The sequence below is a fragment of the Phytopseudomonas punonensis genome, from assembly GCF_900142655.1.
Taxonomy (GTDB): Bacteria; Pseudomonadota; Gammaproteobacteria; order Pseudomonadales; family Pseudomonadaceae; genus Aquipseudomonas; species Aquipseudomonas punonensis.
In genome coordinates this window covers 1-57,200 of the sequence record NZ_FRBQ01000006.1, presented here as the reverse complement: position 1 = coordinate 57,200, position 57,200 = coordinate 1, and the positions used below count along the sequence as shown (strand labels likewise).

Genomic DNA, 57,200 nt, shown 5'->3' with positions numbered 1-57,200 from the left:
AGCACTGCTGGCCCTCGGCCTGCTATTGGTGCTGACCCTGTGGCACGTCGGCCAGCGCAGCGGGCCTTTGCTGCAGCCGCAACAGGCCAGCCGCCGGCAGTTGCAGGAGCACCTGCGCGCTGCCGCCGATTTTCTGCTGCGCCATGGCGGCCAACAACGCCTGCTAAGCAACCTGCAGCAGGACATCCTGCGCCGCGCCCGGCGTCGCCACCCTGGTTTCGAACGCCTCGCCGTGGCCGATCAGTGGCAGATTCTCGGCCGCCTCAGCCGTCAGCCTTCAACAGTCATCAGCCAGGCCATGCGCCCCTTGGGCCAGAAACGCCTGTCCGCCAGCGACTTCACCCGCCAGGTCGCCCACCTGCAAACACTCAGGAATGCACTATGAGCGAAAATACGCCCGACCAGCCGAGCAGTCCGATCAGCGAAGAAGCCACCGCGCCAGCAGCAGCCCCGGCGGCCAGCAACATCGCCCAGCAGCGCCAACGTGCCAGCCAGTTGGCCCAGGGCCTACGCCAGGAACTGCAAAAGGCAGTGATCGGCCAGACGGCCGTGATCGACGACGTGCTCACCGCCTTGATCGCCGGCGGCCACGTGCTGCTCGAAGGCGTCCCCGGCCTCGGCAAAACCCTGCTGGTTCGCGCCCTGGCGCGCTGCTTCGGCGGCGAGTTTGCGCGCATTCAGTTCACCCCGGATCTGATGCCAAGCGACATCACCGGCCACGCCGTGTACGACCTGCAAAGCGAGCAGTTCAAGCTGCGCAAGGGGCCGATCTTCACCAACCTGCTGCTCGCCGACGAGATCAACCGCGCACCGGCCAAAACTCAGGCTGCCCTGCTGGAAGTCATGCAGGAGCGCCAGGTGACACTCGAAGGCCGCCCGCTGGCCGTGCCGCTGCCGTTCATGGTGCTGGCCACCCAGAACCCCATCGAGCAGGAAGGCACCTACCCGCTGCCGGAAGCCGAGCTCGACCGCTTCATGCTCAAGCTGCACATGGATTATCCCGAGCAGGACGAAGAGCTGAACATGGTGCGCCAGGTAACCCGCTCGCCGAAGGCCGACATGCTCGAGGTGACGCCGCTGCGCACGCTGCTGCAGGCCAAGGACGTGCTGATCATGCAGAAGATCGCCAGCGACCTGCCGCTCGACGATCAGGTGCTCGACTACGCTGTGCGCCTGGCCCGAGCCACGCGCAGCTGGCCGGGCCTGGCCATAGGTGCCGGCCCGCGTGCTTCGATCGCTCTGGTTCGTGGCGCCCGCGCCCGCGCCCTGCTGCGCGGTGGCGACTTCGTGCTGCCCGATGACATCAAGGGCTGCGCCCTGGCCGTGCTGCGCCATCGCGTGCGCCTGTCGCCGGAACTGGACATCGAAGGGCTGTCGGTCGATCAGGTTCTACTGCAGCTGCTCGACCAGGTGCCAGCGCCCCGTCTATGACCGACTCGAACCGGGATAAAGCGGCATGAAGCCCTCTTCCACCCTGCTGCGCCTGCTGGCCGCGCTGCTCGTGGTCGCTATCGTGCTCGGCGCGCTGGACGCGCTATCAGTGGCCGTACCCGAGCGCCTCGTTACGCTGTGGTGGGGCGCCCTGCTGCTGCTCACTGTGGCAGCCCTGGTCGACGCCCTGCGCCTATACCGCCAGCCCTCGCCACGCCTGCAACGGCATCTGCCGGGCAACCTGCCGCTGGGCCGCTGGAGCGACGTGCGCCTGAGCGCCGAGCATGGCTATACGCGAGCGCTGCATATCGGCGTGTTCGACCATGTGCCGCAGGACATGGCTGTCGAGCACATGCCGCAGCAGGTCGAACTGCGCCCCGGCGAACACACCACCTTCACCTACCGGGTGCGCCCGCTGGTGCGCGGCCACTTCGTGTTCCCGCGCTGCGAAGTCGGCTTGCCCAGCCCGCTGCGCCTATGGCAGTCGCGTCGCTACCTCGACATTAGCGATGAAACCCGCGTTTACCCAGACTTCGCCCGCCTTTATGGCGCGCAGTTGATGGCCGTAGACGACTGGATCAGCCAGTTGGGTGTGCGCCAGCGCCAGCGCCGCGGCCTGGGCCAGGAATTTCATCAGTTGCGCGAGTTTCGCGACGGCGACACGCTGCGGCAGATCGACTGGAAAGCCACCGCCCGCAAGCGCACGCCCATCGCCCGCGAGTACCAAGACGAACGTGACCAGCAGATTCTGTTTCTGCTCGACTGCGGCCGGCGCATGCGCAGCCAGGACGGCGAGCTGTCGCACTTCGATCACGCACTCAATGCCAGCCTTTTGCTGAGCTACGTCGCCTTGCGCCAGGGCGATGCCGTGGGGCTGATGACCTTTGCCAGCGAGCAGCGCCGCTACCTGCCGCCGGTCAAGGGCCAGGCTCAGGTCAACGTATTGCTCAACGCCGTGTATGACTTGCAGAGCACTCAGCGTCCGGCCGACTACAGCGATGCAGTGGACGCCCTGCTCAAGCGCCAGAGCCGCCGCGCCCTGGTGGTGCTGATCACCAACCTGCGCGATGAAGATGACGAGGATCTGCTGGCCGCCGTGAAGCGCCTCGAACGCCGCCACCGCGTATTGATCGCCAGCCTGCGTGAGGATGTACTCGATAACCTGCGGCACACCCAGGTGAGCGACTACGAGTCCGCCTTGAATTACTGCGGCGCCGTGGATTACCTGAACGCGCGCAACACCCTTCACGAGCGCCTGGCAGCCCACAACGTGCCAGTGCTCGACGCCCGCCCTGGCGAACTGGGCCCGGAGCTGGTCAACCGCTACCTGGCCTGGAAGAAGGCTGGCGTACTCTAGAACCTGTTCACGGTCTTTTAGGCGACATCAAAGAGGCTGCAAAAAGGCGGAAGCGGACGTTCCCAGCGTAGGGTGGACAACGCTCTTTTTGTCCACCATTGCGCTCGCAGAGCGGTGGACGGATGAAGCGTCGTCCACCCTACGAAAGGCCGCTCCCTCCACATTGCAGTCAAGCGCTGAAGTGGGGCCGATAGATCGTGAACAGGCTTTTGTGCCGAGCGCTCCGTTCGCCCGGCTGCCGTTACTTTGTTACCGGCTACTGCCCAGCGGGGCGCCATTCCTTATACTGCGCCCAATCGTTTATGCCTCTGGAGCCTACGCCTGTGAACTTCTCGTCCTGGACACCCAAGGAGCGCCTGATTTCCGGTGCTTTCTTCGCCGTGGCCATTGGCTGCCTGCTGTACGGCTTCACCTCGGGTGTGCCGCCGCTGAGCAGCGAGTTCTTTTCGATGTTCGCGGTGGTATCGCTGGTAATCGGCCTGGCCCTGACGCCGCAGTTCATGCTGCAGCCACTGCGCGAAAGCCTAGGTGCCAACCTGTCGAAGCCGCTGCGTGTGGCGCTCGGTTTCTTCTGCGCCTTCCAGCTGATCGCGGTCATGCGGGTGATTGTCGGCTGAGCCGGCCTTAGAGCCTGTTCACGATCTAGCGAGCTAGAGCGATACAAGGCAAAAGCAAGCGAGGAAGCGGAGTTTACAAGTGGTAAATGAGCATTCCGACTGGGCTGGCAATCCAGCTTGTTTTTAACGCAGGAGCGCCGACGCGCAGCAGATCGTGAACAGGCTCTTACAACGGAGAGACCGTCACCTGTACGTCAGGGTCATGATCGCCACCGCCAAGAATTACCCCACGCAGCGGCGAAACATCACCGAAATCACGCCCCCAGGCCAGGGTGATGTGCTCCAGCGCCGGCAGCAGATTGTTGGTTGGATCGAAGTCCACCCAGCCATTGCTCGGGCAATACACCGATACCCAAGCGTGAGACGCATCGGCACCGATCAGCCGCGCCTGCCCAGGCGGCGGCTGGGTCAGCAAGTAGCCACTGACATAACGTGCCGCCAGCCCTCGGGAACGCAGGCAGGCGAGCATCAGGTGGGCAAAATCCTGACAGACCCCGCGCCGCTGCTCGAGCACGGTGAGCAGCGGTGTGGCCACCTGGGTGGCGCCCGCATCGAAGGCGAATTCGTCGTAGATCTTCTGCATCAGCGCCTGCACCGCCAGCAGCAGTGGCTGCTCGGGTGCAAAACAGACATCGGCGAAATCTTCGAACGCTGTACCAACGCCAACATAGGGTGAGGCGAATCGGTAACGCGCGGCGTCGAGTGCTTCGGCCTGCCACGCCTGGCGTCGATAACTCAGTGCCTGGCGCACCTCAGGCCAGGGCGGCGAAGCCTGCAGATCGATGGCGCTGCGCGCCAGCACCTCGACGGTCAACTCAGCGCGCACGTGCAGCGCCGCGTGCGGCCGCTCGAACGCCATGCGCGTCAGCGGATTGCCAAATACATCGCTGCCATCCAGGCGCAGGCAAGGCTCTGGGCTGACCTGCAATGTGCGCGTCAGGCAGCATTGCCAGGCACAGTCGCGCGGCCACAAGTGCGCCAATTGCTGCGCCAGCGAGACCGGCGCAGCGTAGCGGTAGTGGGTGTCGTGCAATACCTGATAACGCCTGCTCATGACGACCGGGTTCCCTGACTGGCGGCAACGTGGGCAAAAAAGCGCAGGCTAAGTTGCTCGGACACCATGCCGGTAGCCTGGCGGATGGCGTCGAGCAACTCGGCCAGACCATCGAACACCGCGCGAATGCCACTGGCACCGAATAGTGGGCTTTCCAGGCTGTGCAGGTCGACGGCGCTGAGCTGCCGTTCGAGTTTTGCCAGCGCAGAAATGTCCGCCAGCTCGAAGTGCTCGGCCAGGCGTTTCAGGGCGCGCTGCAACAGGCGTAACTGGTAAACCACGGCATGCGGGTTGCGCTCATCGAGCAGCAACAGGTCGAGCACCGGAATGAGCTGCGCCGAGGCCATGTAACGCGTGCGATAGGTGATTGAGCTATTACCCAGCTCCAGCAGCCAGTCCAGCGCCGAGGCATCATCGCTGGTGCCGGTGCGCAGAAAGCCGCCGATGCTGTCGCAGAGAAATTGCAGGCGTTCGATGCAGCGGCCAATCATCAGAAAGCGCCAGCCATCGTCACGCGTCATGTCATCGAGGGCGAAGCCGGACAGCGCGGCCAGCGAGATCATCAGGCCGTTGAGCACATCCAGCAGTTGCCCGAGATCATCTTCGCCGCCCTCCAGGCGCTGCATATCGCGCTGCAGCTCCACCAGAGCCTGCCAGTTGGCCTGGGAAAGCTTGCCGCGCACGCTGCCGGCGGTCCATTGCAGGCGCTGCAGATTGACGCGCAGGCTGGCCGGCCATTCGGCGCCGAGCAACGCCTCACGCAGGCGCGCATCCAGGCTGCCGTGGTTTTCACCGGGAAGCGTACCAAGGCCATGTGCGAGCTTGAGCATGGCGTCCAACGCCTGCGGGTCATCATCGTCATCGACGTAGCGACCGAGCATGATGCGCAGCAGCCGCGCGTTGTCTTCGCAGCGCTCGCTGTAGCGGCCGAACCAGAACAGGTTTTCCACCACCCGTGAGGGCAGATACGGGTCGCTGCGCACCAAGTCGGCAGCCCCCAACGCTCGCGTGCCCTGCCATTGCTCACCGGGCACCTGGCGCTCGCCGAGCACCCAGGTGTCCTTGCTCACACCACCGCGCTGCATGGACAACACGTCGGTATCTGCCTGCCTAGCAACACGGGTCAGGCCGCCGGGCATGACTCGATAGCCATCACTACCCGCGACGGCGAACACTCGAATGCCGATCGATTGAGCTTGCAGTTCACCACCTAGCCAGACTGGGGCTTGCGACAATTGCGCGGGCGCCTGGGCCACATAGGCTTCAGGCTGCTGACGCAGGCAGCGCGCCAGATCGGCTTGCTGCTGATGGTCCAGACTGGCGCCCTGTACTGCTGCGAAGGGCTGCGCCTGTGAACAGCCGCGAATCAGCCAGTGCGGTAAATCTTGCAGTACCTCGTCCAGCACTGATGGTTCACCGCACCAGGCGCTGTCGATGCCCTTTAGCAGCAGTGGCTCGCCCAGCAGTTTTTCGCTGATCGCCGGCAAAAACCCGGAAAGCCCAGGCGCCTCCAGCAGGCCACAACCCAGCGCGTTGGCCATCAGCACGCGGCCCTGACGCACCACTTCCAGCAAACCGGGCACGCCAAGGGTAGAGTCGCTGCGCAGCTCCAGGGGATCACAGAAATCATCATCCAGCCGGCGCAGCACCGCGTGTACCCGCTGCAGCCCGGCCAGGGTCTTGAGATAGAGCGTGGCATCGCGCACGGTCAGGTCGCTGCCTTCAACCAACGGATAACCCAGCTGGCGCGCCAAATAAAGGTGCTCGAAATAGCTCTCGTTGAAACGTCCAGCGGTGAGCACAACCACTAGCGGCGTTTCGCCCGCGGCAGGCGCCTGGCTGGTCAGGGTGTCCTGCAGGGTGCGGAAGAAGGCGGCCAGATGCTGCACGCCAAGGTCGCGATACAACTCGGGGAAAGCACGCGAGATGATCTGCCGGTTCTCCAGCGCAAAACCCGCACCGGACGGTGCCTGGGTACGGTCCGCGGTAACTCGCCAACTGCCGTCCGCCGAGCGGGCCAGATCCACCGCATAGAGGTGCAGGTAGGTGCTGCCGGTTGGCTGCATGCCCTGGCATGGCCACAGAAAGCTCTCGTGACCGAACACCAGTTCCGGCGGCAGCAAGCCATCGGCAAGCAGCTGCTGCGGCCCATAGAGATCGGCTAGCACCTTGTCGAGCAATGCGGCGCGCTGCGCCACACCGGCAGCAATCGTCTGCCATTCATCCGCCGGTATCAGCGCGGGCAGTAAATCCAGTTCCCAGGGCCGGTCAGTGCCTTCAGGGTCGGCATAGACGTTGTAGGTCACGCCGTTGGCCTGGATCTGCCGCGTCACCATGGCCTGGCGCTGCTGCAGTTGAGCTGGCTGGCTGCGCCGCAGCTGATTCAGCACCGGGCGCCAGTGCGCTCGAACCTGGCCGTGGCTGTCGAGCAACTCGTCGTAGGCGGCCGCATCAGGCGAATAACCGGCAAGCAAGTCGGGCATGGGGGTCCTAATGAAATCCATCGAGGGCGCAGCAAGATCGCGCGCCTTGCAAGCGTAGCTGCTGGCATCGGTCAGCAGGCAATTAACAGGTGAAGAGTGCCATCGCAGGCAGTCGTCTGCCCAGCCACAGCAGGGTTCGGCGAGCAAGATATGCGCCAGCGCTGTGATTTGACAGGCATTAGCGGCACAACCAGGCGGGCCGAGGCAGCGGGCCGCTCGCTAAACGCACCTTAGCCAGCGCATCGCGCTTCCGTTACCATCGCCACACTCAGTAGCGAGACGCGGCATGTATATCTATCGATTGGTTCTGATTCTGGTAGTCGGTATCTACCTGTTCTCGCCTGCCATCATGGACTGGTGGATCGACCCCAACGGCGCCTGGTACCGGCCTTACATGCTATGGCTGATCCTGATCGTGGTGACCTTTATCCTGCAGAGCCAGCGTGATGCCGATGAGCTCTGAGTCGATGCGAAATCGCCCGGCATCCGCCGCTTCCCCTGACTCGCAGAGCCGCCGTAAATGCCGATGAGTTTTAGCCTCAGCGGGCTGATGCTGATCAGCGCCGCCTACCTGCTCGTGTTGTTCGCCGTCGCCTGGTGCGCCGACCGCGGCCTGATTCCGCGCCGCTTCATTCGCCACCCATTGACCTACACCCTGTCGCTCGGCGTTTACGCCAGCGCCTGGGCGTTCTATGGCAGCGTCGGCCTCGCCTACCAATATGGTTACGGCTTCCTGGCCAGCTATCTTGGGGTGACCGGCGCCTTCCTGCTCGCGCCGGTGCTGCTCTACCCCATCCTACGCATCACCCGCACCTATCAGCTGTCGTCGCTGGCCGATCTGTTCGCCTTCCGCTTTCGCAGTACCTGGGCCGGCGCGCTGAGTACGCTGTGCATGCTGATCGCCGTGCTGCCATTGCTGGCCCTGCAGATCCAGGCGGTTACCGACGCCATCGGCATCCTCACCCGCGAGCCGGTGCAGCCGCAGATTGCGCTGGCGTTCTGCGGGCTGTTCATTCTGGTGACCATCCTGTTCGGCGCCCGCCACCTGGCCACCCGGGAGAAACACGAAGGCCTGGTTTTCGCCATCGCCTTCGAGTCGGTAGTCAAGCTAGTGGCCATGGGCGCCATCGGCCTGTATGCGCTGTACGCGGTATTCGACGGCCCGCGCGAGCTGGAGCAATGGCTGGTGCTCAATCAGGCAGCGCTGGCCAGCCTGCACACGCCGCTGCAGGAAGGCCCGTGGCGCACCCTGCTGCTGGTGTTCTTCGCCTCGGCCATCGTCATGCCGCACATGTACCACATGACCTTTACCGAGAACCTCAACCCGCGCGCACTGGTCAGCGCCAGCTGGGGTCTACCGCTGTTTCTGCTGCTAATGAGCCTGGCCGTTCCGCTGGTGCTGTGGGCCGGCCTGCGTCTTGGCTCGACCACCAGCCCCGAGTACTTCACGCTCGGCCTGGGCCTTGCCGTCGACAGCCCGGCACTGGTACTGACCGCTTACATCGGCGGCCTGTCAGCCTCCAGCGGGCTGATCATCGTCACGACGCTGGCGCTGTCCGGCATGCTGCTCAACCACGTGGTGCTGCCGCTCTACCAGCCGCCGGCCGAAGGCAATATCTACCGCTGGCTGAAATGGACGCGGCGCGCGCTGATCGTCGCCATCATTCTGGCCAGTTACGGCTTCTACAACCTGCTCGATTCCAAGCAGGAGCTGGCCAATCTGGGCATCGTTTCCTTCGTCGCCACCCTGCAGTTCCTGCCTGGCGTGCTCTCGGTGCTGTACTGGCCGACCGCCAACCGCCGCGGCTTCATCGCCGGGCTCTTGGCCGGCATTGCGGTATGGGCGGTGAGCATGCTGCTGCCGCTGCTCGGCACCCTGCCCGGCCTGTATGTGCCGATTCTGGATCTGGTATACGTGCTGGATGACAGCAGCTGGCACATGGCGGCCATCGCCTCGCTGGCGACCAACGTGCTGGTGTTCACCCTGGTCTCAGTGTTCACCGACGCCAGTACCGAGGAAATCAGCGCCGCCGAAGCCTGCGCGGTGGATAACGTGCGCCGGCCGCAGCGCCGTGAACTGCTGGCGCTGTCGCCGCAGGAGTTCGCCATTCAGCTGGCCAAGCCGCTGGGTGCGAAAACCGCCCAGCGTGAAGTCGAACAGGCGCTGCGCGACCTGCAATTACCGTTCGACGAGAGACGCCCCTACGCCCTGCGCCGCCTGCGTGACCGCCTGGAAGCCAACCTGTCCGGCCTGATGGGCCCCAGCGTCGCCCAGGACATCATCGAATCCTTCCTGCCCTATAAAGCCGGCAGCGAAAGTTACGTGACCGAAGACATTCACTTCATCGAGAGCCGCCTTGAGGATTACCACTCGCGCCTCACGGGCCTCGCCGCCGAACTCGACACCCTGCGCCGCTACCACCGCCAGACCCTGCAGGAGCTGCCGATGGGCGTCTGCTCGCTGGCCAAGGATCACGAGATCCTGATGTGGAACAAGGCCATGGAAGAGCTCACCGAAATTCCTGCGCAGCGCATCGTCGGCTCGCGCCTGTCGACCCTCAGCGAGCCGTGGCGCGAACTGCTGCAGAGCTTTATCGAGAACCCCGACGAACACCTGCACAAGCAGCGCCTGGCGCTCGACGGCCAGACCCGCTGGCTGAACCTGCACAAGGCGGCGATCGACGAGCCCCTGGCGCCCGGTAACAGCGGCCTTGTGCTGTTGGTCGAGGACCTGACCGAAACCCAGATGCTCGAAGACAAGCTGGTGCACTCCGAACGCCTAGCCAGCATTGGCCGCCTGGCGGCCGGCGTGGCTCACGAGATTGGTAACCCGATCACCGGCATCGCCTGCCTGGCGCAGAACCTGCGCGAAGAACGCGAGGCCGACCCCGAGCTGACCGAAATCAGCGGGCAGATTCTCGAACAGACCAAGCGGGTCACGCGCATCGTCCACTCGCTGATGAACTTTGCCCACTCCGGCAGTCATCAGCAGGCCGAAGAGCCGGTATGCCTGGCCGAGATCGCCCAGGAAGCCATCGGCTTGTTGGCCCTCAACCGACGCAGCGTCGACGTACAGTTCTTCAACCTGTGCGACCCCGCGCACCGCGCAGTCGGTGATCCGCAACGTCTCGCCCAAGTACTGATCAACCTGCTGAGCAACGCCCGCGACGCATCGCCCGAAGGCGGCGCGATCCGTGTGCGCAGTGAAGCGTCAGAACACACCGTCGACCTGCTCGTCGAGGACGAAGGCAGTGGGATTCCCAAGGGCGTGATGGATCAGCTCTTCGAGCCGTTCTTCACCACCAAGGATCCAGGCAAGGGAACCGGACTCGGCCTCGCGCTGGTCTATTCCATCGTGGAAGAGCATTATGGCCAGATAACAATCGACAGCCCGATCGACCTTGAGCAGCAACGTGGCACCCGTATCCGGGTGACGCTGCCGCGACACATCGAGGCAATGCCACTGGCAAACTAAATTCCGAAGAACCGCATTCCCGGGTATGCGCGGCCCAGTTTGGCTGCAGCACCAGGAAGCAGGTTCCGAGACCGTCGAGAGAATTCGTTTACATGCCTCATATCCTGATCGTCGAAGACGAAACCATTATCCGCTCTGCCTTGCGCCGCCTGCTCGAACGCAACCAGTACCTGGTCAGTGAAGCCGGGTCGGTGCAGGAAGCCCAAGAACGCTTCGATATTCCTGGCTTCGATCTGGTGGTCAGCGACCTGCGCCTGCCGGGCGCGCCGGGCACCGAATTGATCAAGCTCGCCAAGGGCGCGCCAGTGTTGATCATGACCAGCTACGCGAGCCTGCGCTCGGCGGTCGACTCGATGAAAATGGGCGCTGTCGATTACATCGCCAAACCCTTCGACCATGACGAGATGTTGCAAGCGGTCGCGCGCATCCTGCGTGATCGCGAAACCCTTCGCAGCCAAGCCGGCGGTGCGCCTGCACCAGCCCGCAGCGCAGAGAAAGGCGACAAGGCGGCCAATGGCGAGATCGGCATCATCGGCTCCAGCCCGGCGATGCTGGAGCTGTACAGCAAGATCCGCAAAGTTGCTCCTACCGACTCCAATGTCCTGGTGCAGGGTGAGTCCGGCACTGGCAAGGAGCTGGTCGCCCGCGCACTGCACAACCTGTCGAAACGCGCCAAGGCGCCGCTGATTTCGGTCAACTGCGCAGCGATCCCGGAAACCCTGATCGAGTCCGAACTGTTCGGCCATGAAAAAGGCGCGTTCACCGGCGCCAGCGCCAGCCGCGCGGGTCTGGTGGAAGCAGCCGACGGCGGCACGCTGTTTCTCGATGAAATCGGCGAGCTGCCGCTGGAAGCCCAGGCACGCCTGCTGCGCGTACTGCAGGAAGGCGAGATTCGCCGCGTCGGCTCGGTGCAGTCGCAGAAAGTCGACGTGCGCCTGATCGCGGCAACTCACCGCGACCTGAAAACCCTCTCGAAAACCGGCCAGTTCCGTGAAGACCTTTATTACCGCCTGCACGTCATCGCTCTGAAATTGCCGCCGCTGCGTGAGCGTGGTGCTGACGTGCTGGAAATCGCCCGCGCCTTTCTCGCTCGCCAATCGGCTCGTGCGGGCCGCACCGACCTGCACTTTGGCCCCGATGCCGAACAGGCGATTCATCATTACAGCTGGCCGGGCAACGTGCGCGAGCTGGAGAACGCCATCGAGCGCTCGGTGATCCTCTGCGACGGCAGCACCATCAACGCCGACCTGCTGGGCATCGACATCGAGCTCGAAGACCTCGACGACGACGTGTTCATGGGCCTGGCTACGCAGAGCGGCGCGGTCAATGCCACCAGCCAGGATCCCAGTGAGGACCTGTCACTGGAAGACTACTTCCAGCACTTCGTCCTTGAGCATCAAGATCACATGACCGAGACCGAGCTGGCGCGCAAGCTGGGCATCAGCCGCAAATGCCTGTGGGAACGTCGACAGCGCCTGGGCATTCCACGCCGCAAATCAGGCGTTGCCAGCGACTGAAGCGCAGGCCCGCGGGAAGGCTCTAGAGCGGGTGTTACCGCCAAGAGCGACAGCACGTAACAAAGCCGGGGTTTACGGTAACGGAATCCCGGCTTTTTTATGCCCGCAGAACAAGATAAAAACTCAAGATATTGATTTTAAAGATAAAAATAAAACTGGCACGCACAATGCTTTATGACACGCACAACAACAATAACAAGCGTGAACCCAAGACAATAAAAATAAGACGTAACGACTCCAGCACAATAAGAACAAGACCGCAGGAGGCGCAGCTAACTGATTATTTTGGAGAGGATTGCCTCTTCGGCTCCAGACAGACAAAAACAATAAATGTCGACAGACAGCACCGAATCAGGTGAGGTCTAGAGCCCAAGGCAGCGTCAGCATCCAAAGTAATCCGTTTGCTCTTGCTCTCGATAACGGGAGGTTTTCCGGACACGATGGAATCCGGAACAGGCGATCCAACAAAAACAATAAGCCTGCATAACAAGAACGACGTATAGCAACATTTATGGGGGAGCTTCGGCTCCCCCAGTAGCTTCCCGCCCCGGCCTGCCTCTTCTCCACCCCGCTTACACCCATCCGCGACTAAATGCTAGAATCCGCGCTATTTCTGCGCCTTTCAATTATTCTGGCCGCTCAATTCGCCATACAGTGCCCTCCATGCTGAAAAAGCTGTTCAAGTCCTTCCGCTCCCCGCTGCGCCGTGCGCATCAGCCTCACAGCACGCCGCACGTGCTGAATAACAACCAGCACCCGATCCAACGCGGGCAGATCAGCCGCTACGCAATCAGCGTTGTCGAGCGCCTGCAAAACGCAGGCTACGAGGCCTATCTGGTTGGTGGCTGCGTTCGTGACTTGCTGCTGGGTATCGAGCCCAAGGACTTCGATGTCGCCACCAGCGCCACGCCGGAACAAGTCAGGGGCGAGTTCCGCAACGCCCGGGTGATCGGCCGTCGCTTCAAGCTGGTGCACGTGCACTTCGGTCGCGAGATCATCGAAACCGCCACCTTCCGCGCCAATCACCCCGAAGGTGACGACGAAGAAGACAGCAACCAGTCTTCGCGTAACGAAAGCGGCCGCATCTTGCGTGACAATGTGTACGGCACTCTGGAAGACGACGCCCAGCGCCGCGACTTCACCATCAATGCGCTGTACTACGACCCGGTTTCCGAGCGGATCCTCGACTACGCCAATGGCATGCACGACATCCGCAACAACCTGGTACGGCTGATCGGCAACCCCACGCAGCGCTATCAGGAAGACCCGGTGCGCATGCTCCGCGCCGTGCGTTTCGCCGCCAAGCTGGACTTCGATATCGAGAAACACAGCGCCGACCCGATCCACGACCTGGCCCATCTTCTGGGCGGCATCCCGGCGGCGCGCCTGTTCGACGAAGTGCTCAAGCTGTTTCTCAGCGGTTACGCCATCTACACCTATGACCTGCTGCTCGATTACGGCCTGTTCGGCCAGCTGTTCCCGGCCAGTGCCGCAGCGCTGCGCCAGAACCCGGAATACACCGACACGCTGATTCGCAATGCGCTGGACAACACCGACCTGCGCATCCAGCAGGGCAAACCGGTCACACCTGCATTCCTGTTCGCCGCGCTGCTCTGGCCTGCGCTGCCCGCTCGGGTGATTCGCCTGCAGGAACGCGGCATGCCGGCGATTCCTGCCATGCAGGAAGCCGCCCACGAGCTGATCGCCGAACAGTGCCAGCGCATCGCCGTACCGAAGCGCTTCACCATGCCGATCCGCGAGATCTGGGACATGCAGGAGCGCCTGCCACGCCGTAGCGGCAAGCGCGCCGATCTGCTGCTGGAGAACCCACGCTTCCGCGCCGGTTACGACTTCCTGCTGCTGCGCGAAAGTGCTGGCGAGGAAACCGGCGGCCTCGGCGAGTGGTGGACCGACTATCAAGACGCCAGCGACAGCGATCGCCGCGTGATGATCCGCAACCTGTCCAGCAAGGACGATGCTGCTGGTGCCACTGGCGCCCCACGCAAGCGTCGGCGTAGCGGCGGTGCCAAGCGCAAGCGTAATCCCCAGGGCGGCGGTGCTGGCGAGTAACTGATGGAACGCGCTTATATCGGTCTGGGCAGTAATCTCGCCGAACCCGCGGAGCAGCTGCGCCAGGCGCTCGCTTCGCTGGCACAGTTGCCAGCTACGCGCTTGGTGAGTGTTTCCTCCCTCTATGTCAGCGACTCGCTGCTGCCCGGCCAGCCTCGCTATACCAATGCCGTCGCGGCGCTGGATACCGATCTGCAAGCCCTGGCTCTGCTTGACGCTCTCCAAGCCATCGAGCTGGGTCAGGGCCGGGAGCGGCATGAGCGCTGGGGGCCGCGCACCCTCGATCTAGATATTCTGCTATTCGGCAATAGGCAGATCGATGAGCCGCGCCTGCGCGTGCCGCATTCCCAGATGCACCTGCGCGCGTTCGTCCTCTATCCCCTGGCGGAGATCGCCGCCGACCTCCAGTTGCCGGACGGCAGCCCGCTCAGCACGCTATTGGCGGCCTGCCCTTTCGAGGGCCTGGAACGTCTCACGCCCTGACGCCAACGGCCGTGCCCCTGACGGTAACGGCGTAACAGCGCGGTAACACATTCGATTGACTTGGGCCCGTGCCATCGGGACTATAGCCACCCATTGCCCCGTACCGGAGCAGAAAAGGCCGATACAGGCCACATTGAAGCAGCCCCGCTGCCCCTTCGATGCCAGAAAGAACCTGCTCCACGAGAGCCTGTAATCAGGCCCGCACAGGTTCCGAGTGAGGACACGTTCATGCCTGATGTAACCCTGACCACCCTGCGAGCACTGAAGCAGAAGGGTGAGAAAATCACCATGCTGACCTGCTACGACGCCACCTTCGCCGATGCCTGCTGCAAGGCCGGTGTCGAAGTGCTGTTGATCGGCGACTCGCTGGGCATGGTACTGCAGGGGCATGACAGCACCCTGCCGGTGAGCATGGCCGATACCGTCTACCACACCGCCTGCGTTAAACGCGGCAATGCTGGCGCGCTGATCGTCGCCGACCTGCCGTTCATGGCCAACGCCACCGTTGAGCAGACCCTGCACAACGCCGGCCTGCTGATGCAGGCCGGCGCCCACGTGATCAAGGTCGAAGGCGCTGCCTGGCTGGCCGAGTCGATCACCAAACTGGCAGAACGCGGTGTGCCGGTGTGCGCGCACATGGGCCTGACACCTCAGGCCGTGAACATCCTTGGTGGCTACAAGGTGCAGGGCCGCGAGCACAACCAGGCGCGCCAGATGGTCGCGGACGCCATCGCCCTGGAACAGGCCGGCGCCGCCATGCTGCTGCTCGAATGTGTACCAAGCGACTTGGCTGGAGAGATCAGCCGCGCCGTGAAAGTGCCGGTAATCGGCATTGGCGCAGGCCCCGACACCGATGGTCAGGTGCTGGTGCTGCACGACATGCTCGGCCTGTCGCTGAGCGGCCGAGTGGCCAAGTTCGTGAAGAACTTCATGAGTGGTCAGCCGAGTATTCAGGATGCCCTCGCCGCCTACGTAAAAGAGGTGAAAGCAGTCAGCTTCCCTGCCGCCGAGCACGGTTTTTCCGCATGAACACCATCAACACCGTTCGTGAATTGCGCGCTGCCGTTGCCCAGGCGCGCGCCGAAGGCAAAAAGATCGGCCTGGTGCCAACCATGGGCAATCTGCACGCAGGCCACGCCGCTCTGGTGGAAAAGGCCGCGCAACATGCCGACTTCGTGGTCGCCAGCATCTTCGTCAACCCGATGCAGTTCGGCCCGGCCGAAGACCTCGACAAGTACCCACGCACCCTGCAGGCCGACCAGCAGCGCTTGATCGACGCCGGCTGCCATCTGCTGTTTCACCCGAACGTCGAGGAGATGTACCCCGGCGGCATGGGCGAGCAGACGCGCGTTAGCGTGCCGGGTGTATCCGAAGGCCTGTGCGGCGCCAGTCGCCCCGGGCATTTCGAGGGCGTGGCGACCGTGGTGACCAAGCTGTTCAACATGGTGCAGCCTGATCTTGCTGTGTTCGGCCAGAAGGATTTCCAGCAACTGGCGGTGATCCGCACGCTGGTGCGCGACCTGAACATGCCGATCCAGATCATTGGTGAGCCCACGGTGCGCGCCGAGAGCGGCCTGGCCCTGTCGTCGCGTAACGGTTACCTGAGCGATGAGCAGCGTGCTACCGCTACCGTGCTGTACCGCTCGCTGCAGCAGATCGCCGCGGCCATTCAGGCAGGCGAACGCGACCTGCCCAAATTGATCGCCGTTGCACAGCAACAGCACACTGATGCAGGGCTACGCGCCGATTACCTGGAAGTCCGTGAAGCGCAGAGTCTGCGTACCGTCAGCCCTGGTGATCGCGAATTGGTGGTGCTGGTAGCGGCCTATTTGGGTAACACCCGACTGATCGATAACCTGAGCTTCACCTTGGATCAGGGATACTGATATACCGCAGCACGCCTACACTGAAAGCCCGGACAATCAACCGGGCTTTTTAGTATGCAGAACACACCGTTGAAGCCTGCCCACCCAATGCCCCAACAAGGATGCCCCATGGCGTACCACCGTCAGCCGCTCGATGTTCTCGCCCTCCCCACCTGGCAGGCGCTGCAACAGCATCGTCAGGCCATGCAACACTTCAGCATGCGCGATGCCTTCGCGGGCAACCCAAAGCGCTTCGAGCAATTTTCGCTGAGCGGTTGCGGCCTGTTTCTCGACTACTCGAAGAACCTGGCCAGTGACGAGACCATCACGCTGCTGATGGCACTGGCACGCGAAGTCGGCCTGGAGCAGTCGATCCGCGCCATGTTCGACGGCGAGAAACTCAACGCCTCGGAAGGCCGCCCGGCGCTGCATACCGCCCTGCGCCGGCCGCTGGGCGACAAGGTGCTGGTCGACGGCGTCGATGTGATGCCCCATGTGCAACGTGTGCTGCAGCAGATGACCGAACTGGTCGGGCGCATCCACAACGGCTTGTGGCGCGGCTTCACCGAGAAGCCGATCACCGATGTGGTGAACATTGGCATCGGTGGCTCGTTCCTCGGCCCGCAGCTGGTTTCCGAGGCGCTGCTGCCGTTCGCCCAGCGCGGTGTGCGCTGTCATTACCTGGCCAATATCGACGGCAGTGAATTCCATGAGCTGTCGGCCAAGCTGCAGGCGGAAACCACCCTGTTCATCGTATCGTCGAAATCCTTCGGCACCCTGGAAACCCTGAAGAACGCCCAGGCGGCGCGCGGCTGGTACCTGGCCCAGGGCGGCTCGGAGGCCGAGCTGTATCGCCACTTCATCGCCGTATCGAGCAACCGCGAAGCCGCGGTGGCATTCGGTATCCGCGAAGAAAACATCTTCCCGATGTGGGATTGGGTTGGCGGCCGTTATTCGCTGTGGTCGGCCATTGGTCTGCCAATTGCCCTGTCCATCGGCATGTCCAACTTCAAGGAGCTGCTGGCCGGCGCCTACAGCATGGACATGCACTTCAAGACCGCTCCGTTCGAACAGAACATGCCGGTGCTGCTGGCCCTGCTCGGCATCTGGTACGGCAATTTCTGGGATGCCCAGAGCCAGGCGATCCTACCGTACGACCACTACCTGCGTAATATCACCAAGCACCTGCAGCAGCTGGATATGGAATCCAACGGCAAGAGCGTGCGCCAGGATGGCAGCCCCGTCAGCGGCTCGACCGGGCCGGTGATCTGGGGCGGCGTGGGCTGTAACGGCCAGCACGCATATCACCAGTTGCTGCACCAGGGCACCGGGCTGATTCCGGCGGACTTTATCGTGCCGGTGGTGAGCTTCAACCCGGTCGCCGACCATCATCAGTGGCTGTACGCCAACTGCTTGTCGCAAAGCCAGGCACTGATGCTCGGCAAATCCCGCGAGGAAGCCGAAGCCGAGCTGCGCGCCAAGGGCATGAGCGAAGACGACGTGCAGCGCCTGGCGCCGCACAAGGTCATCCCCGGTAACCGGCCGAGCAATACCCTGGTGCTAGAACGCATCAGCCCGCGTCGCTTAGGTGCGCTGGTCGCCCTGTACGAGCACAAGGTATTCACCCAGAGCGCTATCTGGGGCATCAATGCCTTCGATCAGTGGGGCGTGGAACTCGGCAAGGAGCTCGGTAAGGGCGTGTATTCGCGCATGGTCGGCAGCGAGCAGAGCAGCGCCGAAGACGGCTCCACCCAGGGGCTGATCAACTACTTCCGCGGTCGCCATCGCGGTTGATCCCTGTTGCGGGCGCCCATTGCCGGGCGCCCGCAATACGTTGAACCACTCTTGATCTCGCCCTAAAACTTGGCTGCTACCCTTGATGTCTACCGGGCATCTCTAAAAACGTTGGCGAGGCAGTCAGCGCAAGGCAAAAACAGGTGAAAAAGCGACCGGGGTCGCGCTCGACTTTACGTATTGTAAATGAGCATTTTGATTGGACTCGCATCCGAGCCTGTTTTTAACGCCGCGCTGACAACGCAGATAGTTTTTAGAGGTGCCCATGCGGACATAACAACAAAGGTACCCGCCATGTCTCTACCCCATCGCTATCCCGTCAGCGACGCCGCCCGCCAACACACCCACCTCGACGACGCTGCTTACCAGCGTCTCTATCGCCAATCGGTCGACGACCCACAGACCTTCTGGAGCGAACAGGCCAAGGCCTTCCTCGACTGGTTCAAACCCTGGGATGAAGTCTCCAGCGGCACCCTAAGCAAAGGCGACGCTCGCTGGTTTTCCGGTGGCCAGCTGAACATCAGCCATAACTGCATCGACCGCCATCTGGCCAAACGTGGCGACCAAGTTGCGTTGATCTGGGAAGGCGACGACCCGAAGGACTCCGCAAGCATCACTTACAAGCAGCTGCACGAGCAGGTTTGCCGGCTGGCCAACGTGCTCAAAAAACGCGGCGTGAAGAAAGGCGACCGCGTGTGCATCTACATGCCGATGATCCCGGAGGCCGCCTACGCGATGCTGGCCTGCACGCGCATCGGCGCGGTGCATTCGGTAGTGTTCGGCGGCTTCTCGCCGGATGCCCTGCGCGACCGCATTCTCGATGCAGACTGCCGTACGGTGGTCACTGCCGATGAAGCGGTGCGCGGCGGCAAGCTTATCCCGCTCAAGGGCAACGTCGACAAGGCGCTGAAGAGCTGCCCGGATGTGTCCAGTGTGGTGGTGGTCGAGCGCACCGGCAACAAGATCGACTGGAACGACAAGCGCGACCTCTGGTACCACCAAGCCGTGCAGCAAGTGGCGGCCGACTGCCCTGCCGAGCCGATGGACGCAGAGGATCCGCTGTTCATCCTCTACACCTCCGGCAGCACCGGCAAACCCAAGGGCGTGCTACACAGCACCGCTGGCTACCTGCTGCAGGCAGCGATGACCCACAAGTACGTGTTCGACTACCACGACGGCGATATCTACTGGTGCACCGCCGATGTCGGCTGGGTCACCGGGCACAGCTACATCGTCTACGGCCCGCTGGCCAACGGCGCCACCAGCCTGATCTTCGAGGGCGTGCCCAACTACCCGGACACCTCGCGCTTCTGGCAGGTGATCGACAAACACCAGGTGAACATCTTCTACACCGCGCCGACCGCCCTGCGCGCGCTGATGCGCGAAGGTGAGGCGCCGGTGAAGAAAACCTCGCGCAGCAGCCTGCGCCTGCTTGGCAGCGTCGGCGAGCCGATCAACCCGGAAGCCTGGGAGTGGTACTTCAAGGTGGTCGGCGAGGGGCGCTGCCCCGTCGTCGACACCTGGTGGCAGACCGAGACCGGCGCCATCATGATCACCCCACTGCCTGGCGCCACCGACCTCAAACCCGGCTCGGCGACCCGCCCGTTCTTCGGCGTGCAACCGGTGCTGCTCGACGAGCAAGGCAAGGAAATCGATGGCCCCGGCGCCGGTGTGCTGGCGATCAAGGCCAGCTGGCCCAGCCAGATCCGCAGCGTGTATGGCGACCACCAGCGCATGCTGGAAACCTACTTCACCGCTTACCCCGGTTATTACTTCAGCGGCGACGGCGCGCGCCGCGACGAGGACGGTTACTGGTGGATCACCGGGCGTATCGACGACGTGATCAACGTCTCCGGCCACCGTATCGGCACCGCCGAAGTGGAAAGTGCCCTGGTGCTGCACGACGCTGTGGCCGAGGCTGCGGTGGTCGGCTACCCCCATGACGTCAAAGGCCAGGGTATTTACGCCTTTGTCACCACCATGAACGGCGTGGAGCCCAGCGACGAGCTGAAGAAAGAGCTGCTCAGCCTGGTCGGCAAGGAAATCGGCAGCTTCGCCAAACCGGAGTTGATTCAGTGGGCGCCGGGTCTGCCGAAGACCCGCTCGGGCAAGATCATGCGCCGCATTCTGCGCAAGATCGCCTGCAACGAGCTGGACAGCCTCGGTGATACCTCGACCCTGGCCGACCCGAGCGTGGTCGACAGCCTGATCGAACAACGCCTCAACAGCTGACGGCCTACCCATGGCACTGCACCTGCGGGGCCATGGGCGCTCTTGCCTTGGCCCCGCCAAGCGCTGAAACTGCGCGTCATGGAAATTCTACGCCGTCAGATCGAAAAACAAGTGCACAGCCTTACCGGCGCCTCGCTGGGCGTACTCGACCTGGATCAGCCGCGCGGCGATGCCGGCCTGTTCGGCCCCGAGTCGATGGTGTGGGAGGTGCATGCCGACTTCACCTCGATGATGGTCGGCGGCATTTCCGCCCTGCTCCTGCAGATGCTCCATCCGCTGGCCCTGGCCGGCGTGTGGGATCACTCGACATTCCGCCAGGACATGCTCGGCCGCCTGCGCCGTACCAGCCTGTTTATCGCCGGCACCAGTTACGGCGGCCTGCACGATGCCGAGCAGTTGATCGACAAGGTGCGCCGCATCCACCTGCAGGTGGTCGGCCAGGCATTGGATGGCCGCCCCTACGCTGCCACCGATCCTGGCTTGCTGACCTGGGTGCACGTCTCCGAAGTCAGCCAGTTCCTCGCCGGCTACCTGCGCTACTTGGACCCAGAGTTGCCAGTCGATGAGCAGGATCGCTACTACCGCGAGGTGGCGTTGATTGCCGAACGCCTCGGCGCGCAGGACGTGCCCAAGTCGAGCCAGGCCATCAGCGAGTATCTCGAACGCATGCGCCCGCAGTTGCTGTGCGATGAGCGCACCCGCGAAGTGGTCAGGCTGCTGTATACCGCGCCGATGCCGAGCATGCTGGCCAAGCCTTTTGGTAGCCTGATGATGCAGGCTGGTGTCGACCTGCTGCCGGACTGGGCCAGCGAGCTGCTCGGCGAACACCAGGCTGCCTGGCGCCGACCACTGATCCGCAGCGGCGTGCGCGGCACCGGCACAGTGCTGCGCTGGGCCGTGCGCAACAGCGCTGCGCAGCGTGCGCACCGCCGGGTAATGCCCTGATGGACATGGCCGCAGACGGGCAATCTCGATCCGCACAGCTGCAGAAGCTGGCAGTTTTTTTGATAAACTGCCGGCCTTCCTTTTTCCGAGACGCCGTGCGTGCCTTCTCTTGACCAGGCGCTGCGCGCCGCCCTCGCCGCCCGCGAAAACCTCATCAGCGAACTGCATGCCCAAGGCACCGATTGCTATCGGCTGTTCCACGGCAGCCAGGAAGGCGCCGGTGGCCTGACCGTCGACCGCTACGGCCAGCAGCTGATGGTGCAGAGTTTTCACCAGACGCTGAGCCGCGACGAGCTGCTCGCCCTGCACGAACAGGTCAACGACACCCTCGGCTTCGTGACGTTGCTGGTCTACAACGACCGCTCCAAAGGCAACTCGCGGGTCGACCGCAGTGACTCGGTATACGAGCCAGACGAGCAGGCGCTAGTCGATTTGGTCGGCCGGGAATGGGGCCTGAACTATCGCGTGCGCGGCCGTCATGCCGGGCAGGACCCGCTGCTGTTTCTCGACCTGCGCAACGCCCGCGGCTGGATACAGCGCCATAGCGCCGGCAAGAGCTTGCTCAACCTGTTCGCCTACACCTGCGGCGTGGGCCTCAATGCCGCGGCCGGTGGCGCCAGCGAAGTGGTCAACCTCGACTTCGCCGAAGGCAACCTCGCGGTCGGCCGCGAGAACAGCGCGCTCAACCCGGAGCTGCCAGCCATGCAGTTCGTGCAGTCCGATTACTTCCCGGCAATTCGTCAGTGGGCCGGCCTGCCCATCGCTGCCCGTCGTGGGCAGAAGCTGCCGAGTTACCCACGCCTCGAACAGCGCCAGTTCGACCTGGTGCTTCTCGACCCACCCGCCTGGGCCAAGAGCGCCTTTGGCACCGTCGACCTGCTGCGCGATTACCAAAGCCTGCTCAAGCCGGCGATTCTCGCTACCGCCGAAGACGGCACCCTGGTGTGCTGCAACAACCTGGCGAAAGTACCGATGGACGAGTGGCGCGAGCAGGTGCTGCGCTGCGCCAGCAAACTGGGCCGCCCGGTACGCGAGCATGAGCAGCTGCTGCCTGCGGCAGACTTTCCCTCGACCGATGGCAACCCGCCGCTGAAGACCCTCGTCCTGCATTTCTAATTGGCAGCGGCTTTCCGTGGAACCAGGGCTCCGTGCCATAATCCAAGGCACTCCTGCCAGGAAGATGAAGCGAAACCATGCCCAAAGGATTGCGCCGCGCCGCCACTGCCCTGCTTAGTGCCCTGGGCCTCTACAGCCTGATCGGCTTTCTGATCCTGCCGGGCGTTGCCCTGCGCATCGCCAATCAGCAGCTGGAGAACTACGCCACCCAGCCCGCTCGACTGGATCGCCTGCAGCTCAATCCCTTCACTCTGGAAGTGGACGCATGGGGCCTGCACCTCGGCGAGCCCGGCAAGGAGCAGGTGGCGTTCGAACACCTGGCCGTCAATCTGCAAATCGACAGCCTGTGGAGCGGCGCTCTGCACCTGGCCGACGTCACCCTGGTCAAGCCGCACACCGAAGTACGTTTCAGTAAGGACGGCACCCTGAATCTGGCACAGCTGTTCAAGCTGCCGCCCAGCGAGCCCAAGCCCAAGCCCGAGGAGCCGAGCGAGCCATTTCCCCTGCGCATCGACCGCATCGAACTGGCCGGCGGCAACCTGCTTTTTCAGGACCTGCGCCCACAGGATCCTATCGACATCCACTACGACAATCTGAACCTCGAGCTGCACAACCTAAGCACCCTGCCCGACGACAATGCCGACATGACCCTCGTGGCTACCGGCCCGGCAGGCGGGCGTATCGATTGGAGCGGCGAGCTGAGCCTGAGCCCGATCAGCTCCAACGGCAGCCTGAAAATCACCAACGAACCGATGCAGGCGTTCTGGCCCTATGTGCGTGACGCTCTACCGCTGGTGCTGGAAAAAGGCGTCGTCAGTCTGGAAGCCGACTACCAGCTGAACCTGCGTGACGGCACCGATCTGCGACTGAGCAACGCGCAGGTCAAAGTCGCACCGTTCGCCATGAAAGCGCCAGACGGCAAGCCGCTGGTGAAACTGGATTCGCTGGAAGTCAGCGAAACGTCTCTCGATCTGGCCAAGCAGAAGGTCGTGATCGGCAAGGTGCGCGGGCAAAAGCTCGAAGCCTGGGCCGCCCGCGAAGCCGACGGCGAACTCGACTGGCAGAAGCTTTTTGCCGGCGAAGCCAAGCAGACGCCTAAGCGAGCTCCAGCAGCAGAAGCCAATGAGCCCGAGCCCGCCAAAGAGGGCGGTGAACCAAAGCCTGCGGCGAAACCAGAGGCCAAGCCCTGGCAGGTGCAGGTCAAAGATGTGCAACTGCGCGATTACCACGCACACCTCGTTGACCGGGTACCGAGTGAAGCGGTCAACGTCGAGCTTGGCCCGCTCAATCTGGACATGCAGAACTTCGACAGCATGGGCACCTCGCCCTTCTCGCTCAAGCTGGATACCGCGGTCGGCAAACAAGGTTCGCTGCAGGCCGAAGGCCAGGTACAGCTGAGCCCGACCACCGCCAACCTTAAGGTTGCGACGCGCTCTATCGACATGCGAGTGGCGCAGGCGTACATCAGCCCGTTCGTGCATCTGGAGTTGCGTAGCGGTTTGCTGAGCAGCGACCTTGATGTCGCGCTTACTGCCACCGAGCCGCTGGCGCTGCGCGTGCAGGGCAAGGCGCAGGTGACCCAGCTGCATACTCTGGACACCCTCAAGGATCGCGACCTGCTGCGCTGGAAGCAGCTGAACCTGGGCGGCATCGATTACCGGCATGGCGAGCGCCTGGATATCGAACGGGTCGATCTGCAACAGCCCTACGCGCGCTTCGTGATCAACGAAGACCTGACCACCAACGTCAACGAGCTGATCGTCAAACAACCGGCTGGCAATGCCTCGCAGGCGAATTCGTCGGCCGCGGCGTCTACGGACAAACCGCTGGCGATACGCATCGGCGAGGTCAGCCTCAAGGACGGTTCGGCCAACTTCGCCGACTTCAGCCTGCGGCCCAACTTCGCCACTGCCGTGCAGCAACTCAATGGCCGCATCGGCACTCTGGACAGCACCAGTAGCAAGCCTGCGCCAGTGGATATCAGCGGCAAGGTCGACCGCTACGCGCCGGTCACCATCAAGGGCAGCCTGACGCCGTTCGATCCGATGCAGAGCCTGGATATCGCCACCCAGTTCAAGCAGGTCGAGCTGACCACCCTGACGCCCTACTCCGGCAAATTCGCCGGCTATCGGATCCGCAAGGGCCGCCTGAATCTGGATCTGCACTACCGCATCAACAACGGCAAGCTCAACGCCGAGAACAAGGTTTTGGTCGAGCAGCTGCAGCTTGGCGAAAAGGTCGACAGCCCGGATGCGGTGGATCTGCCGATTCGCCTGGCGGTCGCACTGCTCAAGGACACCCAGGGGCGCATTTCCCTGGAGCTGCCGTTGCAGGGCGACCTCAATGACCCGCAGTTCAGCGTCATGCCGATCGTCTGGCAAACCCTGCGAAACCTCGTGCTGCGTACCGCTCAGGCACCATTCAAGTTCATTGGCGGCCTGGTCAGTGGCGGCAGCAACATGGACCTGAGCACGATCGTGTTCGCCCCCGGCAGCGCCGAGTTGGACGACCAGGCGCGTAAAGCGCTGGACACTCTGGCCAGCGCCCTGAAAGAGCGCCCGGCCCTGCGCCTGGAGATCGAAGGTTCGAGCGCGCAGAGCAGTGACGGCCCGCTGCTCGCCGAAAAACGCTTGGAGCGTGAGTACCAGGATTATCTGTATCGCATCATGCAGCGCCGTGGTGACAAGGTGCCGGCCAGTGCCGAAGAGCTGACGGTACCTGAGGACGAAAAAGCGCCGCTGCTCGAAGGCATCTACCGCGCCCGCCTGAAGCAGCAGCCACCGGCCGAATGGGCCAAGCTGAGCGACGAAGAACGCACCGCGAAATTGCATGCGGCGGTACTGGCGTCGTGGAGCGACAGCCGGGGCCTGCAGCGCCAGCTAGCGCAGGAACGTGCTGCTGCGATCAAGGCCTATCTGGTGGACAGCGGCAAACTGGCGGACGAGCGCATCTACCTGCTCGACGTCAATCTGGGTCAGGCTGAGGCCGATGGCCGCGTGGCCACCCCCCTTCACCTGGGCAGCGAGTGATGAATATGAAACGACTGAGTCTGCTGTTGGTGCTATGCGCCAGCCCACTACTGAGCCACGCCGATACGCTACGCTGCGGCAGCAAGCTGGTTAACCTGGGGGATCGCACCTTCGAGGTGATGCAAAAATGCGGCGAGCCGGCATTTCGAGATCCGGTCGGCTACACGGTTGGCCCGTACAACCGACGTGAAACGAACATCGAGGAATGGGCCTACGAGCCCAGTAACGGCATGTTCACCATCCTGACCTTCGAGGGCAATCGGCTGACGCGCATCGAGCGCAAACGCCCGCAATGATCATGATCAAGACACTGATTTCCTGCGCCCTGCTCATGCTGCTGGCTGGCACCGTCAATGCCGAGACCTGGCGTTGCGACCGAGCAATCGCCAGCACCGGCGACACCACGGCCGAAGTACAGGCCAAATGCGGCGAGCCGAACAACCGCGCCTTCGTCGGTTACAAGGAGGAAACCGACCGCTACGGCTTCACCCATGAAGTGCAGATCGAAGAATGGAATTACGGCCCGCGCAATGGCATGAATTACTTCCTGCGCTTCGTGGGCAATCGTCTGGAGCGGATCGACAGCAAGCGTGGCGACTAGCCTGCTTCTTGTCAGGTAGGCGACGACAGGCTGTCGTCGCCGCAGAGCTCTTGGAACCTGTTCAAAGTCTTCCAGCCCAGCTTCGCCGCTTATGGCAGCTAAGTGGCGGTAGCAGCCGTAGGGTGGACAACGCTCTTTTTGTCCACCATTGCAATCGCAGAGCGGTGGACGGATAAAGCGTCGTCCACCCTACGAAGGGCAGCTTTTGCCTTGTAGCAGCCTCTTTCATACCGTCTAAAAAGATCGTAAACCGGTTCTTAGCCGCGGGCGGCTTTGACCGCCTGGATGTAGGGTTCAGCATTGCGCTGATCCTGGATCAGGGCGATAAAGTCATTGCCGTCGGCGTCCTTGGCATTCAGGTCATAACCGGCCTCGACGAAGAAGCCCAGGAAACGCTCGAAGTCGTGGTCGCGCAGACCGCGGTAGGCTTTCACCAGTTTGTGCAGCGACGGCGGTGTGGCATCGGCCGGTTCCACGGCGAGAAACAGCTTGATCTGCTCATCACTGATGTCGTCGCCAATCACCTGCTTCTTGTCTTTACGCATCGCTCACTCCAGCTAACCAGACTACATGGGGCCGGCAGTGTAACCCTGGCATCAAAAGCGCTCAACGCAGAGCACGCCTCAGGTGACAGCGCATCGGCTAGCAGCCAGGAGGCCCGAGCGGTACGCGACCTAAGTCAACAACCCGTCTCGCTACGCGGCTCTATACTGGCGGCAACCCGCCAGGAAGCCACGCCATGCCTACCTTGTTCGCTGCTTGCCGCCAGAGCCTGCGCAGTGGCTATTCCTGGGCCAGCCTGCGCGGCGATCTGGCCGCAGGCCTCACGGTAGGCATCATCGCCATTCCGCTGGCGATGGCATTGGCAATCGCTGTCGGTGTGGCACCACAGCATGGCCTCTATACGGTACTGGTCGCGGCCCCGCTGATCGCCCTGTGTGGCGGCTCGCGCTTCAATATTTCCGGCCCCACTGCCGCCTTCGTGGTGATTCTGCTGCCGATCACTCAGCAATTCGGCATCGGCGGTCTGCTGCTCTGTACGGTGATGGCCGGACTGATTCTGATCGTTCTGGGACTGCTCAAGGCCGGCCGCCTGATCGAATTCGTGCCCTATCCGGTCACGCTGGGTTTCACCGCCGGGATCGGCATCGTCATCGCCACGCTGCAAATCAAAGATCTATTCGGCCTGCAGCTAACCGCGCAGCCAAGCCATTACGTGCAGCAAGTGCAGTTGCTGATTCAGGCGTTGCCCGGCATCCGGCTCGGCGACAGCCTGGTGGCGTTGGCCTGCCTTGGCGTGCTGCTGGTGTGGCCGAGGCTGGTGCCACGGGTGCCTGGTCACCTGGTCGCACTGACGGTCGGCGCGTTACTGGGCTTGCTGCTGGAACATAGCGGCCTGTCGGTGGCGACGCTTGGTGAGCGCTTTAGCTATAGCGTCGAAGGCGTCAGCTACCCGGGCATTCCACCCTTCCTGCCCACCTTCGCCTGGCCCTGGCAATTGCCAGGTGCCGATGGCCAGCCGTTGGTGCTGTCGTTCGAGCTGATCCGCCAGTTGCTGGCGCCGGCCTTTGCCATCGCCATGCTTGGCGCCATCGAGTCGCTGCTCTGCGCGGTGGTCGCCGACGGCATGACCGGCAGCAAGCACGACCCCAACGCCGAGTTACTCGGCCAGGGCATTGGCAATCTGGTCGCGCCGTTGTTCGGGGGGATCACCGCGACCGCAGCCATCGCCCGCAGCGCCGCCAACGTCAGAGCCGGCGCACGCTCGCCTTTGGCGGCGATCATCCATGCCGGCGTGGTGCTGGCGGCGATCCTGTTTCTCGCGCCGCTGTTCAGCTACCTGCCGATGGCGGCGCTGGCCGCCCTGTTGCTGATGGTGGCGTGGAACATGAGCGAAGCTCACCATGTGGCCCATACCCTGCGCATCGCGCCACGCAGCGACGTGCTGGTGCTGCTGACCTGCCTGCTGCTCACAGTGCTGTTCGACATGGTGCTGGCGGTGGGCGTCGGCCTGCTGCTGGCCGCCGGGCTGTTCATCAAGCGCATGAGTGAACTGACCGATGCCCGCAGCCTACCGCGGCACAGCCATCAGGCGCTGAGTGATCTGCCGGAGCACACGCTGGCCTTCGCCATTCGCGGCCCGCTGTTCTTTGGCGCAGCCGAGCGCACGCTGGGCGCCCTGCGCCGCCTCGATCCGCATATCCGGGTGGTGATTCTCGACGTCAGCGCCGTGCCGATGCTCGACATGACGGCGCTCGCAGCGCTGCAAGGCATCGTGCTGGAGTACCGCAAGCACGGCATCTCCCTGATCGTCAGCGGCGCCTCGCCGTCACTGCGCCTGAAGCTGCGCCGCGCCGGCCTGCAGAACGCCCATGGCCGACTCAGCTACGCCCGCGACCTGTCGCGAGCCCGGGCGATCTGCGAAAGCTGGCAAAACTAGGTTTTAAAGCCCTTTGACGGCATAGATGCCTGGCGCATTGCGCCAGTAACCCTTGTAGTCCATGCCGTAACCGAAGATGTAGCGGTCGATGCACGGCAGGCCCACGTAGTCAGCCTTGAGATCAGTCCGCGCCTTACGGTCGTGGTCTTTGTCGATCAGCACGGCGGTATGCACTTTGGCAGCGCCAGCGTGATGGCAGAAGTCGATGATTGCGCCCAGGGTATGCCCCTCGTCGAGGATGTCATCGATGATCAGTACGTCGCGATCAATAAACGACACTTCCGGCTTGGCTTTCCAGAACAGCTCACCGCCGCTGGTCTGGTTGCGGTAGCGGCTGGCGTGCAGGTAGGACGCTTCCAGCGGGAAGTCGAGCTGGGTCAGCAGCTTGCCGGAGAAGATCAGCCCGCCATTCATCACGCAGAACACCACCGGGTTGCGCTCAGCCAGTTCGGCGTTGATGGCCGCGGCGACGCGGGTGATGGCGGCCTCGACTTCGGCTTCGCTGTACAGGCAGTCGGCTTCGGCCATTACCTGGCGGATGTGGGCGAGATCGGCAGACATATCGTGTCCTCGTAGGCAGGTGCAGTTGGCACCGCATGGATGGCCCCGGCGCAGGCGCTGATCACCGGGTCAGAAAAAGGCGGCAAAGTTACGCACCCGGCCTACGCGGCGCAAGCATGACTCCGGATGTTCGACAAATGGCATGGCCATTGCGCGCCGATGGTAAAAAGTTCCACCGCTACAGCGCCCACTTTGCGACGCAATGCTTTAATCTAGCGTGTTTTTTGCCCATTTTTGCCGGAGACCCCGCAATGCCAGTCCTCGAAATCCGCCACCCGCTGATTCGCCACAAAATCGGCCTCATGCGCCGAGCGGATATCAGCACCAAGAATTTCCGCGAACTGGCCCAGGAAGTGGGCGCCCTGCTCACTTACGAGGCGACCAAGGATCTGCGCCTGGAAAGCTACGAAATCGAAGGTTGGGCCGGCCCCGTGCAGGTCGAGAAGATCTCCGGCAAGAAGATCACCGTAGTGCCGATCCTGCGCGCCGGCATCGGCATGCTCGATGGCGTGCTCAGCCTGATCCCAGGCGCCAAGGTCAGCGCCGTCGGCGTGGCGCGCAATGAAGAAACCCTGCAGGCGCACACCTACCTGGAAAAACTGGTGCCGGAAATCAACGAGCGCCTGGCGATGATTATCGACCCAATGCTGGCTACCGGCGCCTCCATGGTCGCCACCATCGATCTGCTGAAGAAAGCCGGCTGCAAGGAAATCCGCGCCATGGTGCTGGTCGCCGCGCCAGAGGGCATCAAGGCCGTGAACGACGCGCACCCGGATGTGCAGATCTACACCGCGTCCATCGATCAGTGCCTCAACGAACACGGCTACATCATTCCTGGGCTGGGTGATGCGGGCGACAAGATCTTCGGCACCAAGCAGAAGGACGCCTGATCGATGCGCGACGAATTCAACGACCCGTTGTGGCGGCAGGTGCTGTCCGGCGCGCAGATGCTATTCGTGGCCTTTGGCGCCCTGGTGCTGATGCCGCTGATCACCGGTCTCGACCCCAACGTGGCGCTGTTCACGGCAGGTTTGGGCACGCTGCTGTTCCAGATCGTCACCGGTCGCCAGGTCCCGGTTTTCCTGGCCTCAAGCTTCGCGTTCATCACCCCGATCATCCTTGCCAAGGGCCAGTTCGGCCTGGCGGAAACCATGGGCGGCGTGGTCGCGGCGGGCTTCGTCTATACCTTTCTCGGCCTGGCCGTGAAGATCAAGGGCACCGGTTTCATCGACCGCCTGCTGCCGCCGGTGGTAATCGGCCCGGTAATCATCTCCATCGGCCTGGCCATGGCGCCGATCGCCGCCAACATGGCTATGGGCAAGGCCGGCGACGGTAGCGTGCTGCTGCCCTACAGCACGGCGATGTGGATCTCCATGCCGACCCTGCTGACCACCCTGATCGTCGCCGTGTTCGGGCGCGGCATCTTCCGCCTGGTGCCGATCATCTCCGGCATCCTGGTGGGCTTCGCCCTGTCGATCTACTTTGGCGCCCTTGACCTCAGCCACGTGGGCACCGCGCCCTGGCTGGCCGTGCCGGCGTTCACCGCACCGGAGTTCAACTGGCAGGCGATCCTGTTCATCGTGCCGGTTGCTCTGGCACCGGCCATCGAGCACATCGGCGGCGTGATCGCCGTGGGTAGCGTGACTGGCAAGAACTACCTGAAGAAGCCGGGCCTGCACCGCACCTTGCTCGGCGACGGCCTGGCCACCTCCGCAGCCGGCCTGTTCGGTGGCCCGCCCAACACCACCTACGCCGAAGTCACCGGCGCGGTGATGCTGACCAAGGCTTACAACCCGAAAATCATGACCTGGGCGGCGATCTTCGCCATTACCCTAGCCTTCATCGGCAAGTTCGGCGCCATCCTACAAAGCATTCCGGTGCCGGTAATGGGCGGCATTCTGTGCCTGCTGTTCGGCTCCATCGCTGCAGTGGGCATGAACACCCTGATCCGCCACAGCGTCGACCTGAGCGAAGCGCGCAACCTGGTAATCGTTTCGGTGACCCTGGTGTTCGGTATCGGTGGCGTGCTGATCGGCACCGGCGACGGCCCGGACGACTTCGGCCTCAAGGGCATCGCCCTATGTGCCATTGTCGCCATCCTGCTGAACTTGATCCTGCCGGGTAATGACGGCTGGAAGAAGAAGAGCGCCGACGACGCGCCCGACATCTGAGAATCTGTTAATGATTTTTCGGCTCGACTTCAGCGTTTTGACTGCGAAGTGGCGGAAGCGGCCGTTCGTTCCAATAGGGTGAACTGATGATTACTTGTGGGAGCGGGCCATGCCTGCGAAAGAATCACGGGCATGGCCCGTTCCCACAGGTAAAGCAACGATGTCCGCTTTTGCCTTGTAGCAGCCTTTTATGTCACCGAAAAAGATCGTGAACAGGGTCTGAGAGGGAAAGAAAAATGCCCGGCACTAGCCGGGCATTTTTTTACACGCTTTGCGGCGCTCGCTCACAGAGCCGCTTGAGCGCTGCCACCCAGCTCGGGTGGCAGTTCAGGCAGGGCACCAGCTCCAGGCTCTCGCCCCCCGCCTCCTGGAATTGCTCACGGCCACGGTCACCAATTTCCTCCAGGGTCTCGATGCAATCGGCGACGAAGGCCGGGCACATCACCAGCAGCTTTTTCACGCCCTGGGCGGCCAGTTCGTCGAGGCGCGCCTCGGTATAGGGCTCGATCCATTTGTCCTTGCCCAGGCGCGACTGGAACGACACCGACCACTGCTCAGGCCGCAGCCCCATGCGCGTGGCAAAGGCTTCGGCGCTGCGCATGCACTGGGCCCGGTAGCAGGTGGCGAGCACCTGTGGCGACGCCGTGCGGCAACAGTCCGGCCCGCGCAGGCAATGATTGCTCGGGTCAAGCTTGCGCAGGTGGCGCTCCGGCAAACCGTGGAAGCTCAGCAGCAGGTGATCGAAGTCTTTTTCCAGGTAAGGCCGCGCGCTGTCGGCCAGGGCCTCGATGTAATCCGGGTCCTGGAAGAACGGCGGCAGAATCGAGAAGCGAATCGGCAGCTTGCGCTCGCGCACCACCCGCTTGGCTTCTTCGATCACCGTAGTGGTGGTGCTGTCAGCGAACTGCGGGTAAAGCGGCGCCAGGGTGACCTGGGTGATGCCCTGTCCGGCCAGGCGCGTCAGCACGGTATCCAGTGACGGTTCGCCGTAGCGCATAGCCAACTCAACCGGACCCTCGGTCCACTGGCTCTTCATCGCCTCCTGCAGGCGCTTGCTGAGCACCACCAAGGGCGAGCCCTCCGGCCACCAGATCGATGCATAGGCATGGGCCGACTGCACCGGGCGGCGAATCAGAATCAGCGAGACCAGCAAGCGACGCACTGGCCACGGCAGGTCGACTACGTAAGGGTCCATCAGAAACTGATTGAGATAACTGCGTACATCGGCGACCTCGGTGGAAGCCGGCGAGCCGAGGTTGACCAGCAGTAAGGCGTGATCGGTCATGCAATATCCCTTGAAGGTGTCGCGGTCAGATCCAGCGGACCGCGCACGAGTATTAGTGAAGGCTCAACAGGTCGACCAGCGCTACGTCTAGGCGGGTGAAGCGAAACTCGAAGCCCGCCTCCTGTGCCCTGACCGGCAACGCATGCTGGCCGCCCAGCAGCAACAGCGACATCTCGCCCAGCCCCGCACGCAAAGCAAAACCCGGCAATGGCACGATGGTCGGCCGGTGCACGGCGTGGCCAAGCTCGCTGGCGAACTCGACGTTGCGCACCGGGTGCGGCGCGCACGCATTATAAGGACCGCGCGCTTGCTCGTGCTGCAACAGAAAATCAATCAGGGCGATTTGATCGGCGATATGAATCCACGGCATCCATTGGCGTCCACTGCCGATGCGCCCGCCCAGGCCGAAGCGAAATGGCGTCACCATGCGCTTGAGAATTCCGCCCTCTTTGGCCAGTACCAGCCCCGTACGCAACAAGATCACGCGAATGCCCATGGCTTCGGTCTGCTGCGCGGTATCTTCCCAGGCTACGCACAGCTGCGCCGCAAAGTCCGCACCTGATGGCGCCTGCTCATCGACGATGTGCTCGCCGCTGTCGCCGTACCAGCCCACCGCCGAACCAGACAGCAACACCGCCGGTTTCTGCTCGCGAGTCTGCAGCCAGGCCAGCAAGCGCTCGGTCAGGCCGATGCGACTCTCCCACAGCAGCTGCTTGCGCGCCTTGCTCCACGGGCGGTCAGCAATCGGGGCGCCCGCCAGGTTGACCACCGCATCGAGCGGCGCGTCGCCAATATCCTCAAGGCGCGAGACGCCTCGCACGGCAGTGCCGCAGAGCACCGGCACCTGCTCGGGGCGCCGGCTCCATACGGTCAACTGATGGCCCTGGGCGGCCCACTGGTGGCAGAGCGCCTGGCCAATCAGGCCGGTACCGCCGGTGATCAGGATATGCATAGCAGACTCCTCGTTATTCTGGTCTAAGAACCTGTTCACGATCTCGCGAGCTAGAGCCATACAAGGCCTAGGCGGCCCCACAAAAACAGGCGAGGAAGCAGAGTTTACGAGCTGTAAATGAGCATTACTCGCTTCGCTCGCCCCTTCGGGGCCGCACTAAAGTGCGTTAACCGCAAGCGGCTTTCCGAGCCTGTTTTTAACGCAGTAGGGCCGACGCGCAGCAGATCGTGAACAGGTTCTAAGGGTTCGACACGACCTGCGCCACCTTGCTCAAGAACAATCCGCGCCCCGCCTGCCGCCGACAGAAACGAGGAGAAACTATTGCCGGTCGCACCTATTCTGAAGAGTAGATGCCCTGGCTGCAGATACTGACGAACATGCCATAAGCTTATGCGGACTGTACATTGTATGAGTGAAGTTCGAGGCGTAGCCTGAGGCCCAGCGAGTCGCCCACCGCAGTCACGGCGGCTCGACAGCAGGTGAGGTAACCATGACCAACAACGCTCCCATCGCCATTATCGGCACCGGTATCGCCGGCCTTTCCGCCGCCGAAGCGCTAAACGCCGCCGGCTATCCGGTGCAATTGTTCGACAAGAGTCGCGGCAGCGGCGGCCGCATGGCCAGCAAGCGCAGCGACGCCGGCGCCCTGGACCTCGGCGCCCAGTATTTCACCGCTCGTGATCGCCGCTTCGCTGCCGCTGTCGCCCAGTGGCAAGCCCGTGGCTGGGTCGAGCCCTGGACGCCCAACCTCTACCAATACGCCAACGGCGTGCTCAGCCCGTCTGCCGACGAGCAGGTGCGCTGGGTTGGTGCGCCGCGCATGAGCGCCATCACCCGCGCCATGCTCGGCGCCCTGCCGGTGAAGTTCTCGTGCCGCATCACCGAAGTCTTTCGCGGCGAGCAGCACTGGCATCTGCTCGATGCCGATGGCGAAAGCCACGGCCCGTTCAGTCAGGTGATCATTGCCACACCGGCCCCGCAAGCCAGTGCATTGCTGGCCACCGCGCCGAAACTGGCCGGCACCGTAGCAAGCGTCAGCATGGAGCCAACCTGGGCAGTCGCGCTGGCGTTTGCGGAGCCACTGCAAACGCCGGTAGAGGGCTGCTTCGTGCAGGACGACGTGCTCGACTGGACAGCGCGCAACCGCAGTAAGCCCGGCCGCGATGCCACACCTGACACCTGGGTGCTGCACGCCAGCAGCAGTTGGAGCAGGCAACACCTGGATCTGTCCAAGGAGCAGGTTATCGAGCACTTACATGGCGCGTTCGCGGAAATGATCGGCTGCGCGGTGCCGGCCCCGGTGTTCAGCCTCGCTCATCGCTGGCTGTATGCGCGGCCTGCCGCAGCTCACCAGCTGGGCGCCCTCGCTGATGCCGGCCTGGGCCTCTACGTATGCGGCGACTGGTGCCTTTCCGGCCGAGTGGAAGGCGCCTGGCTCAGCGGCCAGGAAGCGGCCCGCAAACTGATCGCGCATAACCAATGAACGGTGAAAAGCATCGCCTCACCCCGCGCAAACTGCTCCTGTCCAAATGGACGGCAGCGAAACCGCAGAACCGCGAAAAACACTTTATGGTCACCGAGCTGTTCTGTGACGAGGACGGCAACGTACTGGAGGTGGAGCTGCAGGCGGTACTCAGCAAACGCTGCCAGCGCCTCGACTGGCGTGACCTGCAGAACACCGAAAGCTGGCACATGGGCTGGCGTTGAACCCTTGGCCATCTGGCTGACTCTATGATGAAAGCCCTGTACATGAAATTTGACTTGTACAAGATCGGGCTTAAGATGAAATAACCCTGTACATAACCGAATCCTTGTACAAGGTCATTTTTGAAGGTGTGCCATGCCAGTCAGCCAGCTCCACCGCATAAAACCCAAGTTAGGCATCAGCGCCTGCCTGCTTGGCGCCGAGGTTCGCTACAACGGTGGCCACAAAGCTTCAAGGCTGTGCCTGGATCAACTGAGCGAATATTTCGAATTCGTCCCGTACTGCCCCGAGGTCGCCATCGGCCTGGGCACCCCACGCGAGCCCATCCGCTTGGTCGGCGACCCTGCCGCGCCACGTGCCGTCGGCACCGTACACCCGGATCAGGATCACACCGCTGCGCTGGCCTCCTACGGTGAACAAGTGGCAACAGAGCTGCCGGCGATCAGCGGCTACATCGTTATGCAGCAATCGCCGTCCTGCGGGCTGGAGCGCGTCAAGGTCTATCAGGACAACGGCCACCCGAGCGAGCCGAAGGGCCGTGGCATCTTTACCCGTGTGCTCACCGACAGGCATCCGAACCTGCCCATCGAGGAAGAAGGCCGGCTCAATGATCCGGTGCTGCGCGAGAATTTCCTTACCCGCGTATTCACCTATTCCCAGTGGCAAGCACTGTGCGAATCCGGCCTTACCCGCGGTGGGCTGATCGAGTTCCACGCCCGCCACAAGTACCTGCTGATGGCCACCGATCCGCTACGTTACAAGCGCCTGGGCCGAATGCTGAGCGACCTCTCCGCGCAAGATCTCGACGAACTGGCCACTCGCTACATCGCCGAACTGATGATCGCCCTCAAGCGCTGCGCCACCCGCGGCACCCACAGCAACGTGCTGCAGCACCTGAGCGGCTACCTCAAGAGCGCGCTGAGCAGCGAGGAAAAGCAGGAAATGCAGCAGCTGATCGGCCAGTACCGCAAGGGCATCATTCCGCTGGTGGTGCCGCTGACCCTGCTCAAGCACCACTTTCGCCTGCACCCTGATCGCTACATCGCCCAGCAGGTTTACCTGCAGCCGCACCCGGAAAACCTCAGCCTGCGAAACGCGCTATGAACCGGTTGAACGCCAACGAGCAAGGCACCGGCACAACCCAAGAGCTGATTGCCAATGGCTACCTGCCGATTCGCGACGTGGCGGGCATTACCGGGGTCAACCCGGTTACCCTGCGCGCTTGGGAGCGCCGCTACGGCCTGATCGTGCCGCATCGCACCGCGAAGGGGCATCGCCTGTATTCCCCGGAACAGGTGCAAACCATCAAGACAGTACTTGGCTGGCTCAATCGCGGCGTTTCAGTCGGCCAGGTGAAAGGTCTGCTGCGGGCAGACCAGCCACTGCCGGCTGATCAGGCATCGCAGTGGCAGGAAAAACGCGAGCGCCTGTGCGATGCGGTCCACGCGCTGGACGAACGTCAGCTCGACGAGCGCTTCAACGCGGAGCTCGCGTTGTACCCGGTACAGATTCTTTGCCAGCACCTGCTGTTACCCCTGCTGGTCACCCTGGAAGCGCGCTGGCCGCAGCGCCCCGGCGCGACCACCGAACGGCTGTTCTTGCACAGCTGGCTGCGTAGCAAACTCGGCGCGCGGGTCTACCACGACAATCGCCAGCATCAGGGCCAGCCGCTGATGCTGATCAACCTCTGCCAGGCGCCAATGTCGCCGCAGCTGTGGCTATGCGCTTGGTTGATCGGCACTGCAGGCTGCCCGGTCGATGCCTTCGACGGGCCGATTCCAATCACCGAACTGCCGTTGGCCATCAGCCGCCGTCGCCCACGAGCACTGCTGCTGTTCTGTGAATCGGGCTCCAACACCAGCGCCCAGTCATCGCTGCAGCACTGGCTGGGCGACCACGGCGTGCCCTGCATCCTGATCGGTATCGAGGATCAGCAGGAGGCCGAAAGACTCATTGCCCATGCGCCCGCTGAAGCGGATGTCACCGTCGTCGCCGACCCGCTGGCGGCGCTGCAAACCCTCGCAGATCGCCATCTGCTCGAATAGGACGCCTCATGCTGCAACTGATGTGGTTTCGCACCGACCTGCGTGTCACCGATAACAGTGCGCTGAGCGCTGCCATGCAGGCCGGCCCGACGGTCGCGGTATTCCTGCTTAGCCCGGCCCAATGGCAGCAGCACGATGACGCCGCGTGCAAGGTGGATTTCTGGTTGCGCAACCTCGCCGAGCTGAGCCAGGAGCTGAAGCGCCTCAACGTACCGCTGCTGGTTCGCGAGGCCGATGAGTGGGGCGCGGCGCCAAAGGTACTCGGCAAGCTGGCCCAAGAACTGAACGCCACCGCCGTGCATGTGAACGAGGAATATGGCGTCAACGAAAGCCGCCGCGACCAGGCCGTCTCCAGCGCAATGGACAAGCTCGGCATCAACCTTCACAGCCATCTCGACCGCCTGCTGTTCAAACCGGGCAGCGTGCTAACGCGCACCGGCAACTACTTCAAGGTCTACAGCCAGTTTCGCGGCGTCTGTTATCAGCGCCTGCACACGGCGTTGCCGAAACTGGTGGCGCTGCCCAAAGCGCAAAACGAACTGAAAATAGCGGCTGACCCGATACCCGAAAACATTGCTGGCTTCGATACCCCAAGCCAGCACCTGCTCGTTGCCTGGCCGGCGGGTGAACAGGCCGCACGGGAGCGGTTGCAGCGCTTTGCTGACGAGTGGATAGAGGACTACCAGGATAACCGCGACTTCCCTGCCCGCCCCGGCACCAGCCAGCTTTCGGCCTACCTGGCCGCCGGCGTGGTGTCGCCGCGCCAGTGCCTGCATGCGGCGCTGAACGCCAACGGCGGCGAGTTCGAAAGCGGCAACCAGGGCGCAGTCACCTGGGTCAATGAGCTGCTGTGGCGAGAGTTCTACACCCATATTCTGGTCGGCTATCCGCACGTTTCCATGGGCCGTGCCTTCCGCCCGGAAACCGAAGCGCTGCCCTGGCGCAACTCCAGCAAGGATCTGCAAGCCTGGCAGGAAGGTCGTACCGGTATTCCGATTATCGATGCGGCCATGCGCCAGTTGCTGGAAACCGGCTGGATGCACAACCGCCTGCGCATGGTGGTGGCGATGTACCTGACCAAGAACCTGCTGATTGACTGGCGTGAAGGCGAACGCTTCTTCATGCGCCACCTGATCGACGGTGACTTGGCCGCCAACAACGGCGGCTGGCAGTGGAGCGCCTCGACCGGCACCGACTCGGTGCCCTACTTCCGCATCTTCAACCCGATCAGCCAATCGCAGCGCTTCGATCCGGATGGCCGCTTCATCCGCCAGTGGCTGCCCGAACTGGCGGCGTTGAGCGACAAGGCGATTCACGATCCGCATGCCGGCAGCAAAGGGCAAGCCAGCCTGTTTGGCGGCGGCGTGGACTACCCGAAGCCCATCGTCGATCTGCGCGCCAGCCGCCAGCGTGCGCTGGACGCCTTCAAGAACCTGCCGCCTGCCAGCGAACTGGCATGAGTGCCTTCAGCAAACGCATCTGGCTGACCGGTGCCAGCAGCGGCATCGGCCATGCCCTGGCCGAGCGCTTGCTGAACGACGGCCATCGCCTGGCGCTGAGCGCTCGCCGCGAAGAACCTTTGCTGGCGCTCGCCGAGCGTTTTCCCGGCAAGGTGCTGGTGCTGCCGGGCGACCTTGGTGAGGTCAGCGAAGTGGACGCGATTGCCTCGCAGCTCAACGAGCACTGGGGCGCGCTGGACTGCGCGATACTCAATGCCGGCGTGTACGAACATGTCGACGCCAGCAATTTCGAAGCCGATACACTGGCCCGGGTCATGCGTGGCAACCTGTTCTCGGCCAGCCACTGCATCGTTGCCGCACTGCCGCTGCTGCGCCGTGGCCAATCGGCACATCTGGTTGGCGTCAGCAGCGCGGTCACCTACCTGCCACTGGCGGGCGCCGGCGCCTATGGCGCCTCCAAGGCCGCGCTGCGCTATCTACTCGAATCACTGCGGGTCGACCTGGCCCAGGAAGGTATCGCGGTGACTGTAGTCACGCCGGGCTTCGTCGATACTGCGCACTCGGAAAATAGCGGCTATTACACACCGATGCGCTGGTCAGCACGCAAGGCCGCCCGGCATATCGCCAAACGGCTGGACGCCCGCCCGCTGGAAATCGCCTTTCCTGGCCCGTTCATCGCCGCGCTTGGTCTGCTCAGTCGCCTGCCCGCGCGCCTGCAATTGGCTATTGGCAGGCGCCTAGCGCGCAGCGAACGGGACACGCCCTGACACGGCCACGGCTTGCAACCGCGTCACGCTCACGGCACCATCGGCGTCTTGTTTGCTGCCGCCAGGCAGACCTGACTGGATGTTGCTCAGTGCCTAAAACCTCGCTAAACGCCCTGCTATTTATCTGCGGCTGGCTCGCTTGCCTGCTCGGTGGCGGGCCTTGGCTATGGGTCGTTGCGGTGGTGCTATTGGTTCATCTGCTGCACATCGGCAGTTGGCAGCGCGAAGGCAAACTGCTGATGAGCGTGTTTCTGTTCGGCAGCGCGGTGGATAGCTTCCTGCTGCAACTGGGTGTGTTCGACTTCGGCGAGCCGCGTCAGCTGGTTCCGTTGAACCAAGCACTGACGTGGCTCTTGCTCGGCACCACCCTTTGCCACTGCCTGGCCTGGACGGCGCGGCCGCTGTGGCGCGCCAGCCTGATTGGCGCCGGCTTTGCCCTGCTCTCTTACGGCGCCAGCACCTGGCTGAACGTGATGAGCCTGCCCTACGGCAACACCGCCACGTTGACGTTACTGGCCGCGATCTGGGCGGCTGGGCTGCCGGTGCTGCACGGCTTCGCCAGGCTGTATAGCGCAGATCGCCACCCTGCTTGAATTCACTGCGCAACACCGCGGCTGGCGTAAACTAGCGCGATGAGTAACGAACGACATATCCCCCATACCCAGCTCAATGAACAGGCGCAGGTCACTTGCAGTACCTGCGCGGCCTGCTGCTGCCAGCTGGAAGTGATGCTGATCACCGATACCGGCGTGCCCGAGCGCTTTATCGATAGCGACGATTGGGGCGGTGAAGTGATGCGCCGCCTCGACGACGGCTGGTGCGCGGCACTGGATCGCGACACCATGCGCTGCACCATCTACGAAGTGCGGCCGCTGATCTGCCGCGAGTTTGAAATGGGCTCGCCGGAATGCCTAGAAGAGCGCAGCGGCATCGACACCATCTATCGCTGATCTGGCGCCCAAAAGCAGCGCATAAAAAAACCGGGCCAAGGCCCGGTTTTTTTAAGACTCGACTACTGCTTAGTAGTTGAAGCGGTAGTGCAGCGAGTATGCCTCTACACCATCGTTAGGCTGTTTGATGCCGGCGTTGGAATAGTGGATTGCGCGAATGCCCACTTCATGGCCACCGGCGAAACGCAGGCCGGCACCAATGCGATCTTCGAACTGGAACGAAGAACCCAGATCATTGGATTCAAGTTTGGTATTGGAGAATGCTGCTACCCCGATACCCGCCTCCAGGTAAGGTTTGACGGTTTGCCCAGCGAACTCGTAAACGAATACCGGCGCAAAGGAAACACTGTGGTTGGTGGACGTATCATCCCCCTGCCAGTAGGTGTAACCGGCATCCCAATAACCGCCCAAGTGGCCAACACTGCTTTCGAACCAACGGCTGTTGAAATCGAACTGAGCCCCCAGGCGATAAACCATGGTGGAGTCGCCCGTCTGCCCCACGGAAACACTCAAACCCGCAGCCTGAATGGCTGTAACCGAACCAAGAGACAACGCAACTGCAGCGACCAAGCCAACCAGCTTCTTCATCGATACATCCTTTTATAGGGACTTATTAGTTTTTAAGTGGGCATGCTGAAAGCTACAGTTACAGACTTTAGACAAGTTCCCTTGGTTCTAGAAATATTTACTAACCCAACGGTTAATTAATCGAAGGCAGCCCAGCCACCGGTTCGGCGCTGCCCCACAGGCGTGGCAACACCTGCTGCATGGCCAAAGGATCGCCGCTGCACCAGAAGTGGTCTGCACAGCGCGGCCCTGCGGCCAGCAGGTCGCGACTGACCAACAGCCGTTGCAGTTGCCGGGCGACAGCGGCGCCGGTATCTATCAGGCTGATCGACGGATCCAACCACTGTTCGAGCAGCGGCCTCAGGAAGGGGTAGTGAGTGCAACCGAGAATCAGCGTGTCGCAGCCCTCGGCCAGCAACGGCTCGACATAGCCGCGCAGCAGCAGGTGCAGTGCTGGATCGTTAAGATCCCCTGCTTCGATCAGCTCAACTAACCCAGGACAAGGCTGGGTAACCACTCGAACGTCGCTGGCGAACTGATCCAGCAGCGCCGCGAAGCGGGCACTTTTCAGGGTTCCAGTGGTGGCCAACACACCGACTACACCGGAGCGCGTGGCTGCAGCAGCCGGCTTGACTGCGGGCTCCATCGCCACGATCGGCAACTGCGGGTACAGCGTACGCAGCTCAGCGACGCCCGCTACGGTTGCGGTGTTGCACGCCAGCACCAGCGCCTTGGCGCCTTTGGCGAGCAAGAAAGCCGCGATTACCCGACAACGCTCGCGGATGTACTCCGGGCTCTTTTCGCCATAAGGCACATGCCCGCTGTCGGCTACATACAGCAGCGCCTCGTCTGGCAGCAGCACGCGAATCTCGCGCAATACCGTGAGGCCACCGACACCGGAATCGAACACCCCGATTGGCGCGTCACGCATGGGCGGCGCTTCCGCACACAGCGCAAGCGGGGTCGCGCTTGACCCGCAGTTCACGAAAGCGCGAACCGAAGGCATCGATCAGCAGCAACCGTCCGACCAGCGCCTCGCCAAAGCCGGCCAGCAGCTTCAAGGCCTCGAGTGCCTGCAGGCTGCCGACCAGGCCAACCAACGGCCCGACGACACCGGCTTCGCTGCAAGTCAGCTCGGCTTCGCTGCCGTGGCCATACAAGCAGTGATAACAGGGGCTATCGTCACGGCGCGGGTCGAACACCGAAAGCTGCCCTTCCAGGCGGATCGCTGCACCGCTGACCAGTGGCCGCCGCGCGGCCACGCAGGCGGCATTGACGGCCTCACGGGTGGTGAAGTTGTCCGAGCAGTCGAGCACCAGGTCTACCGCCGTCACGGCCGCTGCAAGCGAATCCGCATCCAGCGCCTGACGGTAGGCACGTAGGGTGATTTCAGGGTTAATCGCCGCCAGCCGAGCCAGCGCCGAGTCGACTTTGCTTTGGCCGATATTCGTCGTGTCGTGGGCGATCTGCCGTTGCAGGTTGCTCAAGTCGACTCTGTCGAAATCCGCCAGGTGCAGTTCACCCACGCCGGCCGCGGCCAGATACAGCGCCACTGGCGAGCCGAGACCGCCGAGGCCGACGATCAGCACGCGGCTGGCTTTGAGGCGCAACTGGCCGTCTACATCGATCTGCGAGAGCAGAATCTGCCGACTGTAGCGCAGCAGTTCCTCGTCGCTCAGGTGTTCATTCATGTGGCCATCGTCCCAGGCTGATGCGCTCATGATCGGCGAGATCGCGGCGACTGTGAACCTCGACGAAGCCGCGCTGGTTCAACAGCTCGCGTACCGCCTCAGCCTGATCAAATCCATGTTCAAGCAGCAGCCAGCCAGGCGCCGCCAGATACGCCGGCCCCCCAGTGATGATCAGGCGAATGTCGTCCAGCCCGTCAGCACCCGATACCAGCGCACTGCTCGGCTCGAAACGCACGTCGCCCTCACCCAGGTGATGATCATCGCTGGCGATATAGGGCGGATTGCTGACGATCAGCCCGTACCGCTCGCCTCCCAGTGCATCGAACCAGTGGCTCACCTTGAACACGGCATTGTGCAACCCCAGGCGCGCGCGATTGCCCTCAGCCAGCGCCACGGCCTCGCCCACCCGGTCAACGCCGGTGACCTGCCAGGACGGCCGTTCGCTTGCCAACGCCAGGGCGATGGCGCCGCTGCCGGTGCCGAGATCGAGCACCCGAGCCGGACCGCCGGGCAGCAGCGTCAGCGAGGTTTCCACCAGTAACTCGGTATCCGGGCGTGGAATCAGGGTGTGCGGGGCGACGTCCAGATCCAGGCTCCAGAAGCCCTGGCGGCCAAGAATGTAGGCGACTGGCTCACCGTTACGCCGACGTGCCAGGCTGCTTGCGAACCGCGCCGCTGCCTCGGCGTCCACTTCACGGTCGGCCCAGGTGCGCAGGTAGCTGCGCGGCTTGCCCAGGGCATCGGCCAGCAGGAGCTCGGCGTCCAGCCGCGGGCTGGGCGAGTCAGGCAGTTCGGCGGTACGAAGCAGGGATTCGATGCTGGCCATATCTATATTGTCGAGTGGATCGGGCGCGTAGCCCGCACGTTATCGATTCGTCGCGCGGGGCTGATGGCGGATGAAAGGCATCATCCTCTTGGGTGCTATTTAGTCGCTCAACGCGGCCAGCTGATCGGCCTGGTATTCGGCGAGCAGCGGCTCGATCACCGCATCGACGCTACCGGCGATCACTTCGTTGAGCGAATACAGGGTCAGGTTGATGCGGTGATCGGTCACCCGGCCCTGGGGGAAGTTGTAGGTGCGGATGCGTTCGGAGCGATCGCCGGAGCCGACCAGCAGCTTGCGCGTGTCGGAGATTTCCTTGTGCGCGGCGGCGTCCTGCTGATCCTTGAGCTTGGCCGACAGCCAGGCCATGGCCTTGGCTCGGTTCTTGTGTTGCGAGCGCTCTTCCTGACACTCGACCACGGTGCCGGTGGGAATGTGAGTGATGCGGATCGCCGAGTCGGTGGTGTTGACGTGCTGACCGCCAGCGCCCGATGAGCGATAGGTGTCGACGCGCAAATCCGCCGGGTTGATCTCGATGGCCATTTGCTCGTCCGGCTCGGGCAACACCGCAACGGTGCAGGCCGACGTATGAATACGCCCCTGGGACTCGGTTTCCGGCACACGCTGTACGCGGTGCGCACCGGACTCGAACTTGAGCTTGCCGAATACGTTTTCGCCTTCGACCCGGGCGATCACTTCCTTGAAGCCGCCGTGCTCGCCCTCGTTGGCGGACAGTACCTCGACGCGCCAGCCCTGCTTTTCGGCATAGCGCGAATACATGCGAAACAGATCACCGGCAAAGATCGCCGCCTCGTCACCGCCAGTACCGGCACGCACCTCGAGAAACACGTTACGGCCGTCATTGGGATCCTTCGGCAGCAGCATGCGCTGCAGGCTGTCTTCCAGCTCAAGTAGGCGGGCCTTGGCAGTGTCGACTTCTTCCTCGGCCATCTCGCGCATGTCCGGGTCGCTGTCCTTGAGCAGCGCCTGGGCGCCGTCGAGGTCAGCCTGCACCTTGCGGAATTCGCGAAACGCGGCGATCACCGGCTCGATCTCGGCGTATTCCTTGGAGTAGGCGCGAAACTGGGTCTGGTTGGTGATCACCTCGGCATCGCCAAGCAGCGCCGTGACTTCTTCGAAACGGTCGTGCAACAGATCGAGTTTATTGATCAGCGAAGCTTTCATTACATGCCTTCTATTTATTGACCAAGCCGGACGACGTGCCTTCTTCCAGAGCGAACAGCTCCTGAGCCACGCCCAGCGCGTCGATGCGCCCGGTGGCGGAGAACTTCTTCAATTGCACGCTGGGTGCGTGCAGCAGCTTGTTGGTCAAGCCCCGAGCCAGCTGAGCCAGCACTTCTTCGGCGGCGGCGCCGTTGGCGAGCATGCGTTGGGCACGGGCCAGTTCATCGTCACGCAGGCGTTCGGCCTGTTGGCGGTATGCCCTGAGCACATCAACCGCGGCCAGCTCACGCAGGCGCACCATGAAATCATCAGCGCCGACCGCCACCAGTTCTTCAGCTGCCTGCGCCGCGCCCTGACGGCTCTTGAGGTTTTCCGCGATGACTTCATGCAGGTCGTCGACGGTATACAGATAGACGTCATCAAGCTCGCCGACTTCGGGCTCGATATCCCGCGGCACGGCGATATCGACCATGAAGATCGGTTTGTGCTTGCGCTGTTTGAGGGCGCTTTCCACCGCGCCCTTGCCGAGAATCGGCAGCTGGCTGGCAGTGGAGCTGATGACGATATCGCTGTGCACCAGCTCCTGAGGAATGTCGGAGAGCAGTACGGCATGGGCGCCAAATTGCTCGGCCAGGCTGCTGGCACGCTCCAGGGTGCGGTTGGCGACGACGATGCGCTTGATGCCCTGATCGTGAAGATGGCGAGCCACCAGGCTGATGGTCTCGCCAGCGCCGATCAGCAGCGCCTGGCTGCGGTGCAGGTCGGCGAAGATCTGTTTGGCCAGGCTGACGGCGGCGAAAGCGACCGACACCGGGTTCTCGCCAATCGCGGTATCGGTACGCACCTGCTTGGCGGTGCTGAAGGTGGCCTGGAACAACCGCCCGAGCAACGGCCCGAGGGTACCGGCCTCGCGGGCAACGGCAAAAGCAGACTTCATCTGGCCGAGAATCTGCGGTTCGCCAAGCACCATGGAGTCGAGGCCGGAGGCCACGCGCATCATGTGACGAACTGCCGCATCATCTTCGTGGATATAAGCGCAGGCACGCAGTTCATCGACGCTCAAATGATGATAATCGGCCAACCAGCTGAGCACAGCATCGACGCCCGGGCCATCCTGTTCGAGGTAGAGCTCGCTGCGATTGCAGGTCGACAGGATCGCCGCTTCACGACTTGGCGTATGGCGGCAAAGCAGCTGCAGGGCCTCTACGAGCTGCTCGGGAGTAAAAGCCACGCGCTCGCGAACATCCACCGAAGCGGTCTTGTGGTTGATACCGAGAGCAATAAAGGCCATGCACGTCGCTGACAGGGGGTTGGAAGCGGGCAATTGTCCTACTTCGGTCGATGCAGAACAACCATCGCACCTTGCATGGCGTCGATAGCCAGACGTGATGACAGCTAATGAGAATGACTTCGCCAGCGCTGGGATGCTGCGCCTGGCATTCGATGCAACCCGCTCAGCCTTCGACAGTCCAACCCCACATCGCCAGGACACACGGGCTGCCCATGGGCTTGCCCAACGGCTTGTGTCATGATGGCCAAAACCGCAGGTTAGTCGCATTTCTCCCTATGAATAGACCCATCGCGTTGCTCACCGCCCTGGCCCTGCTGGGCGGTTGTCAGACTTTTGCGCCGTCCGCACCGGATGGCAACGTTCCCGTGGAAGAACCGGGTACCGAGGCAACCGCCAAGGCGCCGGAAACCTACGGCTCGTTCAGTCAGGAAACCCTGCTGTCGCTGCTGACCGCCGAACTCGCCGGCCAGCGCAACCGCTTCGACATTGCCCTGAGCAACTATGTGCAGCAGGCCGACGCGACCCAGGATGCCGGCGTTGCCGAACGCGGCTTCCGCATCGCCGAGTACCTGGGCGCCGAGCAGGAAGCCCTGGATACCTCGTTGGTCTGGGCCAAGAATGCTCCGGACGACGTTGACGCCCAGCGCGCCGCCGCCGTGCAACTGGCCCGTGCCGGTCGCTACGACGAAGCCATGACTTATATGGAGCGCGTGCGCCAGCGTCAGGGCAACACGCACTTCGACTTCCTCGCCCTCTCCGCAGCCGAGACCGACCCGGATACCCGCGCAGGTCTGCTGCAAAGCTTCGACCGCCTGCTCGGCAAGTACCCGAACGACGGCCAACTGCTGTTCGGCAAAGCCTTGCTGCTGCAACAGGATGGCCGCGCTGAAGAAGCGCTGAAGCTGCTCGAATCCAGCGAAGCCAAGCAGGACGAATCGGCACCGTTACTGCTGCGTGCGCGCTTGCTGCAAAGCCTGGGTCGCGGCCAGGAAGCGCTGCCGCTGCTCAAGAAAGGCATGGAACGCAACCCAGGCGACAAACGTCTGCGTCTGACCTACGCCCGTCAGCTGGTCGAACTGGGCCGCATGGATGAAGCCCGCGGCGAGTTCTCGTCGCTGCTGCAGCAATTCCCTGAAGATGACGATCTGCGCTTCTCTCTGGCACTGGTGTGCCTGGAAGCTGAAGCCTGGCGCGAGGCCATCGTCTATTTGGAAGAACTGGTTCAGCGCGACGCCCATGTCGACCCGGCGCAATACAATCTGGGCCGTGCTCACGAAGCACTCGGTGAAGTGAATGAAGCCCTGCTCGCCTATTCGATGGTTGGCGGCGGCAACGACTACCTGCCCGCCCAGGCGCGCATGACCGATCTGCTGGTTGCCAACGGCCGCGGCGCGGAAGCCTCCAAGCACCTGGCCGAAGCCCGCGATAGCGAGCCGGAATACGCGCTGCAGCTGTACCTGATCGAAGCCGAGTCGCTGTCCAAACAAGACAAGCCCGACCAGGCCTGGGACCTTATCCAGCAGGCGCTCAAGCAATACCCGGGCGACATCAACCTGCTCTACACCCGCGCCATGCTCGCAGAGCCACGCGGCGACCTGAAGCAGCTGGAGCGCGACCTGCGCCTGATCCTCGAGCGCGAGCCGGACAACGCCATGGCCCTCAACGCCCTGGGCTACACCCTCGTTGACCGCACCGATCGCCACCAGGAAGGCCTGCAGCTGATCCAGAAAGCTCACGATCTCAACCCTGAAGATCCGGCGATTCTCGACAGCCTCGGCTGGGCCAACTTCCGCCTCGGCAACCTCGCCGAAGCAGAGAAGTGGCTGCGCCAGGCGTTCGAACGCTTCCCGGATCACGAAGTCGCCGCTCACCTGGGCGAAGCGTTGTGGGCACAAGGCAAGCAGCGCGAAGCCAGAACGATCTGGCGCGATGCTCTCAAGGAGCAGCCTGACAGTGAAATTCTGCGCAGCACCGTGCAGCGCCTGACCGGATCGGAGAAACCCTGATGTCGCTTCGCCCCCTTTTCGCACTCGCCCTCCTCGCCTTGCTGGCGGGCTGCTCCGGCCTGTCGACCCGCGAGGCGGTGCAACAGGGACTGGGTGATTCTGCTCGCTGGCAAGCGCACAAGCAGCAGATCAGCACGCTCGATGGCTGGCAGATCAACGGCAAAGTCGGCATCCGTGCACCACGTGATTCGGGCAGCGGCACACTGTTCTGGCTGCAACGCCAGGATTACGCAGACATTCGCCTGTCTGGCCCACTAGGGCGCGGTGCTGCACGCCTGACCGGTCGCCCCGGCAACATCGAACTGGAAGTAGCCAACCAGGGCCGCTATCAAGCCAGTTCACCGGAGGAACTGCTGCAAGAGCAGCTTGGCCTCAACCTGCCAGTTTCGCACCTGCTGTGGTGGATTCGCGGCCTGCCCGCGCCAGACAGCAAGAGCCGCCTGACTCTCGACGCTGACAGCCGCCTGGCGCAGCTGAGCCAGGATGGCTGGGAAGTCAGCTACACCCGCTATACCGAGCAAGACGGCTACTGGCTGCCCGAGCGCCTGCGCCTCGAAGGCCATGACCTGCAGGTGACGCTGGTGATCAAGGACTGGCAACCGCGTCACCTCGGCCAGTAATCCAGCTCCAGCCCTCCGCGCGCGATGCATTCCCGCATCGCGCGTTTTTCCCGTGCTGTAGCCTGCGGTTGAGCGCAGCGATACCCAGGACCAAATTCCCGGGTGTTGCTGCGCTCGACCCAGGTTACGGGCTGCGCTAGCCTGCGCGACTCTCTTACTCCCTCTTGCCAGCCATTGCCGCCATGACCACAGACGCCATCCCCGCTCACGCCGAACTGCTTCTGCCGGCTCCGGCCAAGCTCAACCTGATGCTGCACATTCTCGGCCGCCGCGACGACGGCTATCACGAGCTGCAGACCCTGTTTCAGTTTCTTGATCACGGTGACGAGCTTGGCTTTAGCCTGCGCGAGGATGGCGTCATTCGCCTGCACACCGAAATCGACGGCGTACCTCACGACAGCAACCTGATCGTGCGTGCCGCCAGGCAATTGCAGGACCAAAGCGGCACGCAACTGGGCGCGGACATCTGGCTGAAAAAACGCCTGCCGATGGGCGGTGGTATTGGTGGCGGCAGCTCGGATGCCGCCACCACGTTGCTCGGCCTCGTCCACCTGTGGGACCTCGACTGGAACGAAGATCGCCTGGCGGCGCTGGGCCTGGGCCTGGGTGCTGACGTACCGGTATTCGTGCGCGGCCGTGCGGCATTCGCCGAAGGCGTTGGCGAGAAACTGACCCCGGTCGAGCTGCCGGAGCCCTGGTTTCTCGTTGCCGTGCCGCAAGTGCTTGTCAGTACAGCAGAAGTTTTCTCCGACGCCGAGTTGACACGCGATACGCCGCCCATTAAAGTTCGCAGCCTTCTTGAGGGGGGTGGTCGTAATGACTGCCAGCCGGTCGTCGAGAAGCGTTACCCAGCTGTTCGTAACGCGCTGATCTTGCTGAACAAATTTGTTCCAACAAGATTGACCGGTACTGGAGCTTGTGTGTTTGGGAGCTTCCCAAACAAGGACGATGCTGATAAAGTCGCCCGCCAACTTCCAGCCACACTGCCAAGTTTTGTTGCACAGGGTGCCAACGTTTCAATGTTGCATCGCAAGCTGCAAGAACTGGTCAGGAAGTGAATGCGTAGCATCGGTTATACGTTACAGGGGCGTCGCCAAGCGGTAAGGCACCAGGTTTTGATCCTGGCATGCGTTGGTTCGAATCCAGCCGCCCCTGCCATAACCACCCAAGGGTGGCTCGTAGTACCGAATTGAGCAGCATTGCGTCACACACGATACAGGGGCGTCGCCAAGCGGTAAGGCACCAGGTTTTGATCCTGGCATGCGTTGGTTCGAATCCAGCCGCCCCTGCCATTTTTACTCATCCAGGTTACCCTCAGCCGACAGGTACTGCGCGTGTCCAAGATGATGGTCTTTACGGGGAACGCTAACCCCGATCTGGCGCGACGCATCGTTCGTCAGCTGCACATCCCCCTCGGTGATGCCTCGGTCGGAAAATTCTCCGACGGCGAAATCATGATTGAAATCAACGAAAACGTCCGCGGTAAAGACGTATTCCTGATTCAACCGACGTGCGCGCCAACCAATGACAACCTAATGGAACTGGTGGTGATGGCAGATGCCTTCCGCCGCTCCTCAGCGACTCGAATCACTGCAGTCATCCCCTACTTCGGCTATGCCCGCCAGGATCGCCGTCCGCGCTCCGCTCGTGTGGCAATCAGCGCCAAAGTCGTGGCCGACATGCTCACCGTTGTAGGCATCGACCGGGTTCTCACCGTCGACCTGCACGCTGACCAGATTCAAGGCTTCTTCGATATTCCCGTCGACAACATCTACGGCTCGCCCGTACTGGTTGATGACATCGAAGATCAACGCTTCGAAAATCTGATGATCGTCTCACCGGACATTGGCGGTGTGGTGCGTGCTCGCGCCGTAGCCAAATCCCTGGGTGTCGATCTGGCGATCATCGACAAGCGCCGTGAAAAAGCCAACCACTCCGAAGTGATGCACATCATTGGTGACGTGGAAGGTCGTACCTGCATCCTGGTCGACGACATGGTCGACACCGCCGGCACCCTGTGCCACGCGGCCAAGGCTCTGAAGGAACACGGTGCTGCCAAGGTTTATGCTTATGCCACGCACCCAGTGCTGTCGGGTCGTGCCATCGAGAACATAGAAAATTCGGTACTCTACGAGCTGGTGGTGACCAACACCATCCCGCTATCTGCTGCCGCCCAATCGTGTTCGCGTATTCGCCAACTGGACATCGCGCCGGTTGTCGCTGAAGCGGTGCGCCGCATCAGCAATGAAGAATCGATCAGCGCCATGTTCCGCTAACCCGGAACAGCCCTGACGAAACATGCCTGGCCAGTTGGCCAGGCTTTTCACTGAACCGCCCCGTCGCTGGTCGCAAGCGTAACGGGCGGTTTGGTTATTTTGGAGAAGTGAAATGACTGCTGAATTTACTCTGAATGCCGAAGCGCGTTCCGACCTGGGGAAAGGTGCGAGCCGCCGCCTGCGTCGTAACGCCAGCCTGGTTCCTGCCGTAATCTACGGTGGAGAAAAAGCCCCTGTTTCCATCAGTCTGGTTGCTAAAGATTTCGCCAAGCTGCTGGAAAACGAAGCGGCATTCAGCCACGTGCTGAACCTGACCGTTGATGGCAAGAAAGAAAACGTTCTGATCAAAGCCCTGCAGCGCCACCCGGCCAAAGGCTTCGTTCTGCACGCTGACTTCATCCGCGTGATCGCTGGCCAGAAACTGACCGCACACGTACCGCTGCACTTCATCAACGAAGCCTCTTCGGTTGGCGTCAAAAAAGGCGGCGGCGAAGTGCTGCACGCTACCAACGAAGTTGAAGTTTCCTGCCTGCCGAAAGACCTGCCGGAATTCATCGAAGTCGACATGGCTAACGTCGAAGTTGACCAGACCGTTCACCTGTCCGACATCAAACTGCCGAAAGGCGTTGAGCTGGTTGCTCTGGCCCACGGCAGCGATCTGCCGGTTGCCAGCATCCACCTGCCGCGCGTTCGTGTGGAAGAAGACAGCGAAGGCGAAAGCACCGCCGAGTAATCTCGCGGCGCTCCACACTCAGGTGTGGGCCTAGCTTTAGGGAAGGGCTCCTGTATGACTGCCGTACAACTGATCGTTGGCCTGGGTAACCCGGGCCCCGAATACGACCAGACCCGGCACAATGCAGGGGCCCTTTTCGTTGAGCGCCTGGCGGACAGCCAGCGCGTGGATCTCAGCGTAGATCGCAAGTATTTCGGCCTGGTGGGCAAGTTCAATCACCAGGGTCGCGAAGTTCGTCTGCTCATCCCCACCACCTTCATGAACCGCAGCGGCCAGTCCGTGGCGGCGTTGGCGAATTTCTTCAAGCTCAAGCCCGAAGAAATCCTGGTGGCCCACGACGAACTCGACATGCCTCCCGGCGTCGCCAAACTCAAACAGGGTGGCGGGCACGGCGGGCATAACGGGCTGCGCGACATCATCGCGCAACTCGGCAACCAGAATAATTTCCACCGCCTGCGGCTTGGCATCGGCCATCCCGGGCATGCCAGCATGGTCTCCAACTTCGTGCTCGGTCGCGCACCGCGTGGCGAACAGGAGCTGCTGGATACCAGCATCGGCTTCGCGCTCGACGTCCTCCCGGAAATCCTTGCCGGTGACTGGACAGTAGCGATGCGCAAGCTGCACAGCCAGAAAGCCACACTCTAATTTCAGCTACCGCCATTGGCGCGAGGGATACACCATGGGATTCAATTGCGGCATCGTCGGCCTGCCCAACGTCGGCAAGTCCACCCTGTTCAATGCCCTCACCAAGTCCGGCATCGCTGCTGAGAACTTCCCGTTCTGCACCATCGAGCCGAACAGCGGTATCGTGCCGATGCCCGACCCGCGCCTCGATGCCTTGTCGGCCATCGTCAAGCCAGAGAAAGTCATCCCCACCACCATGGAATTCGTCGATATCGCGGGCCTCGTTGCCGGCGCCTCGAAAGGTGAAGGCCTGGGCAACAAGTTCCTCGCCAACATCCGCGAGACCGACGCCATCGCCCACGTGGTGCGCTGCTTCGAAGACGAGAACGTCATCCACGTCGCCAACAGCGTCGACCCCAAGCGTGACATCGAGATCATCGACCTCGAACTGATCATGGCCGACCTCGACAGCTGCGAGAAACAACTGCAGCGCGTTACCCGCACCGCCAAGGGCGGCGACAAGGAAGCCGTGGCGCAGAAAGCGCTGCTGGAAAAACTCATCCCGCACTTCACCGAAGGCAAGCCGGCACGCAGCCTGCTGAAAAACCTGGGTGACGACGAGAAGCGTCTGGCCAAGACCTTCCACCTGCTGACCACCAAGCCAGTGATGTACATCGCCAACGTTGCCGAAGACGGTTTCGAGAACAACCCGCTGCTCGACGTGGTGCAAGCCATTGCCGACGAAGAAGGCGCCATCGTCGTGCCGGTGTGCAACAAGATCGAAGCCGAGATCGCCGAACTGGACGATCTGGAAGAAATGCAGATGTTCCTCGAAACCATGGGCATGACCGAGCCGGGCCTGAACCGCGTGATCCGCGCTGGCTACGACCTGCTCAACCTGCAGACCTACTTCACCGCTGGCGTGAAAGAAGTCCGCGCCTGGACCGTCAAGGTCGGCGCCACCGCGCCACAGTCGGCTGCCGCGATCCACACCGACTTCGAGAAAGGCTTCATCCGCGCCGAAGTCATCGCCTATGACGACTTCATCCAGTTCAAAGGTGAAGCCGGTGCCAAGGAAGCTGGTAAATGGCGCCTGGAAGGCAAGGAATACATCGTCAAGGACGGCGACGTGATGCACTTCCGCTTCAACGTCTAAGCCTTTGCCGTAATGAACGAAGCCGCGTGAATAACGCGGCTTCGTCGTTTCTGCAGTACCGTATTGTCCATAGCATATTGCTATGAGGCCATTTGCCATCACCGCCCTATGCTTTGCGCGCCGCGGCAGTATACTGGCCCTGCCCTCCTCTGCAGGCGCTGTACCGTGAAACCCGACCATGAGTGTTCTGCCCCGGGATCGTCGTCCGCCAGCACCGCATCCGCGCGCTTCGATGCGCTGCTGCGCCTTGCCAGGCGTCTATCCGGCTTAAGTATCTGCGGCGTCGCCACCTTTGCCGGCGGCGATGAGCCGATACAGCTCGAGCCCGCACCGCCCAGCAGCATTGAAGAAGCCCTGTCGCCGCTGATTGCACACGCTCGGATTAGCCAATCACCCCTGTTGATCCAAGAAACAACGCCCTGCCCGGAGCCCCTGATCTGCTTTGCCGGCTACCCGTTGCGCGCTGATACCGGTGAATGCCTCGGCGTGCTCTACCTCGCCGGCACTACGCCACGAAGTATCGACGCCGACCTTCAGCTATCGCTGCAGGACATCGCTGATAGCGTCGCCCAGATAATCATCCAGGCCCAAGCCAAGACTGAAGAAACGCTCCTTGCACTGGCCATCCAGGGCAGCGGTACGGGGATCTGGGACCGCGACCTGAGCACTGGCAGAATTCACTACTCCGCGGCCTGGAAATCCATGCTCGGCTATGCCGCCAATGAAGTCAGCAACCGTATCGAAGATGCCTTCGCGCGCATTCACCCTGACGAACTCGAACAGGTGACGCAGTCGATGCAGGCGCACATAAGTGGCCAGACCGAGCAATATCAGGTTGAGCATCGCCTGCGCTGCCAGGACGGCACTTACAAATGGGTAAACAGCCGAGGCAAGGTAGTCAGCCGCGACGCAGCAGGCAACGCCCTGCGCATGCTCGGCATCACGACCGACATCAGCAAAGTGCGCTCGCTGTCCGAACGCCTGCAACACAACATTGAGCTGATCACCCAACTGACCGACCAGGTTCCCGGCGTGGTTTTCCAGTTCTGTAGCCAAGCGGACGGCACTGGCCACTTCACTTACCTCAGCGCCGGCGTTCGCGACCTGTTCGAAGTAACCCCGGAACAGCTGCAGCAGAACCCAACACTCCTCGACAGCTGCGTACACCCGGATGACCTCGAGGTGTTCAACCAGTCTCGCGCACACGCCCTGAGCGAGGCCTGCATCTGGCACATCGAATACCGGGTGCAACTGCCCAGACAAGGCCTACGCTGGCACCTGGGCGAAGCACGGCCGCAGTGCAAAGCGGATGGCAGCATCATTTGGCACGGCATGGTCACCGACATCACCGAGCGCAAGCACGTCGAGCGCGAACTGCACGAATTCGCCTCCATGGACGCTCTCACCCAGCTCGCCAACCGGCGCGTGTTCATGGCCTACCTGAAAACTGAGCAAGCTCGCATCCAGCGCCGCGACGTCAGCGTCTCGAGCCTGCTGATGTGCGACCTGGACCACTTCAAGCTGGTCAACGACAAATGGGGCCACGGCATCGGCGACCGCGCCCTGCGCCATTTCAGCGATATTCTGCGCGCCCAGCTACGCACCAGCGACTTAGCCGGCCGCATCGGCGGCGAAGAGTTCGCCGTACTGCTCAGCGGCGCGGGCAGCTTCCCTGCGCGCGACTTCGCCTGCCGCGTGCAACACGCCCTCGCCAGTCAGCCACTACGCGTCGACAACCAGGAAATTCACCTGACCCTGAGCATCGGCATTACCCAGCTCGCCCAACAAGACCCAACCCCGGACAACGCCCTGAGCCGCGCCGACACCGCGCTCTATCGCGCCAAACAGAATGGCCGCAACCGCGTGGAGATCACTTAAGGGAGGGGCAGCGAGAGAGAAACCGAGGCAAACGGCTAAGCATTTGAAAGTTCGTAAATTTATTCTGCATCAGGGCTTGACACTCCCCCGACAGATGCGGAAAATGCGCGCCACTCGGCTACGTAGCTCAGCTGGTTAGAGCATAGCATTCATAATGCTGGGGTCCGGGGTTCAAGTCCCTGCGTAGCCACCAAACAAATCAAGGGTTTACCGAAAGGTAAGCCCTTTTTTGTTTGGTGGCTACGGCGTGTCCACTACGATCAATCGACCCAAGGGTTTATGACGCTAACCCCCAGGTGATCGAAGTGCCGAACATTACGCGTAGCAACAGGCGCATCGTATAAAGCCGCAATGGCAGCGATCTGGGCATCGACCATATCTGACACTCTTCCCTTCGCCTCACTGGCTGCAGCCAAACTGGCATAGCGAATCGCCGCATCGGTATCGAACGGCAGAATTCGCCCCGCAAAATCCTCATCAAACATCAGCTTCGCCAGATCGGCGAAAGCAGTCTTGCGCTTTCCATCAGGCAGTCGAGCGATTCCATAGAGGATTTCAGCCACGGTGATGGAGCTTATATAGAGCTGCCCTGCAGGCTGCTGGTCGATCCATGACAGAACTTCTAACGCTGGCTTGGCTTTCATCAGCTCAGAAAGCACGTTGGTGTCAATCAGGATCATTCGTCGAAGCTCGCAGCACTGGCTTTAGTGCTTCGCTCAGGCACTTCAAGGTCAGCACCACCCACTGCAGAAAAACGAGCATGGATGCGACTACCCAAACCACCTTTCTTATCTTGCTTGGTCAGCGCTTGGCGAATGATCAGTCTCGCCTCTTCTTCCATGGAACGCCCGTGGCTAGCAGCAACAACGCGCAGCATGGCCTTGAGGTCATCATCCAGATTTCGAATAGTGATAGTTGCCATGGAGCCCTCCAAATGAAATCAATGCAGTCATTGCTATCATACGTGCATGCATGTAGACATGCATACATGTTTACAGGCCAATGGCGTAGCTGCTCTGCTGCAGCGGCGACAGCCGAAGGGCCGAGGCCAAGTGATCAGGCGACAAATGTGCATAGCGCATGGTCATCGCAATAGACGAATGCCCCAGGATGCGCTGCAGGCTGAGAATATCCCCTCCCCCCATCATGTAATGGCTGGCGAACGTGTGCCGCAGGATGTGGGTTAGCTGCCCCGGTGTGTGGAAACCGCAACGCTGGTACGCACTACGGAAAGCAGCCCTGCAGGGCATGAATAGCCGGCCAGATCCTGGCATCGCAACCGATAGCGCAGCTTCCTCAACTTCCTTGGGAATCGACACAGACCGGGACTTACGGTTCTTCGTCCGGTGGAAGTGCGCCTTGCCGCCGAACAGGCTGGCGCGACTCAGACTCTCGGCTTCATCCCAACGTGCGCCAGTAGCCAAGCAGATCAGGGCGACAGGATAGGTATGGTTGTTCGTGGACGTGCGGCACTCATCAAGCAACAGGCCGACTTGATCCAGGGTCAGAAACGTCAGCTCGGTCTGGTCGGTCTTGATCTGGCGGATCTTGGCCAGCGGGTTGATTCCGTGCCATGTGCCTAGACGGATCAGCTCGGAGAAAACCGCAGATAGATAGCGCTGCTCATGATTGACGGTATGTAGTGGTCAACCCATCCCGGACAGTGGGTTAAGTTTTTCTTCGGCCACCGCAGGTGGCAGTCCGTCGTTGTACTGATGCGGCCTGATCCAGTTGTAACGGTGCATCAGGTAATGACTGATGTCCCGTTGAGCTTCCTGGGCTGTTAGGTAACCGGTTGGTGGGATCCACTCTGACTTCAGACTGCGGAACAACCGTTCCATCGGTGAATTGTCCCAGCAGTTACCTCGACGGCTCATGCTCTGTTCCATCCGATATCGCCATAGCCGCTGCCGGAAAAGGCGGCTGGCGTACTGACTACCCTGAT

52 protein-coding genes, 3 tRNA genes and 1 pseudogene (1 of these 56 running past the window's edge) are annotated in these 57,200 nt (G+C 62.4%); 40 read left to right on the top strand and 16 right to left on the bottom strand.

Going from position 1 to position 57,200, the window contains the following annotated elements:
• From BUC40_RS15590 to BUC40_RS15575, 4 genes are all read left to right on the top strand, one after another.
• A protein-coding gene (locus BUC40_RS15590) for a DUF4350 domain-containing protein (protein ID WP_073267095.1) crosses the window boundary here: on the top strand, positions 1-385 show its 3' portion. Its footprint begins 842 nt before the window's first position; only the last 385 of its 1,227 coding nucleotides appear in the window; the start codon falls outside the window, past its left edge; it ends in the stop codon at positions 383-385.
• The gene (locus tag BUC40_RS15585; RefSeq protein ID WP_073267094.1) at positions 382-1,431 is read left to right on the top strand and encodes an AAA family ATPase; all 1,050 of its coding nucleotides are present in this window, start codon (positions 382-384) and stop codon (positions 1,429-1,431) included. The genes BUC40_RS15590 and BUC40_RS15585 overlap by 4 nt, the downstream gene beginning before the upstream one ends.
• Positions 1,432-1,456: 25 nt before the next feature.
• Positions 1,457-2,788 carry a DUF58 domain-containing protein gene (locus BUC40_RS15580; protein ID WP_073267093.1) on the top strand — a complete coding sequence of 444 codons (1,332 nt, stop codon included), beginning with the start codon at positions 1,457-1,459 and terminating at the stop codon, positions 2,786-2,788.
• A gap of 323 nt (positions 2,789-3,111) precedes the next feature.
• Positions 3,112-3,405 (top strand): hypothetical protein, encoded by a 294-nt coding sequence (locus BUC40_RS15575; protein ID WP_073267092.1) that lies wholly within the window; start codon positions 3,112-3,114, stop codon positions 3,403-3,405.
• 166 nt (positions 3,406-3,571) lie between these two features.
• Here BUC40_RS15575 and BUC40_RS15570 read toward each other — a convergent pair whose 3' ends face one another.
• Together BUC40_RS15570 and BUC40_RS15565 are read right to left on the bottom strand one after the other, a co-directional pair.
• Positions 3,572-4,459 (bottom strand): transglutaminase family protein, encoded by an 888-nt coding sequence (locus BUC40_RS15570; protein ID WP_073267091.1) that lies wholly within the window; start codon positions 4,457-4,459, stop codon positions 3,572-3,574.
• On the bottom strand, positions 4,456-6,942 hold the full coding sequence (locus BUC40_RS15565) for a circularly permuted type 2 ATP-grasp protein (protein ID WP_073267090.1): 2,487 nt from the start codon (positions 6,940-6,942) through the stop codon (positions 4,456-4,458). Before BUC40_RS15565 ends, BUC40_RS15570 begins: the two co-directional genes overlap by 4 nt.
• Before the next feature lie 286 nt (positions 6,943-7,228).
• Between BUC40_RS15565 and BUC40_RS22755 the strand changes: the two genes are divergently transcribed.
• The 14 genes from BUC40_RS22755 to BUC40_RS15500 all read left to right on the top strand — a co-directional run bounded on the left by BUC40_RS22755 (position 7,229) and on the right by BUC40_RS15500 (position 26,069).
• Positions 7,229-7,405, top strand: a complete 177-nt coding sequence (locus BUC40_RS22755) for a hypothetical protein (RefSeq protein ID WP_042556252.1) — start codon at positions 7,229-7,231, stop codon at positions 7,403-7,405.
• Between the two features lie 57 nt (positions 7,406-7,462).
• A complete protein-coding gene (locus BUC40_RS15560) occupies positions 7,463-10,417 on the top strand; it encodes a sensor histidine kinase (protein WP_167369164.1) in 2,955 nt (984 codons plus the stop codon).
• Between the two features lie 92 nt (positions 10,418-10,509).
• Positions 10,510-11,934, top strand: a complete 1,425-nt coding sequence (locus tag BUC40_RS15555; RefSeq protein WP_073267089.1) for a sigma-54-dependent transcriptional regulator — start codon at positions 10,510-10,512, stop codon at positions 11,932-11,934.
• A 663-nt stretch (positions 11,935-12,597) separates the two neighbouring features.
• Positions 12,598-14,004 carry a polynucleotide adenylyltransferase PcnB gene (locus tag BUC40_RS15550; RefSeq protein ID WP_073267088.1) on the top strand — a complete coding sequence of 469 codons (1,407 nt, stop codon included), beginning with the start codon at positions 12,598-12,600 and terminating at the stop codon, positions 14,002-14,004.
• A gap of 3 nt (positions 14,005-14,007) precedes the next feature.
• Entirely contained in the window at positions 14,008-14,487 is a 480-nt protein-coding gene (gene folK / locus BUC40_RS15545; protein WP_073267087.1) for a 2-amino-4-hydroxy-6-hydroxymethyldihydropteridine diphosphokinase, read from the top strand.
• 228 nt (positions 14,488-14,715) lie between these two features.
• Positions 14,716-15,516, top strand: coding sequence for a 3-methyl-2-oxobutanoate hydroxymethyltransferase (gene panB / locus BUC40_RS15540; RefSeq protein ID WP_073267086.1), 801 nt, complete (start codon positions 14,716-14,718; stop codon positions 15,514-15,516).
• Complete coding sequence (panC, locus tag BUC40_RS15535) at positions 15,513-16,373, top strand: pantoate--beta-alanine ligase (protein ID WP_073267085.1); 861 nt, start codon at positions 15,513-15,515, stop codon at positions 16,371-16,373. Before panB ends, panC begins: the two co-directional genes overlap by 4 nt.
• Positions 16,374-16,481: 108 nt before the next feature.
• Positions 16,482-18,146 (top strand): glucose-6-phosphate isomerase, encoded by a 1,665-nt coding sequence (gene pgi / locus BUC40_RS15530; RefSeq protein WP_073267084.1) that lies wholly within the window; start codon positions 16,482-16,484, stop codon positions 18,144-18,146.
• Between the two features lie 294 nt (positions 18,147-18,440).
• Entirely contained in the window at positions 18,441-20,378 is a 1,938-nt protein-coding gene (gene acs, locus BUC40_RS15525) for an acetate--CoA ligase (protein ID WP_073267083.1), read from the top strand.
• A 78-nt stretch (positions 20,379-20,456) separates the two neighbouring features.
• Positions 20,457-21,323: an oxygenase MpaB family protein gene (locus BUC40_RS15520; RefSeq protein WP_073267082.1), complete on the top strand. Its 867-nt coding sequence runs from the start codon at positions 20,457-20,459 to the stop codon at positions 21,321-21,323.
• 99 nt (positions 21,324-21,422) lie between these two features.
• Complete coding sequence (locus tag BUC40_RS15515) at positions 21,423-22,439, top strand: class I SAM-dependent rRNA methyltransferase (protein ID WP_073267081.1); 1,017 nt, start codon at positions 21,423-21,425, stop codon at positions 22,437-22,439.
• 77 nt (positions 22,440-22,516) lie between these two features.
• The gene (locus tag BUC40_RS15510; protein ID WP_073267080.1) at positions 22,517-25,468 is read left to right on the top strand and encodes a DUF748 domain-containing protein; all 2,952 of its coding nucleotides are present in this window, start codon (positions 22,517-22,519) and stop codon (positions 25,466-25,468) included.
• The gene (locus BUC40_RS15505; RefSeq protein ID WP_073267079.1) at positions 25,468-25,764 is read left to right on the top strand and encodes a DUF2845 domain-containing protein; all 297 of its coding nucleotides are present in this window, start codon (positions 25,468-25,470) and stop codon (positions 25,762-25,764) included. The genes BUC40_RS15510 and BUC40_RS15505 overlap by 1 nt, the downstream gene beginning before the upstream one ends.
• Before the next feature lie 2 nt (positions 25,765-25,766).
• Entirely contained in the window at positions 25,767-26,069 is a 303-nt protein-coding gene (locus tag BUC40_RS15500) for a DUF2845 domain-containing protein (protein WP_425272942.1), read from the top strand.
• 257 nt (positions 26,070-26,326) lie between these two features.
• On the opposite strand, the gene BUC40_RS15495 is transcribed toward BUC40_RS15500, so the two are convergent.
• Entirely contained in the window at positions 26,327-26,614 is a 288-nt protein-coding gene (locus BUC40_RS15495; protein ID WP_073267077.1) for a PA4642 family protein, read from the bottom strand.
• Between the two features lie 194 nt (positions 26,615-26,808).
• On the opposite strand from BUC40_RS15495, the gene dauA reads away from it, so the two are divergent.
• Complete coding sequence (gene dauA / locus BUC40_RS15490; protein ID WP_073267076.1) at positions 26,809-28,509, top strand: C4-dicarboxylic acid transporter DauA; 1,701 nt, start codon at positions 26,809-26,811, stop codon at positions 28,507-28,509.
• A 3-nt stretch (positions 28,510-28,512) separates the two neighbouring features.
• On the opposite strand, the gene BUC40_RS15485 is transcribed toward dauA, so the two are convergent.
• Entirely contained in the window at positions 28,513-29,070 is a 558-nt protein-coding gene (locus BUC40_RS15485; RefSeq protein ID WP_073267075.1) for a hypoxanthine-guanine phosphoribosyltransferase, read from the bottom strand.
• A 251-nt stretch (positions 29,071-29,321) separates the two neighbouring features.
• On the opposite strand from BUC40_RS15485, the gene upp reads away from it, so the two are divergent.
• Both upp and BUC40_RS15475 read left to right on the top strand, forming a co-directional pair.
• Entirely contained in the window at positions 29,322-29,960 is a 639-nt protein-coding gene (gene upp, locus BUC40_RS15480; protein WP_073267074.1) for a uracil phosphoribosyltransferase, read from the top strand.
• A 3-nt stretch (positions 29,961-29,963) separates the two neighbouring features.
• The gene (locus BUC40_RS15475) at positions 29,964-31,241 is read left to right on the top strand and encodes a uracil-xanthine permease family protein (protein WP_073267073.1); all 1,278 of its coding nucleotides are present in this window, start codon (positions 29,964-29,966) and stop codon (positions 31,239-31,241) included.
• Between the two features lie 262 nt (positions 31,242-31,503).
• On the opposite strand, the gene hemH is transcribed toward BUC40_RS15475, so the two are convergent.
• Both hemH and BUC40_RS15465 read right to left on the bottom strand, forming a co-directional pair.
• The gene (gene hemH / locus BUC40_RS15470; protein WP_073267072.1) at positions 31,504-32,526 is read right to left on the bottom strand and encodes a ferrochelatase; all 1,023 of its coding nucleotides are present in this window, start codon (positions 32,524-32,526) and stop codon (positions 31,504-31,506) included.
• Between the two features lie 52 nt (positions 32,527-32,578).
• Positions 32,579-33,478: a TIGR01777 family oxidoreductase gene (locus BUC40_RS15465; protein WP_073267071.1), complete on the bottom strand. Its 900-nt coding sequence runs from the start codon at positions 33,476-33,478 to the stop codon at positions 32,579-32,581.
• 490 nt (positions 33,479-33,968) lie between these two features.
• Between BUC40_RS15465 and BUC40_RS15460 the strand changes: the two genes are divergently transcribed.
• The 8 genes from BUC40_RS15460 to BUC40_RS15425 all read left to right on the top strand — a co-directional run bounded on the left by BUC40_RS15460 (position 33,969) and on the right by BUC40_RS15425 (position 40,405).
• Positions 33,969-34,961 (top strand): NAD(P)/FAD-dependent oxidoreductase, encoded by a 993-nt coding sequence (locus tag BUC40_RS15460; RefSeq protein ID WP_073267070.1) that lies wholly within the window; start codon positions 33,969-33,971, stop codon positions 34,959-34,961.
• A complete protein-coding gene (locus BUC40_RS15455; protein WP_073267069.1) occupies positions 34,958-35,185 on the top strand; it encodes a TIGR02450 family Trp-rich protein in 228 nt (75 codons plus the stop codon). Before BUC40_RS15460 ends, BUC40_RS15455 begins: the two co-directional genes overlap by 4 nt.
• A 133-nt stretch (positions 35,186-35,318) precedes the next feature.
• Positions 35,319-36,287 carry a YbgA family protein gene (locus BUC40_RS15450; RefSeq protein ID WP_073267068.1) on the top strand — a complete coding sequence of 323 codons (969 nt, stop codon included), beginning with the start codon at positions 35,319-35,321 and terminating at the stop codon, positions 36,285-36,287.
• Complete coding sequence (locus BUC40_RS15445; protein ID WP_073267067.1) at positions 36,284-37,228, top strand: MerR family transcriptional regulator; 945 nt, start codon at positions 36,284-36,286, stop codon at positions 37,226-37,228. The genes BUC40_RS15450 and BUC40_RS15445 overlap by 4 nt, the downstream gene beginning before the upstream one ends.
• Positions 37,229-37,239: 11 nt before the next feature.
• Complete coding sequence (gene phrB / locus BUC40_RS15440; RefSeq protein WP_208605780.1) at positions 37,240-38,688, top strand: deoxyribodipyrimidine photo-lyase; 1,449 nt, start codon at positions 37,240-37,242, stop codon at positions 38,686-38,688.
• A complete protein-coding gene (locus BUC40_RS15435; RefSeq protein WP_073267065.1) occupies positions 38,685-39,455 on the top strand; it encodes an SDR family NAD(P)-dependent oxidoreductase in 771 nt (256 codons plus the stop codon). Before phrB ends, BUC40_RS15435 begins: the two co-directional genes overlap by 4 nt.
• Before the next feature lie 89 nt (positions 39,456-39,544).
• Entirely contained in the window at positions 39,545-40,048 is a 504-nt protein-coding gene (locus BUC40_RS15430; RefSeq protein WP_073267064.1) for a DUF2878 domain-containing protein, read from the top strand.
• A 39-nt stretch (positions 40,049-40,087) separates the two neighbouring features.
• A complete protein-coding gene (locus BUC40_RS15425; protein WP_073267063.1) occupies positions 40,088-40,405 on the top strand; it encodes a YkgJ family cysteine cluster protein in 318 nt (105 codons plus the stop codon).
• Positions 40,406-40,474: 69 nt separating this feature from the next.
• On the opposite strand, the gene BUC40_RS15420 is transcribed toward BUC40_RS15425, so the two are convergent.
• The 6 genes from BUC40_RS15420 to hemA form a co-directional block, all read right to left on the bottom strand.
• The gene (locus BUC40_RS15420; RefSeq protein ID WP_073267062.1) at positions 40,475-40,993 is read right to left on the bottom strand and encodes an acyloxyacyl hydrolase; all 519 of its coding nucleotides are present in this window, start codon (positions 40,991-40,993) and stop codon (positions 40,475-40,477) included.
• A 112-nt stretch (positions 40,994-41,105) separates the two neighbouring features.
• Complete coding sequence (murI, locus tag BUC40_RS15415; protein WP_073267061.1) at positions 41,106-41,903, bottom strand: glutamate racemase; 798 nt, start codon at positions 41,901-41,903, stop codon at positions 41,106-41,108.
• A complete protein-coding gene (locus tag BUC40_RS15410) occupies positions 41,896-42,663 on the bottom strand; it encodes a molybdopterin-synthase adenylyltransferase MoeB (RefSeq protein ID WP_073267060.1) in 768 nt (255 codons plus the stop codon). Before BUC40_RS15410 ends, murI begins: the two co-directional genes overlap by 8 nt.
• A complete protein-coding gene (gene prmC, locus BUC40_RS15405; protein WP_073267059.1) occupies positions 42,656-43,489 on the bottom strand; it encodes a peptide chain release factor N(5)-glutamine methyltransferase in 834 nt (277 codons plus the stop codon). The genes BUC40_RS15410 and prmC overlap by 8 nt, the downstream gene beginning before the upstream one ends.
• Before the next feature lie 99 nt (positions 43,490-43,588).
• Positions 43,589-44,671, bottom strand: coding sequence for a peptide chain release factor 1 (gene prfA, locus BUC40_RS15400; protein WP_073267058.1), 1,083 nt, complete (start codon positions 44,669-44,671; stop codon positions 43,589-43,591).
• Positions 44,672-44,681: 10 nt separating this feature from the next.
• Positions 44,682-45,962: a glutamyl-tRNA reductase gene (gene hemA / locus BUC40_RS15395; RefSeq protein WP_073267057.1), complete on the bottom strand. Its 1,281-nt coding sequence runs from the start codon at positions 45,960-45,962 to the stop codon at positions 44,682-44,684.
• Positions 45,963-46,237: 275 nt separating this feature from the next.
• On the opposite strand from hemA, the gene BUC40_RS15390 reads away from it, so the two are divergent.
• The 11 genes from BUC40_RS15390 to BUC40_RS15340 all read left to right on the top strand — a co-directional run bounded on the left by BUC40_RS15390 (position 46,238) and on the right by BUC40_RS15340 (position 55,448).
• Positions 46,238-47,968, top strand: coding sequence for a tetratricopeptide repeat protein (locus BUC40_RS15390; RefSeq protein WP_073267056.1), 1,731 nt, complete (start codon positions 46,238-46,240; stop codon positions 47,966-47,968).
• Complete coding sequence (lolB, locus tag BUC40_RS15385) at positions 47,968-48,588, top strand: lipoprotein insertase outer membrane protein LolB (RefSeq protein WP_073267055.1); 621 nt, start codon at positions 47,968-47,970, stop codon at positions 48,586-48,588. Before BUC40_RS15390 ends, lolB begins: the two co-directional genes overlap by 1 nt.
• Before the next feature lie 182 nt (positions 48,589-48,770).
• A complete protein-coding gene (ispE, locus tag BUC40_RS15380) occupies positions 48,771-49,646 on the top strand; it encodes a 4-(cytidine 5'-diphospho)-2-C-methyl-D-erythritol kinase (protein WP_073267054.1) in 876 nt (291 codons plus the stop codon).
• 25 nt (positions 49,647-49,671) lie between these two features.
• Positions 49,672-49,746: transfer RNA gene (locus BUC40_RS15375), tRNA-Gln, on the top strand.
• 59 nt (positions 49,747-49,805) lie between these two features.
• A tRNA-Gln gene (locus tag BUC40_RS15370) sits at positions 49,806-49,880 on the top strand.
• Positions 49,881-49,922: 42 nt separating this feature from the next.
• On the top strand, positions 49,923-50,864 hold the full coding sequence (locus BUC40_RS15365; RefSeq protein WP_073267053.1) for a ribose-phosphate pyrophosphokinase: 942 nt from the start codon (positions 49,923-49,925) through the stop codon (positions 50,862-50,864).
• A 112-nt stretch (positions 50,865-50,976) separates the two neighbouring features.
• Entirely contained in the window at positions 50,977-51,597 is a 621-nt protein-coding gene (locus BUC40_RS15360) for a 50S ribosomal protein L25/general stress protein Ctc (protein WP_073267052.1), read from the top strand.
• A 54-nt stretch (positions 51,598-51,651) separates the two neighbouring features.
• On the top strand, positions 51,652-52,242 hold the full coding sequence (pth, locus tag BUC40_RS15355; RefSeq protein ID WP_073267051.1) for an aminoacyl-tRNA hydrolase: 591 nt from the start codon (positions 51,652-51,654) through the stop codon (positions 52,240-52,242).
• Positions 52,243-52,276: 34 nt separating this feature from the next.
• Positions 52,277-53,377 carry a redox-regulated ATPase YchF gene (ychF, locus tag BUC40_RS15350; RefSeq protein ID WP_073267050.1) on the top strand — a complete coding sequence of 367 codons (1,101 nt, stop codon included), beginning with the start codon at positions 52,277-52,279 and terminating at the stop codon, positions 53,375-53,377.
• A gap of 165 nt (positions 53,378-53,542) precedes the next feature.
• Positions 53,543-55,255: a sensor domain-containing diguanylate cyclase gene (locus tag BUC40_RS15345; protein WP_073267049.1), complete on the top strand. Its 1,713-nt coding sequence runs from the start codon at positions 53,543-53,545 to the stop codon at positions 55,253-55,255.
• A gap of 116 nt (positions 55,256-55,371) precedes the next feature.
• Positions 55,372-55,448: transfer RNA gene (locus tag BUC40_RS15340), tRNA-Met, on the top strand.
• Between the two features lie 67 nt (positions 55,449-55,515).
• Here the strand turns inward: BUC40_RS15340 and BUC40_RS15335 are convergent.
• The 4 genes and pseudogenes from BUC40_RS15335 to BUC40_RS15320 form a co-directional block, all read right to left on the bottom strand.
• Entirely contained in the window at positions 55,516-55,935 is a 420-nt protein-coding gene (locus BUC40_RS15335; RefSeq protein WP_073267048.1) for a type II toxin-antitoxin system VapC family toxin, read from the bottom strand.
• The gene (locus BUC40_RS15330; protein WP_073267047.1) at positions 55,932-56,177 is read right to left on the bottom strand and encodes a FitA-like ribbon-helix-helix domain-containing protein; all 246 of its coding nucleotides are present in this window, start codon (positions 56,175-56,177) and stop codon (positions 55,932-55,934) included. Before BUC40_RS15330 ends, BUC40_RS15335 begins: the two co-directional genes overlap by 4 nt.
• 70 nt (positions 56,178-56,247) lie before the next feature.
• Positions 56,248-56,895 (bottom strand): annotated as a pseudogene (locus BUC40_RS15325) (phage integrase); the annotation flags it as partial.
• Positions 56,896-56,901: 6 nt separating this feature from the next.
• On the bottom strand, positions 56,902-57,200 hold a 299-nt coding region (locus BUC40_RS15320; protein WP_139272194.1), incomplete at its 5' end, for an integrase core domain-containing protein.

Bases quoted from the DNA above. Each gene is read 5' to 3' on its own strand.
- BUC40_RS15520 (WP_073267082.1), top strand. From the start codon at position 20,457: ATGGAAATTCTACGCCGTCAGATCGAAAAACAAGTGCACAGCCTTACC.
- pth (WP_073267051.1), top strand. From the start codon at position 51,652: ATGACTGCCGTACAACTGATCGTTGGCCTGGGTAACCCGGGCCCCGAA.
- BUC40_RS15505 (WP_073267079.1), top strand. From the start codon at position 25,468: ATGAATATGAAACGACTGAGTCTGCTGTTGGTGCTATGCGCCAGCCCA.
- ychF (WP_073267050.1), top strand. From the start codon at position 52,277: ATGGGATTCAATTGCGGCATCGTCGGCCTGCCCAACGTCGGCAAGTCC.
- folK (WP_073267087.1), top strand. From the start codon at position 14,008: ATGGAACGCGCTTATATCGGTCTGGGCAGTAATCTCGCCGAACCCGCG.
- BUC40_RS15445 (WP_073267067.1), top strand. From the start codon at position 36,284: ATGAACCGGTTGAACGCCAACGAGCAAGGCACCGGCACAACCCAAGAG.
- BUC40_RS15475 (WP_073267073.1), top strand. From the start codon at position 29,964: ATGCGCGACGAATTCAACGACCCGTTGTGGCGGCAGGTGCTGTCCGGC.
- BUC40_RS15335 (WP_073267048.1), bottom strand. From the start codon at position 55,935: ATGATCCTGATTGACACCAACGTGCTTTCTGAGCTGATGAAAGCCAAG.
- BUC40_RS15510 (WP_073267080.1), top strand. From the start codon at position 22,517: ATGCCCAAAGGATTGCGCCGCGCCGCCACTGCCCTGCTTAGTGCCCTG.
- BUC40_RS15330 (WP_073267047.1), bottom strand. From the start codon at position 56,177: ATGGCAACTATCACTATTCGAAATCTGGATGATGACCTCAAGGCCATG.
- BUC40_RS15500 (WP_425272942.1), top strand. From the start codon at position 25,767: ATGATCAAGACACTGATTTCCTGCGCCCTGCTCATGCTGCTGGCTGGC.
- upp (WP_073267074.1), top strand. From the start codon at position 29,322: ATGCCAGTCCTCGAAATCCGCCACCCGCTGATTCGCCACAAAATCGGC.
- BUC40_RS15420 (WP_073267062.1), bottom strand. From the start codon at position 40,993: ATGAAGAAGCTGGTTGGCTTGGTCGCTGCAGTTGCGTTGTCTCTTGGT.
- hemH (WP_073267072.1), bottom strand. From the start codon at position 32,526: ATGACCGATCACGCCTTACTGCTGGTCAACCTCGGCTCGCCGGCTTCC.
- murI (WP_073267061.1), bottom strand. From the start codon at position 41,903: ATGCGTGACGCGCCAATCGGGGTGTTCGATTCCGGTGTCGGTGGCCTC.
- BUC40_RS15580 (WP_073267093.1), top strand. From the start codon at position 1,457: ATGAAGCCCTCTTCCACCCTGCTGCGCCTGCTGGCCGCGCTGCTCGTG.
- BUC40_RS15435 (WP_073267065.1), top strand. From the start codon at position 38,685: ATGAGTGCCTTCAGCAAACGCATCTGGCTGACCGGTGCCAGCAGCGGC.
- hemA (WP_073267057.1), bottom strand. From the start codon at position 45,962: ATGGCCTTTATTGCTCTCGGTATCAACCACAAGACCGCTTCGGTGGAT.
- BUC40_RS15485 (WP_073267075.1), bottom strand. From the start codon at position 29,070: ATGTCTGCCGATCTCGCCCACATCCGCCAGGTAATGGCCGAAGCCGAC.
- acs (WP_073267083.1), top strand. From the start codon at position 18,441: ATGTCTCTACCCCATCGCTATCCCGTCAGCGACGCCGCCCGCCAACAC.
- BUC40_RS15585 (WP_073267094.1), top strand. From the start codon at position 382: ATGAGCGAAAATACGCCCGACCAGCCGAGCAGTCCGATCAGCGAAGAA.
- BUC40_RS15495 (WP_073267077.1), bottom strand. From the start codon at position 26,614: ATGCGTAAAGACAAGAAGCAGGTGATTGGCGACGACATCAGTGATGAG.
- prmC (WP_073267059.1), bottom strand. From the start codon at position 43,489: ATGGCCAGCATCGAATCCCTGCTTCGTACCGCCGAACTGCCTGACTCG.
- lolB (WP_073267055.1), top strand. From the start codon at position 47,968: ATGTCGCTTCGCCCCCTTTTCGCACTCGCCCTCCTCGCCTTGCTGGCG.
- prfA (WP_073267058.1), bottom strand. From the start codon at position 44,671: ATGAAAGCTTCGCTGATCAATAAACTCGATCTGTTGCACGACCGTTTC.
- BUC40_RS15390 (WP_073267056.1), top strand. From the start codon at position 46,238: ATGAATAGACCCATCGCGTTGCTCACCGCCCTGGCCCTGCTGGGCGGT.
- BUC40_RS15410 (WP_073267060.1), bottom strand. From the start codon at position 42,663: ATGAATGAACACCTGAGCGACGAGGAACTGCTGCGCTACAGTCGGCAG.
- BUC40_RS15550 (WP_073267088.1), top strand. From the start codon at position 12,598: ATGCTGAAAAAGCTGTTCAAGTCCTTCCGCTCCCCGCTGCGCCGTGCG.
- BUC40_RS15460 (WP_073267070.1), top strand. From the start codon at position 33,969: ATGACCAACAACGCTCCCATCGCCATTATCGGCACCGGTATCGCCGGC.
- BUC40_RS15450 (WP_073267068.1), top strand. From the start codon at position 35,319: ATGCCAGTCAGCCAGCTCCACCGCATAAAACCCAAGTTAGGCATCAGC.
- BUC40_RS15565 (WP_073267090.1), bottom strand. From the start codon at position 6,942: ATGCCCGACTTGCTTGCCGGTTATTCGCCTGATGCGGCCGCCTACGAC.
- panB (WP_073267086.1), top strand. From the start codon at position 14,716: ATGCCTGATGTAACCCTGACCACCCTGCGAGCACTGAAGCAGAAGGGT.
- BUC40_RS15455 (WP_073267069.1), top strand. From the start codon at position 34,958: ATGAACGGTGAAAAGCATCGCCTCACCCCGCGCAAACTGCTCCTGTCC.
- BUC40_RS15360 (WP_073267052.1), top strand. From the start codon at position 50,977: ATGACTGCTGAATTTACTCTGAATGCCGAAGCGCGTTCCGACCTGGGG.
- BUC40_RS15560 (WP_167369164.1), top strand. From the start codon at position 7,463: ATGCCGATGAGTTTTAGCCTCAGCGGGCTGATGCTGATCAGCGCCGCC.
- panC (WP_073267085.1), top strand. From the start codon at position 15,513: ATGAACACCATCAACACCGTTCGTGAATTGCGCGCTGCCGTTGCCCAG.
- BUC40_RS15425 (WP_073267063.1), top strand. From the start codon at position 40,088: ATGAGTAACGAACGACATATCCCCCATACCCAGCTCAATGAACAGGCG.
- BUC40_RS15465 (WP_073267071.1), bottom strand. From the start codon at position 33,478: ATGCATATCCTGATCACCGGCGGTACCGGCCTGATTGGCCAGGCGCTC.
- BUC40_RS15555 (WP_073267089.1), top strand. From the start codon at position 10,510: ATGCCTCATATCCTGATCGTCGAAGACGAAACCATTATCCGCTCTGCC.
- BUC40_RS15570 (WP_073267091.1), bottom strand. From the start codon at position 4,459: ATGAGCAGGCGTTATCAGGTATTGCACGACACCCACTACCGCTACGCT.
- ispE (WP_073267054.1), top strand. From the start codon at position 48,771: ATGACCACAGACGCCATCCCCGCTCACGCCGAACTGCTTCTGCCGGCT.
- BUC40_RS22755 (WP_042556252.1), top strand. From the start codon at position 7,229: ATGTATATCTATCGATTGGTTCTGATTCTGGTAGTCGGTATCTACCTG.
- pgi (WP_073267084.1), top strand. From the start codon at position 16,482: ATGGCGTACCACCGTCAGCCGCTCGATGTTCTCGCCCTCCCCACCTGG.
- dauA (WP_073267076.1), top strand. From the start codon at position 26,809: ATGCCTACCTTGTTCGCTGCTTGCCGCCAGAGCCTGCGCAGTGGCTAT.